The following is a 57,671-nucleotide window of genomic DNA, read 5'->3' on the forward strand; positions in this document are numbered from 1 at the left end:
AAGCGCAATGAGGAGATGTTGGCGGAGGAAAAACTGACAACTCAAATCCTCAATCAAGCTGCGGAAATATTTGTTCTCTGTGACCCCCAGGGCCGTATACTCCGTGCAAGTCAGTCGACCAGTAGTCTCTTCGGTAGAAGCCCACTCTTCCAGGTGTTTGACGAGGCATTTCACCTCCTCTATCCAGACGGGATGCCATTTATCCTTCTCCCTGCAATGAGTGGCAAATTCCTTCACGCGGTTGAGGTCAATTTCAAGCATGGGGACAACGAGACTTATTCTTTTCTGTTGAGCGCAAACCCACTTATTACTCATAAAGGCGCCATCGGTATTGTTGTCGTAATGGTGGACATCACCGAGCGCAGGAAGATGGAAGACTCACGGCAAAAAGACCATGACAAACTCGAGCAGCAGGTGGAGGAGCGGACTCTCGAACTTCGGACGGCTCTTTCTGAAATAAAAACATTGAAAGACCGACTCGAGGCCGAGAATATTTACTTACGTCACGAGAACAAAAGGAGACATCACTTTGCCCAAATTCTTGGGCAAAGCGATAGTCTCAAGTATGTTCTCTATCGCGCGGAACAAGTTGCCCCCACGAATGCAACTGTCCTCATCCTTGGTGAGACCGGTACGGGGAAGGAGTTGATCGCTTTCGCCATCCATGACATGAGCCCCCGCAAGGAACGCCCCATGATCACGGTCAACTGTGCTGCCCTGCCGGGCAATTTAATTGAGAGCGAATTATTCGGCCGGGAGAAGGGGGCATTTACCGGGGCTGATACCCGGCGGATCGGCCGGTTCGAGGTCGCCAATGGTTCCACCCTTTGCCTGGACGAGATCGGGGAGCTGCCGCTGGAGTTGCAGGCAAAGCTACTCCGGGTGATTCAGCATAACGAGTTTGAGCGCCTGGGGTCGCCCCATACCATCAAAGTTGATGTACGGATAGTGGCAACGACCAATCGAAACCTTGAGGAAGAGATCCGCAATGGCCGTTTCCGGCAGGACCTTTACTATCGGCTCAACGTCTTCCCCATCACTGTCCCACCACTGCGGCAGCGGAAAGAAGACATCCCTCTGATGGTACACGCCTTCGTAGAGCGATACTCCAGGAAATTGGGCAAACAGATCACGTCGATCCAGAAGGAGGCGATGAAGGCGCTGCAGGATTATCCATGGCCTGGGAACGTCCGGGAGCTGGAGAGCATCATTGAGCGAGCCGTGATCTTGTGCCCCGGGCCGGTTTTGCAACTTGCAGATAAACTGGAGATTTCATCGCCCGCATTTTCATCCACCGTGAGGACATTGGAAGAGACGGAGCGAGACCAAATTCTTAAAATCCTTTCTGAAACCCGATGGCGCATCGAGGGAAAGAACGGGGCCGCAGCGATTCTGGGCATCCACCCGAGTACCTTAAGAGCGAGGATGCATAAACTCGGGATAGTCCGGCCGGAGACAAAAGAACCCAATTAGATTGTCCACCTCTCCACAAGGTATCCCTCAACATGTTGATGTCCCGCCAAATATTGAGGCTAAACGAATCATTTCATACTTTTCTGCCGTCCTCTACTATTAACCTAACCCCCTTGTTATTAAAGGATTAATCCACACTTCATATTTTCCATCGGCTATTGGCAGACCATTTGCCAGTAGTATCCTTATGATCCTCTTAAGCATACGAATGAATGTCCTTTCAGAGAAGCGCCTGGAGTTGTCACAGACGATCGCGTCACTATCCGGTTTCATAAGGATGGAGAAGGGATGCGAGAGCTGCGACTTCTACCAGAGTATCGAGGATGAAAATCGACTCTTTCTTCTTGAAGAATGGGATACCCGGAAGAACCTTATGGCCCACCTGAAGTCGGAACGTTTTAAGGTGATCCGGGGAGCGATGTGCCTTCTCAGAGAGCCTTATGAAATGATGTTCCACGCCGTTTTTCACCCGAAAGGGATGGAGGAGATTTACCCGAAGATCGGACGATCGTGCGACTGAGTAGGATTGGCGAAGGGATCCTGGCCGGAAGATTGACGTGTGTCCGGGGAAGAGAATTTTTGCATAGCCAGCAGTTTAATTACGGGGAAGACTGGGGGCAGAGTGCCAGCAGTCAAACCGAAAACAAAAGGAGGAATACCATGAAATCCAGTACGAATGACCAGGTAGAAGGCAAGTTTCACAAAGTGAAGGGCAAGATCAAGGAGATAGCCGGGAAAGTCAGTGAGAATCCCGGGTTGGAAGCCGAAGGCAAAGACGAAAAGAGAGCCGGTAAAGTTCAGGAAAAGATCGGCCAGGTCAAGAAAGTCATGGGGAAGTAAGAGTGCGGCGCGTATCATGCGTCGTCACACCTTTGAAGCCGCGGATGAGGTCGGATAGACGTTGATACCATTATACCGCTGGAGGGTAAGGGAAGGCATTACACCCATCATTTCAGCGAAGTTCTTTATATTGTTATCATGAGGAGAAATTATGGATAAAACAAATTTGATCAAGCGTTTTTTTGCAGTACTTTTTTTGGTTGGGTGGATTGCCGGCAGTCCAGGCTGTGCAGGTACCTCAACGCGTGAAAGCGTAGGGGAATATGTCGATAGTTCTGTTCTTACGTCCAAGGTTAAGGCGGCAATATTTAATGATCCTATGCTTAAGGTGCTCCAGATCAATGTTGAAACTTTCAAGGATGTCGTGCAGTTAAGCGGCTTCGTGGATTCCCCGGAGGCTGCTGCCAGGGCAGTGGAAGTAGCGAGATCTGTAGAGGGCGTCAGAGCTGTTGAAAACAAAATGTCCGTGAAATGAACGGGCGAAAAGCAAATGTATCCTGGAATGTACTTTACTTTAATCTTCTTTTTTCAACGGGAGAACGAATATGTCACTTGTTTCAATCTTAATCATAGTTCTGATCCTGATCTTTTTGGGAGTAATCCCCGCCTGGCCACATAGCCGGTCGTGGGGTTATACACCCGGCAGTGTGATCGGGGTAATAGTGATAATCATAGTAATACTGCTTTTATTGGGCAGAATCTAGTCGCAAGAGGAGATTGGAAATGAAGCGGTGAACTTTGGGAAAAACTATCACAAGGTGGCTGCGAAAGGTCATGCCTTTTAAAGTAACGAACCATTTAAAGAAAGGAATATTACGATGGAAACGAAGGACGCGTATAAGCAAAAGATGGAGAAGCAACTGCAAGAGTCGAAGGCGCAGATTGACCTATTGGCTGCGAAGGCTGAGAATGCAGCGGCAGACGTGAAGCTCAGGTACGCTCAGGAACTCGATAAACTACGCGACAAACAGCGTATTGCCTCTGAAAAGCTGAAGGCGGTGGAGGAAGCAGGTGACGATGCGTGGGAGAAGGTCAAGGCGACCACGGATAAGGTTGTGGATGACCTTCAGGCGGGTATCGCCCACGTAGTTTCCTATTTCAAGTAAAGTAATGGCCGCACGTAAGGCTTCGTTTATGTACAAGATTGTGAATTTGTTGTAAGCCCCGCAACTTTACAGAGAATGTTCCTGTGAGTTCGGGATAATCTTCCTAACAATAGGCGAAGAGGGAAATGTTAAAGAAATATGGAGTAGGTCTGGTATTTATTGGTGCACTGATGTTTGGTGTTGGTGCGGTAAATACAGTGTTGGTTGGCTCTGTTATGGCTACAAGTCATGAAGAGGGACGTGAATGCGAAAAATGCGGACACTTGCCAACAAAACCTGAAAATGATTGCAAATGTGTATGTCACGCAAAGAAGGGTTATTAATATCCCGGACAAAGACATACATCATCTTTTGCTGTATCAATGGGTCAGCTAAATCCTGCAATCAGTTATCAACTGATTGCAGGATAAGGTTGAAAACGGATATATAAGGAAAGGCTTTTTGTGGATATGAGAAAGAGTTGTTTTGTGTGTTAATCGGGTGTGAAGTGAAGTGCCTGGATGGTTTTTAATGGTTTATTGTATCAGAAAGGATATAAAAATATGAAAAGAATTGGATTAATGGTAGCACTATTTGTCTCTATGTTTTTTATGACGTCTTGTAACAAGAAGACGCCTGAAAAAGGGGAAACCAAAGTATCGACAGAAGAGGTCAAACGTGAAACAGGTGAAGCCCTTGAAACAAAAAAAACTTACCTGACACAGCAAAAAGAAAAATACCAGAAGGATGCTGAATCAACATTGAACTACCTCAGTGATAAGATAAAAGACCTTCAGGCAAAGGCCGGGCAAGCAGGGGCAGATACCAAGGCAAAGTACAATGAGATAATTGAAGGATTACAAAAGAAGCAAGGAGAAGCACAAGATAAATTAAATGAACTCAAATTGAAAAGCGCTGACGCCTGGGAGGATGTTAAATCCGGAATGGATGCAGCCCTGGAAAGTTTGAAGAGTTCTTATAATGATGCTGTTTCTCATTTCAAATAATCTTCATACAGGTAAGAGAAAATTATGAAGACCAGGAAGATGATTTACCATCTTATTTTGTGTATTTTAGCGGATCTTGTGAAACAAGAAGAGCAAACATTCACAAGTTTTGCAAAAATTAAAATCAAGGCAGTGATTTGCTATATCAAGGCCATTCGATTTATACGGCGAATATGCATCGGTATAGTACTCTTAATTTTGAGTTTAGTGGTAATGATCAGTGGTTTTATATTTTTACATGTGGCGTTTCTTTATTATTTTCCTTTGAGTAAAGAAGTAAAGATGTTCGTTATCTTTTCCCTCGGTATTGTCTATTTTCTGGTTCCGCTAGGGGTTCTTCTTTACTTTACTTCACAGAGATTTTGGATGAAATTTTCGAAAGCAAGTACATTGATACAAAAAGTTTTGGATACGGTTTCTGAAGATAAAAAATAAATGAGAAAGGAGAGGGCATGGCGGATAACCAAACTACAGAAAAAGCGGGAGACATATTAAAAATTGACGAAGCGCTTGGATTGCTGGATAGAGAATTAAAAGGAAAGAGCGGTGAGATTAATCGGTTGATTAGTGAAAAATATTCAAATCTCAAAGAGATTATGAGTGGAGCAACACACACGGGCAGGGAAGCGATAGAAAAAACATGTCATACTTTGGAAGAGGCTGTTAAGAGAGGAGAGGAGAAAACGAAAGAAATAGGGATGGAAATTGATCGAAAAGTTCATGCTAATCCATGGTTGGCGGTAGGCATTGCTGCCGTTAGTGGTTTCCTCTTATGCTATATCATAGAAGCAGGCAAACGTTCAAAGTGATTAGCAGGTTTTTCGTTCTTTGATAATGCATTTTGCAAGCGAGAATTTAAGCCGGGAATTAATGCCTGCTTAAATTAGTCCTTCGGCGGCTTTTTAAAGTAAAGCAAAGAGCCTCTTTACTCTAAATTCGCAACATTGAATTTCCTATATGTTGGAATATTCAAAACTGAAAAAGATTCAGGAATAGGTAAAAAATCGTAACTATTCAGCGTAAACGATACACGGCTCGTTCCCAAACTCCAGTTTGGGAATGCATTTGTTCGAGAAACTCCGGTTTCTCGCCTGTTTGCTGATAGATAGGGAATAAAATCACAGGGTTAAGACAGTTTGTAATTTGTCAAGTCAGACCCTCACTGGAAACAAAGTTTCCAGTGCCATTACGTTCCCAAACAGGCACTTCACTATGTTCAGTACAAGGTTTGGGAACGAGTTGCGCTCTGATCTCCGGTAGTTTAATAAATTACGCTGAATAGTTACAAAAAATCAGGAATAATCTAAACACTTAACCTAATATAACGGAGAATTACTATGCTTTTAGTTATAGCTGCTGTGTTGATCATATTGTGGATTCTGGGTCTGGTCACTTCCACCACCCTGAGCGGTTTCGTTCACATTCTTCTGGTGATCGCAATCGTGGTCATCGTGATTAATATCATTCGCGGACGAAGACGTCCGTGACTATTTTGTGGGGCCCGGTATGAAAAACAGTATCGGTTCCTCTCCCCTGGTGCCTGGCGCCAAGGGATCAGTTTGGTATTTTAATTTGAAAGGAGGTAGGCATATGTTTAAGAAAATTGGCATTACAGCGGTGTTTGTAAGTGCGTTACTGTTTAGTGCTGGTGTCGCTAGTACCTTTGCAAGAAATTCTGATTGTCCGGACAGTTGCAAGTGCCCGGACAATGTAAAATGTGCAAAAGATTGCACAAAGGACAAAACAGATCATTGTACGTGCAAACATTAGTATATTTTAAAATTATTTTGTCATAGGATTTTTTTTTACGAAAACTTTGATAAGCCCAGCAATCTTACCGGGAATGTTCCAGGTGGTTCGGGTTAAACTCTTTAACAAGAGAAGGAGAAGTAAATGTCAGATAAATGTACAGACGAGAGGAAAAATATTAATATTGCTCAGGTACCGGCTGTAGTTAAGGCTGCAATTGAGAAGGAAACTGCCGGCTGCACCATCAAGAAAATAGTGAAAAAAGAGGCCGATGGCAAAACGTGTTATGCAGTCGAGTGTGTAAAGAACGGTGTGGAAAAAAAGCTCAAATTTACAGAAGAAGGCTCTATTGTGACAGACAAAGGGGAAAAACCCAAGAGTGGCGCAGGTACTAGCTGTTGTTAAAGCTAAATTGAGAAGGAAACTGCATCCTGCAATCAGTTATTAACTGATTGCAGGATAAGGAGGCCGTAAAAAAAACGAAATATGACGCGGATAAGTAATGGCCTGGGAATTTTTTATTATACCGTAGTAATCGGCAGTCTATCGTCGGCAAATTGCAGACTGAGGACTGAGTGGTAACACCATTTCACTGAAATTATTTATGGATATTTATTTCACCAAAAGACCAAAAAAGGAGGTACCATGCTTAGCAGACGAGAATTTTTAACACTGGCAGGCGTGGGTGGAGCAGCAATCGTACTTAATTTTAACAACCCTTTACATGCAGAAATAAAAAAGGAGACGGAAATTATGACATACACCGCAAAGGATTATTCGCAACTCATCGGGATGGAGGGATTCAGCGAAACACTTTTGAAAAACCACTTTACCCTCTATCAGGGATATGTAACAAACACAAATAAGGTACTCGATACTCTCGGTCAGATGTTGAAGGAGGGAAAGACGGCAAGCCCTGAGTTTGCAGAATTGAAGAGACGGCTTGGGTGGGAATTTAATGGGATGAGGCTCCATGAATATTATTTTGAAAATCTTGGCAAGAAAAAAGGCGGCATGAACAAGGAAGGAACGCTTGCCAAAAAGATGACAGCGGAATTTGGCAGTTATGAGATGTGGGAAAAGGATTTCAGGGCAGTAGGAAGTATGAGGGGAATCGGGTGGGCAGTCCTCTATCAGGATAGTGCCAGCGGGAGGCTCATTAACTTCTGGATAAATGAACACGATGTTTCTCATCCTGCAGGATGCAATCCCATATTGATCCTGGACGTATTTGAACATGCCTTTATGATAGATCACGGTCTAAAGAAGGCGGATTATATTGAGGCATTCTTTAAGAACATTGACTGGTCAGTCGCAGAAGCAAGGCTAAAATAAAAGGGAGGATTTTTTTATGAACAAAGTAGTCTCGCTTGCAATACTTGCCGTGGGTATCCTGTTTATAATTTTAGGCGTCAGCGCAACGAAGTCGTTTAGTTCCGACATTTCCCGGTTTTTCACCGGCTCACCCACCGACAAGGCGATATGGATGTTGATCGGCGGCGCTGTAGCTGTAATTGTGGGGTTGGTGGGACTGCGGAGTTGGTCAAAGGGAAGTTAAGCGTGTTGGTCCTGTTTTTATGACTATACCCATGAAGACCATAAAAGGTGGGTTTTAAATTGACAGTGGGGTGGCACGGACAAACCCTGTTTGTTCGTGTTGAGCTTGTACGACATTATCTATAAACCCTGTTAAAAAGTCAGGAAGAGTCCTTGTCCTCACAAACTGAGCTTTCTTTCTCACATGGTAAATCACAAATTGTGATACTCTTGAGAATATAATTGAAAGGTGAAAAGAAATGAGTAAAACTAAAGTCTTAACTACAGCGGCAGGCATACCTGTCTGCGATAATCAGACTTCCCTCACCGCCGGAGAACGCGGCCCGACGTTGTTACAAGATCACCATCTTCTTGAAAAATTGGCGCATTTCAACCGTGAACGTATCCCTGAGCGTGTTGTCCATGCAAAAGCAGCCGGTGCACATGGTACTTTCATCGTTACCAAAGACATCACCCGATACACAAAAGCCAGCATCTTTTCGGAAGTTGGGAAAAAAACCGATGTATTTGGCCGATTTTCTACTGTGGCAGGGGAAAAAGGCTCTGCTGATACGGTTCGGGATGTCAGAGGCTTTGCATTGAAATTCTACACTGAAGAAGGCAATTGGGATATGGTAGGAAACAATACTCCCGTGTTTTTTGTACGGGACGCCATAAAATTCCCCGATTTCGTTCATACCCAGAAACGTGAACCTCAAACCAATCTAAGGTCAAAAACCATGATGTGGGATTTCTGGTCGCAGGTTCCGGAATCATTGCATCAGGTAACTATTCTGTTTTCAGATCGCGGCATCCCCATGGGCATCCCCTTTATGCATGGTTTCGGGAGTCATACCTACAGCTTTATCAATGCGGACAATGAACGTTTTTGGGTGAAGTTTCACTTCAAGACTCAACAGGGCATTCGGAATATGACTCCGGAAAATGCAGACCGTATTGCAGGGGAAGATGCCGACTACCATACACGTCTGTTATTTGAAACTATCGGGAGTGGGGATTACCCTAAGTGGACATTTTATGTCCAGGTAATGCCGGAATCTGAAGCGGAAACGTACCGGTGGAATCCGTTTGATTTAACCAGGATATGGTCGCATAGTGACTATCCTTTGATAGAGGTTGGGGTATTGGAGATGAACCGCAATCCCTCGAACTATTTTGCCGAAGTCGAGCAGTCTGCTTTTTCTCCTGCTAACGTTGTTCCCGGTATTTCTTTTTCTCCCTGTAAAATGCTCCAGGGACGTATTTTTGCCTATGCAGATGCCCATCGGTATAGACTAGGCGTGAACTTTGGGCATCTACCGATAAACCGTCCGCTTGCCACGGCAGCAAACACCTATCAGCGGGATGGCTCAATGAGATTCGATGACAACGGCGGAGCTTCCGTAAATTATGAGCCGAACAGTTTCGGAGGACCCAAAGCAGACCACGCGTATAATGAGCCGCCGCTGAAAATTTCAGGTGACGCGAATCGCTATGAACAGAAAAGAGGTATTGATGATGATTTCGTCCAACCCGGAAATCTCTTCCGGCTGTTGCCGCCTGACGAACGGAAACGGCTCATTGAAAACATTGTTGCAAGTCTTAGAAAAACGCCGAAAGACATCCAGGAAAGGATGGTTCCGTATTTTTACAAAGCAGATGAGGCTTATGGAGAAGGTGTTGCAAAGGGACTAGGGCTTTCATAAGAGAATAATACGTTCTCCTCTTGAAGCGGAAATAGAAAGGATAGGTAAAATGATCTATAAAAGCATAAAGAAAAACATAGGGTTTGGCTTCCTCGCACTCTTTGGGTGCTGTTTGTTCTTGCCCACCCTTGCTAATGCACGGGTTGGTATAACGGCTACCGATAAAAAATATATTATTCTGCAAGCCGTCATCATGTTTCATTTGCAACACCCAGAAACGATGAAAATGGTTTTATAACCATATCATATTGCGGTACCTGTGCTTGAGCTATTTTTTGTAGTTTTACTTTCGAGTCGAAAACATCTGGCATTTCTGTTTCTGTACCGGTTCAAATGTATATGGCCATCCAAAAGGTATCAGATTGTAATTTACAAGGTCTCTGCTTGTCATTGCAGGGGGGGGGCTCCGCTTGTCATTGCGAGGGTCTTTTCCGAAACAATCAATATACTACGAGATATTTTGTGACATAAGAGACGCCATATCGCGGGAGAAAGAAGCAAATTAAGGGTGGCTCAAGGGCTAAAAAAATAGAATTAATTAATGGAATGAATGCAGGATGGAAGGATCTCTATTACGGTTTATGAGGTTGCTTCGGAAAAGACCCTCGCAATGACAAAACGGATACCCGCGTAATGGCAAAATGAGTCATCAGTCATCATGTTTCATTTGCAACACCCAGAAACGATGAAAAATGGTTTTATAACCATATCATATTGCGGTACCTGTGCTTGAGCTATTTTTTGTAGTTTTACTTTCGAGTCGAAAACATCTGGCATTTCTGTTTCTGTACCGGTTCAAATGTATAGGGCCATCCAAAAGGTATCAGCTTGTAATTTACAAGGTCTCTGCTTGTCATTGCAGGGGGGGGGCTCCGCTTGTCATTGCGAGGGTCTTTTCCGAAGCAATCAATATACTACGAGATATTTTGTGACATAAGAGACGCCATATCGCGGGAGAAAGAAGCAAATTAAGGGTGGCTCAAGGGCTAAAAAAATAGAATTAATTAATGGAATGAATGCAGGATGGAAGGATCTCTATTACGGTTTATGAGGTTGCTTCGGAAAAGACCCTCGCAATGACAAGCTGAAAAGACCCTCGCAATGACAAAACGGATACCCGCGTAATGACAAAATGAGTCATCAGTCATCATGTTTCATTTGCAACACCCAGAAACGATGAAAATGGTTTTATAATCATATCATATTGCGGTACCTGTGCTTGAGCTATTTTTTGTAGTTTTACTTTAGAGTCGAAAACATCTGGCATTTCTGTTTCTGTACCGGTTCAAATGTATAGGGCCATCCAAAAGGTATCAGCTTGTAATTTACAAGGTCTCTGCTTGTCATTGCAGGGGGGGTTCCGCTTGTCATTGCGAGGGTCTTTTCCGAAGCAATCAATATACCCCATGTTCCGGAAAGAAATTACTAAAGTCAAATTTGGCAAACACTTATAAACATTGATTCTGCGACTACATGTCTTTTGGAAGTCTTTTAATTACTGGCCGAAAACAACATTGGACATTCCAAGTTTTTCCAATAGCATTTGTGTGACGGCGGGAAGTTTCACGGCTTTCTTTAAGGTTTCACCGGTATTTTTAGCCTCAAGAGTGGCGATATCTATATCTTTGAACGGCGCATAGAGTTCCTTTGAGTTTAAAAAATCTTTTTCTCCTATTGCCTTTCGTTGGTTTGATAGATAACGGTTTATAAAATATGCCAGGATGCAGATAGTATAGACGGCTTTAACATGTGCCTCGGTATTGACAAAGAAGGGCCTGATTTTTAAGAACGATTTTACATTTTTAAAGACATCTTCTATTTTTGTCTTGTCCCGATAGGCTCTAACTATAGATTGGGGTTTTGCTTTAAACGCACCTCCATCTTCCCGTTCTGTATGGTTAGTGATAAAAACACATACGCCATCCAACAATCTATCTGCGGCTATAACATCAGTTAACAGCTTGATTTCTATTTTGAAACTTTTGACGGATTTGACCTGCCCGTTTTTCAGTCTATGGGTAACGGTGATGGACGTCAGAACAGGGTCTTCGAAATATTTATGAATCTTTAACCTTTTCAGCTCATCTACAATGCGGCTCTTTGTTGCGTCATATTGCCGGTCTCTTTGGGCATTTTTAAGGTTTTTATTCTCTTCTTTGAGATAATCCTTAAAAAAGGTTATTTTCTCGTCTCTATTATTGCGGTCTTCTATAAATAAAGTGGGATTAAAACCGGTAATAAAACGCTTGTTTCCTATGACGCCATTGTCATGGTAGTATAATTCATCATCATAGTTTAAAAACCCTTGCGGGATAGGTATATCGGAGGCGTCCTTATCTTCTATGGATAACCCATTAAGAGACTTTAAACTGACACCGCAAGAGGGTATCTGATTTCTATCCAATGCCGAGATGTATTTGAGTTTGGCTTCTTCTATCAAATTGGCATTGTCCTCAGAGATTATGCCTCTGTCAAATACAAGGGTGACGTTTTTATCAGTCAATTTGAATCTGGTTTTACAGGCATTGATATTCTGTTTGAGGGTTTTTACCTCAGCGGTGTTCCCGGGGAATACATCCCATTTGAAAGGATATCCCTCAGAGTTGATAAGAACACCCAGTAAGACCTGCCGCCTGCCATGACACTCTATTTTGCCCTTGCCAAATGCCGATAGATCACAGTTATATCCCACAAAGTAGGAAGTAGTTAGGTCGTAGTTGATAAATTTATAGGATTCCGGACGTTTCCAGAAGGTTTGGTTAAAAAGGTGGTTCTCTATAGATATTTTGTTTTTGTGTATTTTATCTAATTCATAATAGATTTTATCGTCATTTAGGCCTGAAAGATCAATTTTAAGAATGTCCTCCAGCGCGCTCTTTTTCGCCCAATGAGGAATGGAATAATGAGAACACGGATCGGTGCACCTGTTAATAGTCAGTATCTTTGCAATCATATTGGTAGGAAGGGCGCCTGCAGTGACATCGTAGTCAAAAGCCTGATCAAGCTGCCACTGGTTCCACAACTCATTAACAACGGCTATATCGAGATATGCCCTGCTTTCCAGGACTGCAACGTCTTTGAGCTGAGTCTGCAATTGATCTGTGTTTTCAACTGTTTTACATATCAGTTTGATTTGCTCGGCTTGAATATCGGAAAGTTTCCCGATGGGCCAAAGTATTCTTTTTCTGACCTTTTTGCCATCCCTGTAGGATTCGGCAATAGAGTAAGATTTATAGGTTTTCCCTTTGTATTTAGAATCGCTATAAGTAAGGTGCATAATGTAGTCCCAATATTCTTTGACTACACTATCATTAATAAAATATTTTGTCAAGTCAGTATTTATAGGGTTATAAAGGATTTGTATTAATAAATAGGCCATTTATTCTGCGACTACATATTATTTTGAATTTGTGGAAACCCGCTTAAAATAAGGATTTTGTTGAAATCTTTCCGGAAAGGGGGATATACTACGAGATATTTTGTGACATAAGAGACGCCATATCGCGGGAGAAAGAAGCAAATTAAGGGTGGCTCAAGGACTAAAAAAATAGAATTAATTAATGGAATGAATGCAGGATGGAAGGATCTCTATTACGGTTTATGAGGTTGCTTCGGAAAAGACCCTTGCAATGACAAGCTGATACCCTTGTAATGACAAAATAAGTCACCAGTCATCATGTTTCATTTGCAACACCCAGAAACTATGAAAATGGGTTTATAGCCATATCATATTGCAGTACATGTACTTGAGCTATTTTTTGTAGTCTTATTTTCGAGCCAGATGACTGGTTTGGCAGGTTTAATTGTAATTTAGATGCATCAGGTTGTGTGTTTGGATGCTACGTAGACGTAGCAAATGATGAGAGAATAAAAGGAGGTATTCCGAAAGACCGATCACTTGAGAATAAACGACTTACCGGCAAAAATGATATTCGGGAATATGCTTAGAAGTCTTCGTAAATAACTTGAACAGATTAAAAGACCGCTGTATCGCAGATGCACGGTTAGCAAAGAGACATTATATAATCAAACACGGGAAAGGAGTATATCATGCAAGGCAACGAGTTGATAGAAGTTGATACAAACGTCCGTCTCCACATACGGGACTGGGGGCAAGGCAAGACAATCGTGTTCATTCCAGGATGGCCACTAAGCCTTGAGATGTATGAGTACCAGTTTACGCAGTTGCCTAAGCATGGTTATCGTTGCGTGGGTATTACGCTGCGCGGCTTCGGCAAATCGTCCAAACCCTGGGGAGAATATACCTATGATGTCTTTGCGGATGATGTCAGGAAGGTGCTGAGGCGCTTGACCTGCGCGACGTCACACTGGCCGGTTTTTCAATGGGTGGTGCTATTGCCCTGCATTACATGGCCCGCCACAAGGGGGAGAGAGTATCAAAACTGGCTCTCTTTGGTGCGGCAGCACCGAGCTTCGTCAAAAGACATGGTTTCCAATACGGCCTGGAGTCAGCAGCCGTTAATGGTTTTATAGAGTTGTGCTATGCAGATAGAGCAAAGCTTAATGAGGATTTTGGCAAAATCTTTTTCCGCAGCGAGAATGCAGTGAGTCCGAAGCTTGGCGAGTGGTTTCACAATATGGGAATGGAAGCATCTCCTCATGCTACCGCAGCCAGTCTTATTGCACTGCGGGATACTGATCTGCGTGGTGACATGGCAAAGGTCAACGTGCCGACTATGATTTTACACGCCACGCAGGACAAGATATGCCTTTTTGAACTGGCGGAAGCAATGGCGGCAGGAATTAAGGGGGCAAAACTGATAGGATTCGAGAAAAGCGGGCATGCCCTGTTCTACGAAGAGAAAGAGAAGTTCAACAAGGAGCTTGCGAACTTTGTTGGCTAATGCGGTATGTTTTAGTTGATACCAATTTCGGGGGTACTAATGAAGCCCCGTTACCTCGGAAACAAAAGAGCTTTTAATAGGAGCATTCCCGATTTTTTGTAACCGTTTGTGTGATTAGGGCAAAACAAGGCTGCCAGGGGTTAATACTACTTTACGTTTCATTAAAACATGGCAGAAGTCACAAAAAACCAGGAATGCACCTGTATCAACCCCACAAGGGCATGAAAGCTGCAGGGATATGGCAAGCTTGTCCCCCGCTGGCGGGGGATTAAGGGGGTGGAATTGTCTGCGGAGCGTGGGAAAGAGGGGCGAATTCGTTTTCATAATAAAGGGGTAGTTGAATCGGTGGAGAAATCCAGTCCACCCCCTGCACCCATAAGCGCTAACTTGTTTTAGGTATGCTCGAAGTATTTTGATATCTGTGTTTTTCGGATTCTTGTATTTTCTGCTAAAGAACAAGCAATGTCATTCCAGCACTTAAGAACTTCCTGTAATGATAACGCTGGTTCTATAGCCCGTTTTACTTGATTAAGCATAAAAGCAAATTCACGCCATTTGCTTTTAGTCTTCTTGCTTGACAATGAAGTATCCCCAGGGGGAAAAAGACGTAGCAAAATCTATTAGTTTTTCTGTCAAAAGAGCAACGAATAGTTTGCCATAAAGCCAAGCTTTTGAGCTATCATCATCGTATTTAGGTAAGTGTCCAAATTGTGCTATTTGTTTAAATCTTTTAAAGACCAGTTCAATTTGCCATCGAACTCGATACCATTCTAAGATATCAAAAGCGGTAAATTGATTTTCAGGAAACGTTGTGAATACTATTACGTACTTGGCATAAATAAGGGTCTCCGGTTTTAGTTCAATGCCCTTTTTGCTTGCATGTCTTTTAAGTTTTTTATGAGCTATTTTAATGGCTTCTTCTGTTTTGTGTATTATACAAAGACGACCTTTGACATATTCAGTATTATCAACGTTTGGAATAAAAACGTTCCATGATTTTATAGCAAGGGGTCTTTTTAAATATTGGATTTCTTTCAATAAAGGAAAGGGTTTCTTTTCTTCGCCGAATATCCGTAGAGATTGCGAATTAACTCTAACGCTAAGATAAGCGCCTTTCCTTGTTGCATGATGAATTCCTTGGCCAGTACAGTAACCTCTGTCAGCTATAATATAATCATCTTTTTTCATCGGAAACTGCCGAAAAGATTCTCCTGTGCCTTCTCCTTCAGTTCCCGTAAGTTTAAAGAAATCGCAAGATAATGAAGGAACCTCAATACTATAATGAATGCGCCAAAGACTTCCTGTTTTCCCAGGTTCCTTTACTGTTGTTGCATCAAATAAGCGAAGATGAAAATTATTCCGTTTATTAATTTGGAGGCCACGCTCACGGAATAAAGATAAACATAATTTATATAGCCATTCTTTGCTCTTTTTTAATCGCTTTAATAAGGCAACATCGGATAAATCTGCTAAGTTAGCACGCTTGGCTCGAACTACTGTTTCACGCAATGAATAGCCACATCCTAAATGAATTAATAATGTTCGAAGAAGCTTTTCTTCAGATTTATCCTTGCGCAAGCCTTTTAAAGCATTTGTATCAACGGCTAAACTTTTCCAATCGTTTGGGAAGAAAGTTCTTAGAAGATCCCAATCTTCTCTCATCATGGCTTTATCCTCCTATAGAGTGATTAGCGGGATAATTAACATAAAAATACCATGATGAATAAAATTTGTCAATAAAACAAGTTAGCGCTTATGGGGCAAGGGGTGGATGCTAATCCCTTTAACCACTTATAAAGTTTGAACCGAATAATTATAACGAAAGGGAAGCGGGAGCTTCCAATGCACTTGCGTTCCCAAGCCGGAGCTTGGGAACGAGGGTATTAATAAGAAAAATATTCAATATTCAATTCTCAAATTTTTGCTCAGAACAAGTGACAAATAAATTCCAGATGCCAAACAGGAATTTTGTGATTTGGGCATTGGAATTTTACCGCAATACGTGGCCCCATCATACGCATAAACCCATAAGTTCAGGTTTGCAAACCTGAACCCGCCGGGAGTTATGGGCTGTCAAAGTGAAGCTGACGTCAAAACCCTCTTTACAGGACTTCGACAATCTTAACCGTGCTGCCGATCTGATTGAAGCGGATATACGGGTACTTATCTCCCAGACAACCCAGTCAGCAGCAGGAAAGACACACATTTCATGCCCCTTGCCAGTCTTGTTGAAAATACTCGTTGAACGATAATATATATCAGGTAAAATTTAAAAGGTATTTCTTGTGCTAATCTATATTTGTGAAACACCTTAGTTTTTTGAAACCGTAGGGGCGAAGCATTTGCCATAACTGGCATACATGCATTCATGCCCAAACGGGCAAATGCTTCGCCCCTACATCGTGCGGCAAACAATGTAACTATTGGAATTTTTCAAAAAACTAAAATGTTACATATTTGTTATTTTACCTAAAACACTCGCAATAAAAGGAACATACATAATGTTACAGGGAATCATATTTGATATGGACGGCACACTTACCAAGCCCAAAGTGGATTTCGCAGCCGTTGAAAGAGACATTGGCGCAAAGGTTGGGTTTATTTTAGACTATGCAGAACAATCCAGTCCTGAAGAACGCGCAAGGGCAATGGGTATCCTTGAGCGTTTTGAGGAACAAGCGGCAATGGAATCGGAACTCAATGAAGGGGTAACAGAGATGCTGGAATTTTTGCAAAAGAAACAATTAAGAACAGCTCTTTTAACCCGCAACTCTCGCAAATCGGTCGATACCGTTCTTAAGAAACACAACCTGCATTTTGAATTTATCGTAAGCCGTGACGACGCCAAGCCAAAACCGGATCCGGATCCTATTTTTCTGCTAAGCAAAATGATGAATATCCATACAGACCATTTATTGATGGTTGGAGACTATAAATACGATATTATGTGCGGCAAGGCGGCGGGGACGCGAACGGTTCTTTTGCGTTACAAAGAGTATGTCGAAACAGAGGTAATACCTGATTTTGAAATAGATTGTATTAAGGACATCGTACACATCATAGAACATTTTGAAAAGGCAAAGTTAAACACACATGGGAAAACGAATTTTTAACAGCACTATTTTCAGCCTATTTGCTTCTGCGCTAATTATTTTTCTCGTTAACAGGGCTTCTCTTTGCAGCGAACAGGCAAAACGCAAGACGCTGGACGAAGTTCTCCTTGCAATAGAAAAGGCAGACGGCGAATTCAAAACCATGAGGGCCAATATAGCGATCACCAGAACCATTCCACTGCTGGATTCCACGGAAGTATCCAGAGGAAAGATGCAATATAAAAAACCCGACCGGTTACATTTAAAATTTGACCCTCCCCGCGATGAGGTAAACATTATTGACGGAAAACACCTGTGGATATATCATCCAAAAGCAAAGCAGGTCGAAAAATATGCTGTAAATAAAGGAGAACATACCGCACAGAACATACATTTCTTTGGGTTTGGTTATGGAGAATCGGTAGCTTCGGCGAAAAAAGACTACACAATTTCCCTGGCAGATACAATGGAGGCCGGTAAGAAATGTTTTTATGCGCTTGATTTAACCCCCAAAAGCACTTCATCCCAATATGCAAAAATTCGCCTGTGGATAGAGGAAGGGGTATGGCTGCCGGTAAAAATAGAATTGCATGAAAGCGGCGGTGAAGTGGTAAATTTGATTGAATTTGAGAGCATCACGCTCAACAGCCGGATGTCTGATAAACTCTTTATGTTTGATCCCCCGAAAGGAGTGGAAATTATTGAACCGTTTTAGCAAAACCCTGTATTCCTTTCTCTTCTGTACTGCAAATGTATAAAACCTTGCTTCCGGGTTGCGGCCACCCCACGCCTTGTTCTCCGCATTCCCGAAAACAATGTATCAACTCGTTCTTTTAACTCTTTCTTCCCCCATGAGTGTTTCAAGAAGAGGCTTGTTTTGTACTGCAACGTCTTTGTAATAATTCAGTGTCTTTAGCCTTTCATGTTTTAATATCTCACCCCCCTCAAGCCTCTCAATTGCCTTTCGGTTCATGTACGCTATTTCATATAAGGGGTCGATTTCCAAGGCCTTATCAATGGCGGATAACGCAAGTTCTTTCTTTCCTAAATGCGCATAGCACAAACCTATATTCCCCCACGACTGTGCATGCCCGGCGACCATTTCCGTACATTTTTTAAAACCGCACAGGGCGTCTTCTCATTGAGCATTATCCATATGGGAAAATGCCTCATGAAATTTCCTTTCTCCTTCGAGGTATTTATTTAAACCGACTCCATGATGTTTCATTATATGTTCCTCGCTTTCAAGAAGCATATGCCTTGCCGCCTTCACAAACTCACTATCCTCTTCACCGATAATCACTATTCTTTTCAATGTTCTCAAATAGTTTACCATGTCAGATATTTTCAGCATCGCTACCGCCTTGTTATAATGCGCCTGGACAAAATATGGAAAAATTTCAATTGCCTTATCAAAGTGTAGTATTGCCTCATCATACATACCCTTAAATGCATAGACAACGCCCATGCCATATTGCACAACATGATTTTCCGGGTGCATGCGCAATAATTCATCCATCTTTGCTTTTGCCGCATCAATATCGCCCTTCTCCTGCAATAGTAAGGCATTGTCAACCTCCCGTTCAATTCCTTTGTCACTGCTGTATTTCTCTGCGGTATGACATCGGGCGGCGTGATATCTTTCCGCATATTCATAATAATTGCAGCCTTCGCACATTTGAGTACGAATAGAAGCGCAACATTTCGGACAAATCAATGCATCATGGCGCTCCTTACAACCTCTTTTTGCCTTTGTCGCATTACACAGGACACACCTTGTTTTTTTCATATTTTCATAACCTCGCTTTAAAACTGCTATGAGAGAAACAACTTCATCATTATTTAATCATCGGTAAAAATCCCTGTATTCCTGTTTAGAGCCGGTGACCGTGGCAAATTGCGATGGCAAGGGCGTCAGATGCGTCCTCCGGCTGCGGAATTTCCGGCAAACCAAGTATGGCTTTTACCATTTCCTGCACCTTGCCTTTATGGGCATTTCCGTTTCCGGCAACCGCTTTCTTCACCACTCTGGCAGCATATTCAGCAATAGGAATATTTGCCATCGCAGCGCACAGAAAGATAATGCCCCTGCCTTCCCCTATTTTAATGGCTGCTTTAAAATTTTTGCCAAAAAAAACCTCTTCTACCGCCATGTGATCAGGCTTATATATTGTTATTAACTCTGTTACCCCTGTGTATATTGTTTTGAGGCGTTCCGGGAAATTCTGGTTCTTGCCGGTTTTTATAGAACCATACGCGACCGCTTTTATTTCCGCACCGGATTTTTCTATTACGCCATATCCGGCAATCAGCGTTCCTGGGTCAATTCCGAGAATTTTCATAGTCCAGTATTGATAATTATTTTAATGTTTAGACATTTTCAATTGGCCATTGGTAAGTTTGTGATGAATTTCTTAATCTGTGCAATCTGTGGTTCCCTTTCGAATCTCGTATTTTTTATTTCTAGATTGTTTGGTTCTGGCTATGCCAGCTTAGGAATTTCAATAATTTTTAGTTAAGCATATCCCCGTTTTTCAACCGTAAGTTTTTGTTTGACAATTTAGCCCTTCAAGCATACCCTTACTATTGTTCACAGACTTAAAACAAATCGCTTTTTTATACATAGTACCATGAAAAAATTATTATTAAATACGAATAAAATAGTAAATAATCTGATAGACATTGTCAAGCTGCTTAACTTCAGGGACGCAAAGTCTCAAAGCAGTGCGAGTACAATAAATATGTCTTTGCGCCTGGTATGCAAACATATCATGGTAAACAGATTCTTCGGCGGCATTGCCCTGGTCTTTTCACTGGGAATATTTTTGCTGATGATAGGAGCATTTACTGCTGCTGCACTTTTGCGTTTCCCCGGAGGCCTTGGAGCATTTTATATGCTTTGCCTTGGTTTACTATTGGTCGTGTTTTTTAAAATACTACTGATACCGTTGCTGTCCATAAATAAAGAAAAGATAGCGCTGCTGATAGAACAAAAATATCCTTCTTTGAATAATGTGCTTATCAGCTCTTTGCAACTGACAAAGAAACAACGAAACACACAGAAGATAAAATATTCCGGGCAGATGGTCTCTATGCTTGTTGATGAAGCCGCAAGGAAACTGAAACAATTAGACCTTCAATCAGTAGTTAATAAAAAACCTCTCATCCTCGGCAATACACTCCTTATTTTCTCCGTGCTTCTTTTCGGAACGGTGTATGCATTTCATCGTTCTTCTCTGGACAAAAACATACCGCTTTTATTTGGCTATCTTAGCGACAGCAGCAGTATAGGCGGAGAGCCATTTGCAGTTTCAGGCGTCCCTGTTATTGGCGATATTACCGTATGCTACCGATATCCTCTTTATTCCGGGCTGGAGACAAAGACGATATACAACACAAGCGGCAATATTAAAGCCTTGAAAGGGAGTGAGGCGCAAATCAGCGCCGTAAGCGGTCGCCCCGTAACATCAGCAAAAATCATTTATAACGAGTCTGCAATAATTCCACTTGCAGTTGAAAACAACAAGGCCATGAGCGGCGTATTGCAGGTGCTGGAGAATGGCTCTTATTGTTTTGAGATAAAGGATTTGAATGGGCGTATTACCAGAGATCCTGCATTATATACAGTTGAAGTTATTCCAGACCTGCCGCCTGAAACGTCTGTTATTGCTCCGGCAAAGGATTTGGTGGTAAATGAAAAAGATGTTGTAAACCTTCAATACAATGCAAAAGATGATTATGGGTTGGCGGAGATTTCTCTTGCATATGAAGTTGGAAATGAAAAAAACACAAGGCATTTGTCCCGTTTTGATAAAAGGCAATTATTTTACAACGGAACGTACAAATGGTCTTTGAGCGAATTGCGCCTGCAGCCCGACGACAAGGTGGCGTACTATATTGAAGCAAAAGACAACGATACGATATCAGGGCCAAAAACCGGCAAATCTAAAACTTATTATCTGGAGATTTATAGTTCCAGAAAAAAACACCAGGAATTGATTAAACTACAGGAATTGCTCGTGAAAGAAGCGCTGTGGTTGTTGTCGGACGACCTTGTGAACAGGATTGATGATGAAAAATGTGCCTCAAAAGAGTACCTGCTTATGAGGCAGGATATTATCAATGAACGGGTGAGCGTTATCAACCGCCTTTTTACGGATATTCTGGTTGGTATGCAGGAAGATGTCAGGGCAAATTACAGTGTTTACTACGCACTGGAAAATTTGAGAAAAAAGTTTCGCGATGTGACGGAACAAAAACAAACGGCCATACAAAAAGCGATGCTCGCCATAGTGGGCAATGATGTGCCCTTGGCAATGTTATTGGAACTGCAGGTAATACAGGATAGGGAAGTGACGGAAGTGGAAGATATGATACTATTCCTTAATGAAATGATACAAAAACAAAAATTGGATGATGTAATAGATACGGGGAATAATCTGCTCCAATCGCAGAACACTCTTGAAAAATTACTGAATCAGATGCGTGAAACCGGGGACATGGAACTGAACGAAAAGGCGCTTGCTGAATTAAACAACATTGAAAATGCTATCCGGCAAATGATGATGAAGCTTATGCAAATGGCGCAGAGTGAGCATATGGATGAATTCTTAAACGCAGATGCACTGAAGGGGATTGAACAGGATGACATTATGGGCGATTTAAACGAGATGAAGAATGCGCTCAAAAATGGCGATAGTGAAACCGCTATAGAGGCGGCCAAAAGGATGCTTTCTTCCTTGCAGAAGATGATGGATCAGATGAATTCCGCCTCACAGGGACTGACGGATTCATTTTACTCCGATACCATGGAAAAGATGGATACGATGCTGGATAATTTGTCGGAACTGGAAAATAAGCAAAGAACGCTGGCAGAGAAAACGGAAGATTTAAGGCAAGAGGTTCAAAAACGTGTCTCAGAATCAACCAATGAAACGCTAAAATCCTTTTTTGAAAAACAGGAAAAAAGGATTGAAGGGTTAAAACAGGATATTGCCGGGACAAAAAAATATTTGGCAAAGAATGAATTGCTGCAGGAATATCTTCAAACAAAACAGCAGTTGCAACAGTTTTCCGGACAAAGAGAAATCCCCGCGAGCTGGTTTAGCGATTTGTTTGAAAACGATAATAAATCCGGCATGTCTAAACAGGAATCGGCGAAGTTCTCCGGGCTGACAAGGAAAAATGCGGAGTTGAACCGTGAAATTAACAGGGACCCTCTGCAAAGAGATTTCCTTTCTATTGATAAGGAATTACCTCAGACGGAGGAAACGCTTCAACATCTGGAAGAAATGCTGAAAGGCAGAGAGATAGCGGAATCATTAACCTTAGCACGGGAAATTGCAAGGGATACAAATCACTGGAATAACCGTATGCAAGACTCTATTGAAATGAGAAAAGATGCGGGGAAAGAACTGTTGTCGGAAGAAGAGCTTAAAACAACAAAACAGATCGACGATGCGGCAAAACAAAGTCAAAAAATAGTCCAGGATCTTGAATCTATAATGAAATTCCTCGATGAACACCAAATCGCCGGCATGACCCTGGAGGATCAGGAGACATTGAAAAAGTATGCGGGGAAACAGGAAGAGTATAAAAATGAAACAGAGGAACTTATGGAAATGTTAGAGCAGCTTGCAAGCCAGGCTCCGTTCATGGACGAAGAGGCAAACAGGCAACTGGAGATGGCTTCAAACTCCATGTCCGGTGCAAAGCAACGGCTGGAAGGGCAGGATATTTCAGGCGCGGTCATTGAGGAAAGGGAGTCGTTGTATCGTCTGTCTGAAGCAAAAGAAGGGGTGCAGAGGGCAAAAGAACACATAAAGCAGGGAATGATTGGTGAAGGGATGCCTATGCCGTTTCGCGGCAGTATGATGGAAGGTCAGGTTACTTCTACTTCAGAGAAGGTGGAAATACCTTCCGAGGATGCATATAAAGCGCCTAAAAAGTTCAGACAAGAAATTCTTGACGCACTGAAAGACGGATTACCGGAGAAATACAGGGATTTAAATAAGGATTATTATCAGAGATTGATTGATTGATTGAGATATATGATGAAAAGAAAAGCGGTCATACTATTATTGCTGTTGTTCGTGGTACTTCTATCACGGGAAAAAGAGGCGAAGTCACGGACGAATGAATTTTTCGATATTCCGGGAGAAATTGCCTATGGTGAAGAATGCCTGAATGCATGGCAGGTTGAAGAGGCAAAAAAGGTTGCTGAAAAGGTGCGATTGTTGGCGCCGGAAGACCCTCATGTATGTTTTTTCGTGGGAAAGGTGCGATTTTATGAGGGAAGGTATGAGGAATCGCTTGATTTCCTGAAAAAAGCGCAAAAAACCCCAGGGGTCATGCAGCAGGCAGAGGAATTTTTCCATTTCGTTCAAACAATATACCAGACAGCAAGCAATTTTAAGGAAATTGAGTCAGAACATTTTCTCTTCCGTTTTGTGGAAGAAAAAGACGCCATACTGGCAGAATACGCCCTCGACACACTTGAGAGCGCTTATAAGGTAATTGGAGGCGATCTGGGCTATTTCCCGCGTGAGAAAATACTCGTGGAGGTCTATCCGGACGCTGAGAGTTTTTGCACTATTTCCACTTTAACACAGAAAGAAATTGAAACCTCCGGTGCTGTCGCAATTTGTTTGTTCAACCGGCTAATCATTACAAGCCCGAGGTTGCAGCCACGGGGATATGAATGGCTTGATACGCTTGCTCATGAGTATGTGCATTATGTGATAATGAAAAAGACATACAATCGTGTGCCGGTTTGGCTTCATGAGGGGCTTGCCAAATATGAGGAAAATAGATGGATAGATGATAATTCACCGACATTGCCTGTTTCACTGGAAAGTCTTCTGGCAGAGGCAGTGGAAAAGAACTACTTTATCACCTTTGAGCAAATGCATCCCTCCCTGGCAAAATTAGAAAAAAGAGAAGACACCGCCCTTGCATTTGCGCAGGTATTTACGTCAATAGAATATTTATATCATCTTGGCGGCTATCCTTTGATCACTGCAATCCTTGATGAAATAAAGAATGGAATGGATGCAAAAGAAGCGCTATCCTCCGCCACCGGGGTACCATTTAATACGTTCGAAGAGAATTATCTGCAATATTTGAAACAGAAAAACCTGAGAAGGGTTCATGGCATCAAAATACTTCCGACAATATTAAAGGAATCGTCCACTATTGTGGACGATCTTGAAAGTGTCGCGGAAATAGAGGTAAAAGAAGCGAAAAAATTCGCTATACTGGGAGACCTTTTACGACGCGAAGGGTTGTACAGCGCAGCGATTATAGAATATGAAAAGGCCTTCATAAGGGCAAAAAATATTTCACCGCAGATCCAGAACAAACTGGCAATGGCATATATCCAGGATACTCAGTATTCAAAGGCAGAAGAAGTATTAAAAACCGCTCTCGAATATTATCCCGAATACACAGCCACATATATTTCACTGGGCGAGCTGTACCAAAGAACAGGAGCATATCAAACGGCAATAAATTTTCTTTCACGAGCAAATCGGGTAAATCCATTTAACCCTGTTGTTTACCGCAATCTCATTCAACTATATACAAAAGTGGAAGATAAGGAAAACGCGGCGAATGAGATGAGAAGGTTAAAAATGGTCACACGGTTCCATAATCCCACTACCCCGGAGATGCCGGAAAAATGATTCAATTGCTTTCTTAAATTAAATCAGGCCGGGCTTTAAAAAGACAAAAACCCAACGCATTTTATACACGCCTTAATCCCATAAATGCTAAGTTATTTCTGATATTTTTTACACGGAGTCAAATATCTAAAGCCGGCAATCGGCAATTTACAGTCGGCAAATTGCAGACTGTGGACTGTAGACTGTAGACTGTAGACTGCTTTCGCGCTTATTTGGTTCCGGCTTGTCCGGATTTTGGTAATTATCAAAGAGGAATTGCATGAATAATTTTTGGAAATGCAGAAATTATCCGGGAATAGTCATAGTAGTAATCATTTTTTTATTGGTAAATACAGGATGCAAAAAGATACCCAAGGGTAACCTGATAGAGCAGAATTTTAAGGTTCTTTTGGAAATAAGCGCATTTAAGAAAAAGCAGATAATTAAATATTTTGCGGACGTAGAAAAGAGAGCGGCTGGTATTGCTGCAGACGAAAGCATGCTTGATTGTTTTCATCAGATAAAGAAATGTTATCAGGTTGAGGCATCAGGAATCGATGCTATGAATATTCAGAAGAAGGAGTATGAAGCGGATGTAAATTTTGTTACTACGTATAAAGATTTCTACGATATTCTTTTTGTCGATAGCAGAGGTTTTGTTTTTCACAGCATAAAACAGGCAGATGATTATCATACAAATCTTTTTACCGGAAGGTATTCGGATACTTCCCTGTCCATACATCTTCGGGAAGCGCCTGAAAGGGAATTTGTCAACTATGAATTTTATGCCCCGTCAGACAAACCTGCCGCTTTTTTTGTTGTGCCTGTATATGAAAAGAAAGACCTTGCCGGCTGGTTTGTTTTACAATTTCCTATAAACAAAATTAATGCAATATTATCCGACCATGAACACCTTGGAAGAACCGGAGAGGTGTATCTTGTAAATGAAAACAAGTTAATGCTGACGGATTCCAGGTTTATCGAAGATAGCACCATTTTGAAACGTAAAGTGGATACTGAGGCAGTGAAACTTGCGCTGCAACAGAAAGCGGGGAGCAAGATTATTGAGGACTACAGGGGCATACATGTGTTAAGCGCTTTTGAACAATTTGAAGTGTTTGGCCATTCATGGATAATTATTGTTGAAATGGATGAGGACGAGGTTATTTCAAATATTTATAAGGAGTATGAAAAATATTTTCTTTCAAAAATTATGGATTACCTGCCGAAAGTAAATGCCGGATATGCTGTTCAGGACAGGGAATCGTTGTCTCCCCAAAATAGCAAAAAAGTGGATATTAACGAGTATGCAATGACAAAATCGGGAGAATTATTAGAAACAAAAGGGGTTGGACCATGCACTGCAATCATTTTGTCCTTTCCCCAAAGCTTTGGATATCTTGCGCATATCAGTCCCGTAGATGAAATTTATCATAAGAATCCTCTTACCAAATATTTCCTGGGAGGTCGAAAGACAAGTTGCCTCCAGAAAATACTGCAAAATATAAGGCGCTACGATTTGTATCCTTACCAATTGAATAAGCTTCGCTGTGTAATCATTGCCACTCACATGAAAAGTCTGGAAACAATAGTTGATCAACTATTAAGAGAGGGCATAGAATTGTCACAAATTGGGTTTTTATTTAATCCCTCTGCGGATTATGCCAATATAATATTTGATCAGTTAAACGACCGCATAAGAATAGAGTGGAAATCTCATAATTATAATACCGTTTTTTATGCTGCACATATTCCTGACGTTAAAACATTAGGGTATGTTGTAAAAGAAATGATTGTGCAATAAAATTGCGGGTCATCGTGTAATCGCGTGGGTAAAAGAGAGTGCAAATCAGTATAAAATGGTATTAGATAATAGTAAGGAGATGAGAAAATGAGACTTAAGATACTAACGGTATTGAGAGTATCGATGGTGGCGAGCGTTGTATGTGGTCTTATGTTTTTTACCCAATACACGGCCGGCAGCTATGATGGGTATGCAATTGGTTCGACTACAGGTTCCTTGCCAGACGACGGCGGCAGCACCCCTACCGCAACAACAGGTTCAGCAACGTGTGTTAGCTTGAGTTCCGTATTACTGAATGGGTGGGTGAATGGCAACGGGTTGGCAACTACTGCGTGGTTTGATTATGGCACGAGTACAGGAATGTATTTCGATGCCACAACAACTATTCCATGTGGAACCGGCTCAACGTACGTAAATGCGACTTTAGGTGATTTAACGCCATGGACGACATACTATTGCAGGATAGCCTCTCAAAACATTGGAGGCATATCCTACGGAAGCGAAACCACCTTTATACCTCGGTCACAGATATCGGCAGGAGCATATCATACGCTAACACTGAAGCCAGATGGCGCCGTGTGGACATGGGGGGCAAACTGGAACGGTCAACTGGGAGACGAGTCAACGACAAACCGCTCAACGCCGGTGCAGGTAAGCGGCCTAACCGATGTAATTGCCATTGCTGGAGGGGCTTATCACACAATCGCCCTGAAATCAGACGGCACGGTATGGGCGTGGGGGAATAATGAAGGCGGTCAACTGGGAGACGGGTCAACGACTGACCGTTCAACGCCGGTGCAGGTAAGCGGCCTAACCGATGTAATTGCCATTGCTGGAGGATATGCGCACACAATAGCTTTGAAATCAGACGGCACGGTGTGGGCGTGGGGGGATAATGAAGGGGGTCGACTGGGAGACGGGTCAACGACAAACCGTTCAATACCGGTGAAGGTAGGCGGTCTAAGCGATGTAATTGCTATTGCGGGAGGGAATGCGCACACAATAGCTTTAAAATCAGACGGCACGGTGTGGGCGTGGGGGGATAATGAAGGGGGTCAACTGGGAGACGGGTCAACGACAAACCGTTCAACACCGGTGAAGGTAAGCGGTCTAGCCGATGTGATTGCCATTGCAGGAGGGTATTCCCACACAATAGTCTTGAGGTCAGATGGCACGGTGTGGACGTGGGGGCATAATGAAGGGGGTCAACTGGGAGACGGGTCAACGACAAACCGTTCAACACCGGTGCAGGTAAGCGGTCTAGCCGATGTGATTGCCATTGCAGGAGGGGTGTATCACACAATAGCCGTGAAATCAGACGGCACGATGTGGGCGTGGGGATATAATTGGTATGGTCAACTGGGAGACGGGACAACTATAAACAGTTCAACGCCAGTGCAGGTGAACGGCCTGACTGATGTAATTGCCATTGCCGGAGGATATTATCACACAATAGCCATGAAATCAGACGGCGCTGTGTGGACGTGGGGATTTAATTATTATGGTCAACTGGGAGACGGGTCTATAACAAACCGTTCAACACCGGCACAAAGATCGCTTTCCGGTATGAAATCCGTTGCTACCCCTACCGTGACGACAGGTTCAGCAACGTGTGTTAGTTTGAGTTCCGCATTACTGAACGGGTGGGTGAATGGCAACGGAGTGGCAACTACTGCGTGGTTTGATTATGGCACTAGCACGGGAATGTATTTCGACGCCACAAAAACTATTTCATGCGGAACCGGCTCAACGTACGTAGGTGCGACTTTAGGTGATTTAACGCCATGGACGACATACTATTGCAGGATAGCCTCTCAAAACATTGGAGGCATATACTATGGAAGCGAAACCACCTTTATGCCTCGGACTCAGATATCGGCAGGTGCATATCATACGCTAACACTGAAGCCAGATGGCACCGTGTGGGCATATGGGGCAAATTGGAATAGTCAACTGGGAGACGGGTCAACTACAGACAGTTCAACGCCAGTGCAGGTGAGCGGTCTAACCGATGCAATTGCCATTGCAGGAGGGGTGTATCATACAATAGCCCTGAAATCAGATGGCACGGTGTGGACTTGGGGGTGGAATAATTCTGGTCAACTGGGAGATGGGACAACTATAAACCGTTCAACGCCAGTGCAGGTAATCGGTCTGACTGATGTAATTGCCATTGCAGGAGGAGATTATCACACAATCGCCTTGAAATCAGACGGCACAGTGTGGACGTGGGGGTTTAATTATTATGGTCAACTGGGAGGTGGCGCAACGACAAACCGTTCAACGCCTGTGCAGGTAAAAGGTCTAGCCGATATAATTGCCATTGCAGGAGGGTATGTTCACTCAATAGCCCTGAAATCAGACGGCACGGTGTGGGCTTGGGGGTATAATGGATATGGTCAACTGGGAGACGGGTCAACTACAGACCACTTAACGCCGGTACAGGTAAGCGGTCTAACAGATATAATTGCCATTGCAGGGGGGTATATTCACACAATTGCCTTGAAATCAGACGGCACGGTGTGGGCATGGGGGCATAATGAAGGGGGTCAACTGGGAGATGGGACAACGACCAACAGTTCAACACCAGTGCAGGTAAGCGGCCTAACAGATGTAATTGCCGTTACCGCAAGGCTTTATCATACAATAGCCTTGAAATCAGACGGCACAGTGTGGACGTGGGGGAGGAATATTTATGGACAACTGGGAGACGGGTCAACCACAGAACGCTCATTGCCAGTACAGGTAATCGGTCTGACCGATGTAATTGCCATTGCAGGAGGGTATTATCACACAATTGCCTTGAAATCAGACGGCGCGGTGTGGGCTTGGGGGTATAATGGAAATAATCAACTGGGAAACTGGTCAACGAAGAACAGTTCAACGCCTGTACGGAGTTTGAGATACGACATGAATTCCGTTACTACCCCTGCCGTGATAACAGGTTCAACAACGTGCGTTAGCTTGAGTTCCGTATTACTGAATGGGTGGGTGGACGGCAACAGGGCCGCAACTACTGCGTGGTTTGATTATGGCACGAGCAGTGGAGTGTATTTCGATACCACAGCAACTATTCCATGCGGAACCAGCTCTGCGTACATAAGTGCTACTTTAGGATCTTTAACGCCATGGACGACATACTATTACAGGATAGCTGCTCAAAACAGCAGAGGTATATCCTATGGAAGTGAAACCATATTTTTGCCGCGATCACAGATATCAGCAGGTGCATATCATACGCTAACTCTGAAGCCAGATGGCACCGTGTGGGCATGTGGGGCAAATTGGAATGGTCAACTGGGAGATGGGACAACTATAAACCGTTCAACGCCAGTGCAGGTGAGCGGTCTAACTGATGTAATTGCCATTGCAGGAGGAGATTATCACACAATAGCCTTGAAATCGGATAATACGGTGTGGGCGTGGGGGTCTAATTCTTATGGTCAGTTGGGAGACGGGACAATTACAAACCGTTCAATACCGACGCCGGTGACTTATCTAACTAACATAATTGCCATTGCAGGAGGGTATGTTCACACAATCGCCCTGAAATCAGACGGCACGGTGTGGGCATGGGGATATAATGGATATGGTCAACTGGGAGACGGCTCAACTACCAACCGTTCAACACCAGTGCAGGTAAGCGGTCTAACCGATGTAATTGCCATTGCAGGGGAGTATGTCCACACAGTCGCCCTGAAATCAGACGGCACGGTGTGGGCATGGGGATATAATGGATATGGCCAACTGGGAGACGGCTCAACTACCAACCGTTCAACACCAGTGCAGGTAAGCGGTCTAACCGATGTAATTGCCATTGCAGGGGGATATGTTCACACAATCGCCTTGAAATCAGATGGCACGGTGTGGACGTGGGGGTGGAATAATTCTGGTCAACTGGGAGATGGGACAACTATAAACCGTTTAACGCCAGTGCAGGTAAGCGGTCTAACCGATGCAATTGCCATTGCAGGAGGGGATTATCACACAATAGCCTTGAAATCGGATAATACGGTGTGGGCGTGGGGGTCTAATTCTTATGGTCAGTTGGGAGATGGGACAACTATAAACCGTTTAACGCCAGTGCAGGTAAGCGGTCTAACCGATGCAATTGCCATTGCAGGAGGGGATTATCACACGATAGCTTTGAAATCGGATAATACGGTGTGGGCGTGGGGGTCTAATTCTTATGGTCAGTTGGGAGACGTGTCAACTGCAAATAGCTTAACACCGGCGCAGTGCTTGTTATCTCCTATTGTATCAACAGGCACGGCAATAAACATTGGAACAACCATGGTACGGTCAACACCAACGGCACGTCTACCATGACGTGGTTCCGGCACGGCACGGTTAGCGGGTCATATACCGGCACATCTACGACACAATTGGAATCCGGAATTTATTTGTCATTTGTTCTGATAATAGAAGGCGGAATCGAAAGTATAAAACGTTTGGTTCAGGTTACAAACCTGAACCCGCGAATGTAGTTTCCATTGCCATTACGTTCCCAAACAGATACTTCACTATGTTCAGTACAAGGTTTGAGAACGAGTTGTGCTTCGGTAGTTTAATAGATTACGCTGAATAGTTACCAAATTTTAGAAGAAATTACCGATGAACAACAGATTGCGCAGATTTCATTGGTAAAAATACCGGCAATCATTCTGTTTTTTTCCGTTAGAATGGTAGGAAATGCCTTTGTATCAGTATGTAGCGGCAATTCGAGAATTGCCGCTACACTGAATATCACTCTATTATTACGGGAATGCTAATAAAACAAAACTACTAAAAAATATCGAGCTTTCCTGACAATTTGATGCGTTTTTTAGACGAATTTGAAGCGACCCAGGCCATTATACGTCAACATCGATGTAATCATGATCGGTTTTTTACAATACGGGAAGTTGCTATTATGAAAGCAGGGGCTTTTTTGAGCAATTATCTCTTTCTGTGAATTTGATACTGCAATGGTATTGTGAATACAAAGAGGAATCATGCCACGGCCTTTATTATTTTGCAAATGTGTGGCTTGTACTTATAGAACCGAAAGTGCATTATTCCTCTTTGCCCCCAATAGGTAAATCAATTTTACCAGGGCCTTCCGCCACCACTTCTACCACCACCACTACCGCCGCTTCTACCGCCGCCACTTCTGCCGCCACCGCCACCGCTTCTACCGCCGCCACTTCTACCTCTACCACCACCGCCGCCTTGCTTACGGTCATCAGTACGGGGAAGCGCCTCATTAACATTCAGAACCCTTCCATTTAAATCTTTGCCGTTGAGACTATCTAGCGCAGCCTGCGCTTCTGCCCTTGAGGGCATTTCTACAAATCCAAATCCTCTGGATTCTCCGCTGAATTTATCCTTAATGATTGTTACGGACGTGACCTGCCCAAACTCCTCAAAAACCTGTTTCAATTCTTCCTCTGTTGTTTGTCGTGCCAGGTTGCCGGCGTAAATATTCATGTTTCTATCCTTTCTTTTAGGTATTAATAACAATATTTTATTTGGTGTATATTTGCGTTTGAGTAAATCAGACCTATGGATGTTTCAAGTTATTTTATTTCTCCCCCTTTCCTGTTTTTTCAGAAGTTAGGCAAACTTCCGTAATTTCATACGTAGTATAATGCAAGTTTGTAGCATATGCAACAAAGTTATCGTGATTTTAAGCATGGCGGTTGCTTCTTTCAGCATTTGGTAACGAACCAATTACGCATGCATTATACATTACTCCCTGACCTGAACGCTCAATTCTTTTACATTGCGTTCTCTATTATATCCGTTGTAAAGTGTTCACAATGCAGGCCAAATTTTAGAGGGAATTTAAGGGGGGGGTTTTAATACAAATGTAGAGATGTACGGCTGTGCGTCTCTACTCTATAAAACCCGGAATTCTGTAACACTTTAGTTTTTTGAAAAATTCCAATAATCGCGGTATTTGCCCGCATAGTGTAGGGGCGAAGCATTTGCTCGTTTGGGCATGAACGCATTTATTTATAGCAAATGCTTCGCCCCTACTTATAATGCCTTTTCTATTTTTATAATATCGCAAACTATCTCGTTTTCCGGAAGTTGGATAGTGACCGTCTCACCTGTTTTTTTATTCAACAAGCCTTTTCCGATTGGCGACAGATAAGAGATAATATTTTTGTCAATATCAGCATCCCAAGGGCCCAGCAGTGTATACGTTTCCGTGGTTTCTTTGTCCTTGTTTTTAATAGTTACTTTTGTGCCTGGCGAGACGATATTCGTTTTTACGGTATACGGCTCGATAAAAACTATCTTTTGCAAGTCAGCCTTCAATCGTTCCGCCTTTTCGATCAACTGTGCCTGTTTTTCACGCGCCGCCTGATATTCTGCGTTTTCTCTGAGATCACCGCGACTGATAGCCTCTCCAAGGTCGCGCGCATTTTCAGCAAATTGAATATTCATGATGTTGTCGAGTTCCTTCTTCTGCTTTTCGTATCCATGTTTTGTAACATAGATTTTATTTTCATCCAAGGTGAGTATTTCCGGCTTTTTAATCATCTCGGGAAAACGGTCGCGAATAACGCTTTCAATGGAAATTTTAAACCAATCTTCAATACATTTACTGCCCGAAACTACATTATACATGCTGGCTGCATTGGATTCGGTCAAATGGTTTATGGCATGATCGGTTCCTTTTTCCTCTAACAGGCCTTTGATTTTATTAAATATCGATCGGATATTTCCGTCACGTCCCTTTTGCATTTTAAAGTAAATATTATTTATCAGTTCGATTAGTTGAATGAAAAGTGTTCCGGAATTAATATTCGCATAAAGATCCGGGAAACGTCCGTAAAAATTGTTTCTGCAGAACCAGAAATAGTGTTCCGGGTATGCATTAAACTGTGAAAATATTTTTTGCGAAACACTATTTAATGAATCCTGCTTGTTCTCATTAATAAGTTCCTTAATTATAAACTCCCAAAGATGGCTATTTTGGTCAAAAAATAAGCTGGCAAATTCATTTTGCCAATGTTCCGGGTATATTTTTTTGATTCTGTGAAGAACATGTTTTTTATACTCTAATATGCATATGTTACCGATTAGTTTTGATAAATTGTCGGAGTTTTTTATAACGGTTTCAATCATATCCTTGTAATTTGCAGGGCATTCGTTCAGCATAATTTGCACTTGTTCGGCAAGGAGAAGGCATTCAATAACGGCGGAAGGATGTGTGTCCTTTAATTTTTCAGCTTCTTGCGTAAAGAGTGACTTGATTTTCTGTAAGATTTCTTTGCATTTTTCAGTATTCTTTCCTCCCTCGGCGAGGTATTTTCGGGCTGACTCGATTTCTTTGTAAATTTCCCCGGATTGAGTGAGCGTATTAATAATTTCCTGATGCGGCGTCAATGGTTTTGTCCTGATTTCCAGAAGGGCAGTGGTTGGCGAGCCTTCGGTAAACTGGAGGTACGGGTCTTTTAGTATCAGTTTTTTCGTCTTTGTCCACCATTTGCTCCATGCGGATGGCGGCAAGAGTCCTGCAAGGAGTTGTTCTTTTATATTGTTTAACGTAGCCTTGCCATGAAAATGTTTTAAGGTAAGCCTGATCAAACCCACAGGATCTTCATCAATCATTTTGTTCAAAATGTCTTTTTGGCAATACACCATTGCCCGCAAACTATCCTTTTCCAGTTTTTGTAAAATATCAGAAGCAATCTCTAAGGCAATTCCATGGTTGTTTTTCTTCTCAAAATCAATATAAATCTTCTCTCCCTCAGGATCAAAAGAAACTACTTTGCCAACTCCCCAACTCTTATGATATACGTAATCCCCTTGTTCAAACATAAAATACTTTTCCAGCATTTTGAGAGATGCGGCAGTCTCCGGGGATGTTTCTATACTGGATTTACTAATGAATAGGCTTGCATAGGGTTTTTCTTTGTAGATATTGGCGTAACAAGCGGCAAATTTTGGAGCAAGTCCTTTTTCCTTCGGAAAATATTTCAATATATATTTCAAAACTTCCAATAGATCATTATACGCATTTTTCTCGTTATAGTAAGATTCCAACATAATGAGAAAATCATGTGCAAATTTCTTTTCCTGTCTTATAAGTAAATTGATAATATGCAAGAGCGGTTTTTTGTCATCAATTTCCGATTCTACAATGCCTAGCCATTGCTCTTCAAGTTTATCGTATTGCTCTGTATTAACTAAGTGTTCCAGCTCGGTATGCTCCATAATAGTATGATTTATCGCGGAAAGTTCATTGGACATTCTCGGTTCTCCTGGTTTACGGATTTTATTGTAAATACTCTACTTTAGTATTTCGGCAACTTTGTTTGCGACCACACCACGTGGCGGCGCGAGGCGTTTACTGATGTTGCATACCGGTAGAGCCTTATGTTTTCGGCGGCAAATGCTTCGCCCATGCAGAGAAACAGCTATTCATTTACGAAAAAACGTATCCCCCCGTTTTTCGCGGGAATGATGCTTTAGTGCTTTTCGGGTGAAAGTGCTATGTATAATAATATTGACAATAGACATTTAAATCAATATGTTATTTTTTCTGAAAGCAAAAAAATCCGTTGATTGCCGGTAAAATGGTTTCATTAGCAGGCATTAACGCAGGGATATGTTTTGCAAAATGTATTTATTAGAGGAGACGATTATGAATACCGCAGAATCATTAAGAAAAGATGCGTTGCAAATTTATTTTGCTGGTTTACATGCTGTCGAAGCCGATACATGCATACGAAAATACATGGCGGTAAAGGAGAATAGTCTAACTATTGGAGGAAAAACGTACGACCTTGGCAAATATAATAATATTTATCTTACAGGGTTTGGAAAGGTGAGCGGGTTTATGGCTGCGGCAGTGGAAAAACTGCTGGGGGATAAGATAAAAAAGGGCATTGTAAATGTTCGTTATGGTTATACTACACCTTGTAAATATGTCAAACTTAATCCCGCAGGACATCCTATTCCAGATTCTTCAGGCATTAATGGCACAAAAGAAATCATCGATATTGCAAAAGAGGCAAATGAAGATGACCTGGTGTTTTGTTTGATTTCCGGCGGCGGATCAGCGCTGTTTGAATTGCCTTATGCAGGGATTTCCCTTGAAGAAATCAAGGAAATTACTGCTTCGTTATTGAAATGCGGCGCTACTATTGATGAAATGAATGCCATCCGTAAACATCTTTCTCTTGTAAAGGGGGGACGTTTTGCAGGCTTGTGCAAGGCGGAGATGATATCTGTTATATTGTCAGATGTAATAAATGATCCTTTAGAAACGATCGCTTCCGGAGCGACCTCGCCGGACCCCAGTACTTTTCAGGACTGTGAATGGATATTGAACAAGTATAATTTACATCATAAGATTCCCGTTTCCATACAGCAACACATTCAAAACGGGATCCACGGCTACGTGGAAGAAACGCCGAAGCCCGGCGATAAAATATTTGACAGGGTAAGCAATATTATCATCGGCAATAATCGCACGGCACTGGCTGCGTCGAAGGAAAAAGGAGGACAACTGGGGTATAATACGCTTATTTTATCTTCCTGTATAAAAGGCGAGGCCAGGGAAATAGCCAAGGTTTTTGGCGCAATTGCGCGGGAAATTCATGCTTCCGGCTGCCCTGCCGAGCGCCCTGCGTGTATTATCGCAGGCGGGGAGTCTACCGTAACAGTAAAAGGCAATGGTTTAGGCGGAAGGAGTCAGGAATTTTCCTTGTCTGCGGCAATAGAAATTGATGGATTAGCGGATACCTTAATATTAAGCGCGGGAACGGATGGAATGGATGGCAACACTGAAGCCGCAGGGGCAATGGTAGATGGCACTACCATTATAAATGCAAAGAGTAAAAAATTACATCCGGAAAAATATCTTCTTAATAACGATTCATTCTCTTTTTTCAAAGAGACAAATGAGCTCATTGTTACGGGTCCTACGAAAACAAATGTGATGGATGTTATGTTGCTGCTGGTTAAATAGTAAAGCAAGGATTTTCCATTTTTTGTAATAGTTCGGCCCATTCCACCTTACCCAATTATAACACTCATGGTTTAAATCAACCGTTTTCTGAAGCAACCAAAGATATCAAAAACACCATCCACACAATCTATAAAAGCTGTACATTTCCTATTATTAAATAGTTATGAAATACTTTTTCCGACAAATATTTTTAGGCATGCTATGTGCGAATAACTTTACACATCTAAATTATTTATTATGAATACTTTGTTCATGGTGAATGTTTTTTGGAACTAATAATACGCCGGGACCGGCTTAAAAATGTTTTAGTAAACCGTAATATTATTATTTTAATCGTAAAGCAGCATGTGTAGTCAAATGAATTGAATTTTAGAAAGGTAAGCACTCATACCGTGCTTAAAATTAAGAAATTTCGCAAGGGCAAGACTTTTCGAAAAAGGAAATTTTTTGGCTGTAATAAAGAAAATACCTGGCATTTTTGGCGGTCCCGGCCCAATTTAACCAAATTAGCCGGAAATGGTGCGTTTTTTTATTTCAATGTCGTGAAAGATTTGCGGAGCTAATATATGTGCTTTTATTCAGTTAAATTATATTGCACATTTACGGACTATTGTGTATGCCTTTTTTATTTAATTCCGACGGAATCTGTCAAAACCTTGCGGTAAATGGGGAGTTGCAAAAAGAGGGGCCGGAGTTGTGTTTTAAGGAAGCAAACCTTTTACCACGTACACGGTAATCTATATGCCTGGCAAATCTTTTTAAAAAAGCTAAACTATTACGTTTTTTGAGAGATGAATAATTAGTACCTTAGCAGTAATTTCTTGTAACTATTCAGCGTAATCTATTAAACTACCGAAGCACAACTCGTTCTCAAACCTTGTACTGAACATAGTGAAGTATCTGATTGGGTACGTAATGGCACTGGAAACTACATTCGCGGGTTCAGGTTTGTAACCTGAACCAAACGTTTTATACCTTCAATCCAGCTTTCTATTAGCAGAACAAATGACAAATAAATTCCAGATTCCAAACAGGGATTTCGGGATTTGGGCATTGGAATTTTACCGCAGTACATGGCCCCATTATACGCATAAACTCATAGGTTCAGGCTTCGTCGTGAGCTCAAGCCGAACGGTTGCAAACCTGAACCCGCCGGGATTGTTGTTGCAGGCGAGAATGTGGATAAGGTCGTAGATTGCATCAAAAAAGAGGCACAAACGGGCAGCATCGGCGGTGGGAAGATATTTATTTCCCCAATTGACGATATACACCGTGTACGTACCGGAGAGAGCGACGAAGCGGCTATTTAGCAACGGCTAGCATTTGATTTGTTGATTGTCGTAAAAAACAGGTGTTGAATATCTGAAGATTCAACACCTGTTTTAATAGAGTCAAACAAATCGTAATAATTTGCAACACTTTAGTCTCCCGGCGGGTTCAGGTTTACAACCTGAACCAAACGTTTTATACTTTCAATCCCGCCTTCTATTAGCAGGACAAATGACAAATAAATCCCATATTCAAAACATGGGTTTTGTAATTTGAGCATTGGAATTTTACCGCAGTACATAGCCCCATTATCTGCATAAACCCATGGGTTCAGGTTGTAAACCTGAACCCGCGAATGCAGTTTCCAGTGCCATTACGTACCCAATCATATACTTCACTATGTTCAGTACAAGGTTTGAGAACGAGCTGTGCTTCAGTGGTTTAATAGATTACGCAGAATAGTTACATTTTTTATACCAGAAAATGCTTTGTTTCCCCTATAATACTCTCAATACATTGGATGTTTCTTATCAGGAAACTCAATAGAAATTACTGATTGTTTAAATCCCCTTATGTTTACTTACAACAAAGACACCTTTCTTAATATTAACAAAATCATCTTCTCCAGCCTTGATATTCGTGAAGTTTATCAGACGATGAGCAATGAACTGTCAAAAATAATTGATTTTGACAGATTAACCATCACACTTATAACCGAGGATAATAATTTATACGAAGCATTTGTGGTTCAATCAAAAACGCATGAAGATACCTACATCAAAGAAGGCGATTTGTACCCCATGAAAGACAGCCTCATGGAAAAGGTAGTGCAATCCCGCAAACCCGTAATAGTGGACGATACCGCCAAAAGCCAATTTGCAACGGACGTCTTTTTGTTTAAGGAGGGCATTCGATCAAGACTTGGTTTTCCGCTTGTTTACAAAGGATGCATAATGAAACATCAAAAACTGTTTCATATCGATGAGAAAAAATATCCGATCGAATTCAAAGAACGCATAATAGGCAGCATAAATTTTGGCAGCAGGCAGAAGCAACATTATTCGAAAAAGCATGTGGATTTTGTGTCAAAAATTGCACCGCAATTAGCCATGGCAATTGAAAATACACGGCTTTTTAACAGAATCAAGGATGCGGAAGAAAAATATAGAAATGTAGTCGAAAGTTCCCCTGACATTATTTTTGAATGCACAAGCGACGGCAAATTCTTTCTGATAAATCCTTCCGTAGAAAAAATACTGGGTTACTCCGTGCATTACTTCTATGATGCGGGCAGTTCCATACTTTCTCTATGCCACGCGGATGACCAGGGGCAGGTGCAGCGCGAAATTCTTCAGTTATTTCATGGCGAGAAGAACTCCTTGATGGATTTTGAATTTAGAGTTGTCCACAAAAAAGGCAACATTGTATGGCTGTCTCTGGAAGCAATCCCCATCAAACAGGATAATAAAATAATTGGCATCGAAGGGTTTTGCCGGGATATTACCGATAGGAAAAAACTGGATGAGTTGAAAAACAGTTTGATCCGTGACGTTACGCATGAACTAAAAACCCCTGTTGCCAAAATGGAAATGGCAATTGACATGTATTGGCGTTCTTTTGCAATAGAAAGTGAATCTCCAGGGGAAAAAGAACTACATCTTTACAATCTTCTTCAAAACAATGTGAGCCGTTTGAAAAACATTATCAGAAATGTGCTCGACATATCTAGGCTGGAATCGGGAGTAGAACGTTTAAATATATCCGATTTCACCTTCGTCGAATTGGTGGACCAGGTTATCCACGAATTAAACCCTATCGCTATACAAAAAGACAATAAAATAACACATCAAATACCTCCCGCCATTATTTTGAAAGCCGACCGGGAAAAAATGTATTATTTACTTGTTAATCTGGTCGGAAACGCAATAAAATTTACCAGTCATGGCCGGATCGATATATCGTTCATGATAACGCCCAACGGCTTTGAAGTGTCCGTAAAAGATACAGGAAAGGGGCTGAACGAAGAAGCAATTAAGCATGCGTTTGACAAATTTTATAAGGAAACCCCTTCCATACCAGGGTCCGGAATAGGCCTTGCAATAAGCAAAAACATTGTCGAATTACATAATGGCTGTATTTGGGCTGAATCTGGCGGCAAAGGAAAAGGGGCAAAATTTACCTTCAGATTGCCCACATGCCATCTGATGAAACAATCAACTTAGTGGTTTATCGTTTTTAAAGGAAGGTACATTATGAAAGATTTATTAATTGTAGAAGACGATCCTGAAATGCAGGAATTTTACAGGGATATGTTGAAAGGCGAACAATTCTCGGTCACGTATGTTTCAGACGGAGAAGAAGGTCTCAAAGAAATGAAGGGTAAAAAATATGACTTGGTAATACTGGATATTCTGATGGAAAATATTACAGGCGACAGGTTGTTTTCCTTGTTAAGGAAAGACAAACATTATAAAGAGGTACCCGTGATTATGGCGTCTTCATTAGACAAACAAGCATATCAATGCTTCCAGGCGCTGGGGAAGGTATCATTCCTGGAAAAACCATTCACAAAAGAAATGTTGATAGCCGAGATAAACAAGTATTTATAGCAAAAAGCCCTACTCCCGGGAAAATCCAAAACAGTCCTCAGTCGGCAATCCTCAATCCTCTGTCCTAAATCTTGCAATCTGCAATTTGCCAACTGTAGACTGTAGATTGCCGACTGCATAATGTACTAACGTGAAGGAGAAATTGCACTGAAAGCAGTATTAGTTCATTTATCTGGCAGCCGTCGTGGAAAAACAGAAGTATTTTCTTCCGATAAAATAACTATCGGCGCCGATGCATCAAATGAAATTGCCTTTGATGCAAAAAAAGATACAAACATCTCCGCTTTTCATGCTGAAATACTACGGAAAGAATGTGAGTATCTGTTAATCGACAAAGGAAGCTTAAAAGGCACGCTGGTTAATCATAGAGTAATTAGCGAAATGGCACTTAAAGACGGTGATTTAATCGAATTTGGAGCAGGCGGGCCAACGGTGCGATTCCGTATAAAAATGGATGAAGATGATATTTGCAAACAATGGTCTGAAATATTGGAAGACTCTTTAGAGATTGCTCTTACTTCAAAGAAGGGGCGTTTCAACACTGCAACGGGATTTTTTAAACAACTTTTATGGGAGATTTACACCCAAATATCGCACCATATCAAATTGCGTATTATTTTAACACTGGTTGTCTTTTCCGGTATTGTGATCGCATATTTTTTTGTTCAAAATATCAAATTAACACAAACCGTCGAAAAGGTGAAAATGCTAGAACTCGAAAGGTCTATTGCAGAAAACATAATAAAAAAGTATACTAACGGCGTTTGCCTTATTCAGGGAGCCTTTTCCTATTATGATGAAGAAACTGGTGAACCGCTTTTTATGATGGGAAGAAGGACCGGGATAAATGAATATACCGGCACTGGTTTTTTAGTTAGCGAAGAAGGCCTGATCATAACCAATCGTCATATTGCCGAACCATGGTGGGAACTTGATACTTTCTCTGCGCCACAGTTAGATCCGGGGGTAAAACCTAAGTTTGTAGTATTCAGGGCGTTTTTCCCAGGAATCAAAGAACCGTTCCCCCTGACGGTGGAAAAGGTTTCAGATGAAGTGGATGTAGCATTGCTTCGCATAAATACCGGTGGCATAAATATTCCGGTGCATGAATTAGATACAACAGACAAGGGAGCCGTTGTGGGAGAACCAATATTACTACTGGGATATCCTGCGGGAATAAAGGCCATTTTTGCAAAGATGGATCCGGAACTGGTAAGACAATTTATTCACATCCCTTTTATTCAGTTAGTTCAGGAACTTTCCAATTTCGGCTTTATAAAACCCCTTGCCACTCAAGGCCATTTAAGTGATATTATGGAAAACAGACTGGTATATGATGCCCAAACAACAGTTGGCGGAAGCGGCGGTCCTATATTTAATAAAAAAGGGCTGGTTATCGGAATTAATTATGGGATATTTCCGGGATTCAGAGGATCCAATTTTGGCGTTCCAGTACGTTATGGATTATCTCTTCTCAAAGAAGTTTCCAAAAGTGTAAAGGATAAAAAAAAATGAGGCAATTTTCTTCCTATTTGTATAAAAAAACAGGTATTTCAGCATTTTTTATCTTTTTACGAATGGCGAATTATGCCTTCATTGTTTTTTTAATTTCCATATTCGTATTATTCTCGCAGCATTCATTTGCCCATTCCGACGGGGCGCCCCTGGCAAATGTAGGCGCTGCGACAACCAAAGACGGCTGGGCTCTTTATGCTCCAGCCTTTTCTACATGTAACGTTCTGGGATGCCATTACCAATATACCGTGGGTTCGGGTAAGGGCAAATTTATGTTATTTGTTTTAGATGAGTGTGAACCGGGAGAAATTATTGATATTCTGGTTTCGTTTAAAAAAACGGATACGTATTATCATGGCTTTCAAATTGCAGCGCAAGACAGGTATTTTAACCGATTAGTGGGCAATTTTATTAACGTCGGAGACGACGACGATACACAAGTGGAAGCGGGCGGCCTTTACGCAACTCATACGAAAAAAGGCACAAACCAAAAATACTGGCATGTAAAATGGCAGGCACCGCCCGAGGAGTTCTGGGTCGCCAATCCCGTCAGATTCTTTGCCATTGGATTGGAAGCCGACAATGACGGCACTGCTATGGGAGATTATGTGTACAGCGCAACAAGGAATATTGTTGTTAGATCCAGAAAATTTCGCAATATGCAAATGCAACAATTAAGAAGGGAGTAATTTTTTGAAACGGAGATATTTTTCTGTTGTATTACTGTTACTGACTATGTTTTGCTTCATGCATACATCATATGCATCTACGCTTGATTTTTCATGGACTGCGCCAAAGACATATGTGCATAATGCAGGGACAAAAGGGGAGTTGCACTATATTGTCTGGTTTTATAACTTAAAGAATACTATCGGGAAAACAATCATGGTGCCCATAGATGTATTTATGAAAACGGATACAGGAGAAGAATATGCCGACGCATATTATCCGGAACTTGTAGATTACATTAAAGAATTAGACGAGGATTTTTACGAAGGAAAGAAATATCAGTATGCCGCAATTGCAAAAGGGGAATTAGCGCCGGATACAACAAAACATTGTATCGCAATGTTCGAGGATATAGCGCCACAGGCAAAACAAGTTGAAATCTTTGTAACGGGCATATTGCATTTTTTCTTATGGCGACAGAAAATGGTCGATTATTCTTATAAAATTACGTATAAAAAAGAAAGGGATCAATGGAAATTGATTGAACATGGCATGAGCAAGGAGTGTGTTGGGGTCACGCCTTGAACACCATGCTTAAACTTACGGCAAATACTACCCCAATACCCTAATTATCCAGTCCGCCTTAGTTACCCGCCCAGTTGTTATTAAAAAGTTGAGGTGTACCCTGGATTTGCGTCCGCCGATTCTTTATCTTGATGATATAGAAGTGCAAAGGAAAAAAGGAAGGAATGTCGCCATTGTAAAAGGAACGGTCGTGGATGATCATGACATAAAAAGTCTCTCTATAAATAATACGGTTGTTCCGCATGGCGATGAAAAGGAGGTACATTTCCAGCAGGAAATAATTTTAGAGGAAGGAAACAATGTATCATTCAGGGTGACAGACGTTGCCGGAAACGAAACAAGCGGAGAGCAAAAATTGACGGTAAAGGCTTCGCTCTGGCCTTAAGATAAATGGAGTGAAATTAAATTTACGCAAAATACCACAATCAACAAACCCGTTTTGCTTGCCGCAACCAGGCTAAGCGGATCCCTTATCAATACGTTTCTCGCCTCTCAAACCGCCGTTGCGCCTGATACAAAAAACAATACTTCGTCTCAAATCAAAGGCGAAGATATATCTTCACCGATTATTCGCAGCAGCATAAAGCCGTGCATCGTGTACGATAAAAACTTTTTCTTTAGCGGAGAGGCGCATGATGACAGCGGCATTGAAAAATTGTTTATTAACGGGGAAGTCATAGACATCAGGCCTGGCAAGCATGTATTCTTCAATCATTTCCTCAAACTCAATGAAGGGGAAAATACCGTTACGGTGAGGGCAATTGACGCAGAAGGCAACGAAGCCGCACTTTTTCCGGTTGTTATTGAGAAAAAACCTTTGAATTATTTGATATGGAAGCCAGGCTTACCATTTCCTTGCTCCCGTTGAGAACGTATTCTGGAGCATCCAGATACTCCGTGGCATTGCAGCCGCTGCAGTCATCTGCACACAAGGGAGTACCGGCAGAACGGCTTTACGCCAAACTCCTCAATGCCTTCGATGAGGACTCTAAAAGGTTTAATTTTGTAGAAAGAGATCAGACAAAATTGCTGGAAATACTAAAGGAACAAAAAATCAGCAACTCTGAACTGGCGTCGCCGGATACCGCCATTAAGATCGGGAAAATAAAGGCGGCGGAAGGCATGCTCTTTGGTTTCGGTTGAGGAAAATGACAAAGGAATAAATGTCACATTGCGGCTTGTGGATACTGAAACAACGCAAATACTGGCGAATACGGATGTTTACGACGAAGATAAAAATGATAAAAACATTAATTGGCTCATGTACGGCCTTGCGTTAAAAATGAAACAGCAGTTTCCGATGACGCAGGGAGAGGTCATACACGTCTCAGGAAAGGGATTTCATGTGAACGCAGGCGCAAACCACGGGCTTTCAATAGGGATGAAATTGCTGGTTTTCAGGGAAATAAATGTGGGGAATTTCAGGATAAAAGAACCCCTGGAGGTAATCGCACGCGTTGTCTATGTGCAGCCGGATACGTCTTTCGTCAAAATTACCACGGCAAAAGACTCTGTAGATATAATGAAGGATGATATGGTGATTACGAAATAGGATGGAAGAAAATCAGGGATAATGGCGGAATGGCATGGATGACGTTTGGTACAGTCAATAATGGAATTGACAATACAAAGGTTATGATTGCAAACGGCGCTACTAAAAATCATGGTTTACCTGCTGCCGCACAATGTTTGGTTAAGTTGTGGAGTGAATTAACGGATAGGGCAAAAGATACTTTTTATTTTACAGTACGCCTCTGGGAGGTTGGAATTTTTCGATGAGTTTCTTTATGAACGAAAGTTCTTCTCTTTGGGTCTCAAGAATGGTTTCCATCTGTGTTTGCCGGCGATGCATCTGCCATTGCATGCGTAGCACAAACCCAAAAATTACCAGGGCAATGGTTATAAAAAGCCCAAGCGTCCATTGTAGTGTGTCAAAACGATTGCCTACTTCTTCAAAACGGCTGTTTATGTCTGTACGGAGGTCGTCGATGCGTTTATTGAGCTTGGAGTCAAGAGCGTCGATACGTTTATTGAGGTTGGAGTCTAGATCATCAATGCGTTTATTGAGGCTTTTATCCACGGTATCAAGCTTTTCATCAAGTCTTTTTAAATTTCCTCGTATTTCAGCAAGTGACTCTATGATCTCACGGTCAGATATGCGGGGGGCGGTCTCTACGGCAATGACGGTATGCTGGAGAATAAAGAAGGAGATCAGTATGATGGCGCTCAATATCTTATTCATAATGCAAAAGGCTACTTTTTGTGCCGGGTATTGTCAACAGAAAAATGAAGGACACCGGATTTGCACGGATTAAATACAAATTTTAGTAGGGGCGAAGCATTTGCGATAACTGGCATACATGCGTTCATGTCCAAACATGCAAATGCTTCGCCCCTACGGTTTCAAAAAACCAAAGTGTTACAAAAACTATAGTGTAACAAAAATTTATGGATTATTCTGCCATGGACGCATGAGCGCCCTGTATGTGCATTTCTACATGGAACGTAGTATGAAACGAGGATATTTTTATGAGACAAAAACAAATATTTTTTGCGTTAACATGCATCTTCCTGTCTCTGCCATTATCACGGGCAGCCTTTGCACAATTTTCCCTATCGCCTCCAAATATTAACTCGGTTCCGCTGCCCACCGGTTCGGGCGCAAGGGCTATTGCACAGGGAAGCGCCTTTATAGCCGTCGTGGACGGCGCTACTGCCGCCTCAAGGAATCCCGGCGCCCTGACACAGTTGTAAAAGCCGGAAATCTCCATAGTGGGTTCTTTTCTGGCAACGGATCAGGATTTTGATCCGGGGCTTACCGGACTCACCCTTGACAATGAATCCGTATCGCGTGGCGATTTGAATTACGCCAGCGCTGCGTATCCTTTCAGGGTCTTCGGGAAAAACATGGTTGCGGCGTTAAACTATCAGCAGATTTATGATTTCCACATGGACGTGGACCTTAGCATGTCCATTGATGACCCATCCCCGCCGTCATTAAATTACATGCAAACGATACAATTTGAATCAAAAGGCGGCATCGGGGCGTTAACGCCCGCGCTGTCAGTACTTGTCACGCCCAAAATATCCGTCGGCATACTGGTCAACATTTGAGCAGAAAGACGAAGAGGGCAATACATCACGTCCACTGGAAGGCGCATCCACAGACAGAGATATTGATGACACCTTTGCCATCAGTACCGGTAAGGAATATTTGATTTTCCGCAAAAAAACCATCATTCCTCTTCTCGGGGGACTTTTTTATGATCCCAGCCCCTCACTTGGAAATCCTACCAATGTGTACGGTTTTAGCGTTGGAAGCGGCATTTCCACGAAACGATTCAGCCTTGACGCCGCCTACCAATTCAGATGGGCAAATGACGTTGACGGCGAAGATTTTGGACTATCGGGCACCAGCTTTGACCTCAATGAACACATGTTTCTTACCTCCCTTATTGTTTATTTCTGATCTGCATTGTCAACGCCAACCCGATAATGGTGAAATCCGAAACACGAAATCCGAAACAAATTCTAATGACAAAATGATTTGAAATTCTAAACAAATGCGTCTTCCGTTTGTTGCCAAAAAGATAAAACATTGACACATAAACGAGTAAGAATGTAGAATATCGCAGAAACGTCTGCCTTTTGGCGGACAGTGAGAATTATGGGGTTGTGAAGATTAAGGAATAGCATTGAATTGAAACGTAATCTTGTTGGGAGGCATGCAGTATGTCGGGAAGTAAAATTATTACCGTACAAAGACATATAATTGAACAAGAGCGGGATCACCCTGAGGCCACAGGCGAGCTGACAGGGCTACTGTGGGACTTAACCATTGCCGCAAAGATCATTTCACGGGAAGTAAATCGTGCCGGGCTTGCCGATATATTGGGTCTCACAGGACAGGAAAATATCCATGGAGAAGAAGTTAAAAAACTAGACGAGTATGCCAATGACGTCATTATAAAATCCATGGATCATGGAGGTCATCTTTGTGTTATGGCATCGGAAGAAAATGAAGACATTATCCCGATACCAGACCAGTATCCCAAAGGCAAATACATGCTCATGTTCGACCCCCTTGACGGATCTTCAAACATTGACGCAAACGTAAGCGTAGGCACCATATTTTCCATTTATCGAAGAAAAACGACTGCTGGCAATGGAACACTTGAGGATTGCCTGAGAAAGGGCGTGGAGCAAGTTGCCGCGGGTTATATTGTATATGGTTCAAGCACCATGCTGGTATATACTGCCGGACACGGTTCCCATGGATTCACGCTTGACCCTGGCATCGGAGAGTTTTTACTCTCGCACAAAAACATTCAAATCCCTTCCAGAGGCAAGATTTACAGTATCAATGAGGGAAACACAAATACATGGGACGAAGGGACACGTAAGTATATTAACGATCTGAAAAAGGTAACCCCTGAGACGGGGCAAAAGCCTTATTCTCTCCGGTACATTGGTTCCCTGGTGGCAGATTTTCATAGAACCCTTTTGTATGGAGGCATCTTTCTGTATCCTGCCGATTATAAAGACCCGAACAAACCAAAATCAAAACTCAGATTGCTCTATGAAGCAGCTCCACTTGCCTTTATTGTTGAACAGGCAGGCGGCAAGGCTTCCACCGGCGATACTGCCATCATGGAAATAAAAGCGGAACAACTCCACCAAAAAACGCCTCTTATTATCGGGAGCAAAGAAGACGTGGAGAAATATGAAGGATATTTCAAAAATAAATAAAAATATACGGAAGGGAGTATACTGTTTATGCTATACACAACAAAAGAAGAACTATTCAATAATATCAAAGGCATTATCGATATTCAAAAAGACGGAACTGTTTCTATAATCAATAAAGATGCGTTAAGAACAAAAACGATAGATAAAATCGTTTACAATGCCGTTTTCAACAGTGACAGCAATCTGAAAGATATCTCACGGTGGCTAATCTGGTCGGCCAGTAATGCGCTTGGCAATGCGTCATCTTCCATACAATCGCTTTATGATGCGATGGGACGGAGAGAATACAAGGGTTTCACCGTGCCGGCCATCAACATTCGGGGACTTACCTATGACGTTGCCCGCGCTGTGTTTTGTGCGGCAAAGAAAAACAATGCGGCTGCAATAATATTTGAGATCGCACGATCGGAAATCGGATATACCGGTCAGCGGCCTGCAGAATACACAGCGGTTGTCCTTGCGGCAGCTATCAGGGAAGGGCATGAATACCCTGTATTTATTCAGGGCGATCACTTCCAGATTATTCTCCGGAAATACCAGGCAGACAAAGAAGCAGAGCTTGCTACGGTAAAAAACCTCATAAAAGAGGCCATCGATGGAGGTTTTTATAATATTGACGTCGATACCTCTACACTGGTCGATTTGAGCAAACCCGATCTTGCCGGGCAGCAACGTCTCAATTTTGAACTTGCCGCCGAACTTACCGCGTATATCAGGTCATTGGAACCAAAGGGCATTACGATATCCGTTGGCGGAGAAATCGGCGAAGTGGGAAAAAAGAACAGCACTATTGAAGAACTGCGTGCGTTCATGGATGGATACAACGCCACTTTAAAAACAAAGGGCAGCGGATTAAAAGGCATCAGCAAAATCAGCGTGCAGACGGGCACATCCCATGGAGGGGTCGTACTTCCTGACGGAACCATTGCCAACGTGAAACTGGATTTTGACACTTTAAAAACCTTGTCAAATACTGCAAAGGATGAATACGGCATGAGCGGGGCAGTGCAGCATGGCGCTTCAACGCTTCCTGCTGATGCGTTCAGCAAATTTCCGGAAGCAGATACGGCGGAAGTGCATCTCGCCACAGAATTTCAAAATATGATTTATGATAACAGCGCCTTCCCCGCAGATTTTAAGAAAGAGATATACGAACTCCTCAAAGACAAATGCCGCAGCGAATGGAAGGAAGGCCAGACCGAAGAACAGTTTATCTACACAACCAGAAAAATGGGATTCGGCCCTTTCAAGCAGAAATTCTGGGATTTACCGGAAAATATCAGGGCAAAAATCGGACAGGATCTTGAAGATAAATTTGACTTCCTCTTTAAAAAATTAAACATAGTCAATTCAAAAGAGATCATTAAAAACACAATTCAACCGGTACCGGTAAAGGTAGCATTGCCAACACCTTGATTCGTTAATTCGTTGATTGGTCAAACAGTTAAATCGTTTTAACTACCTAACGACTTAACGACTTAACCACTTAACCATTTTGTCAATTTAACCATATTTGAAAATTCAGTTGACTTTCATAATTTCTCATTTATTATTCATTATACAATAATGCTGCCGACGGAAATGATAGTATATTGACAATTCCTTCCGGATTCTCAATTTAATCTTCCAGGAATTTTCAATCTTTTAAATAAACACTACATTAAGTGTATTTTAAAATAATTCCGGTGAAATATGTTGGAAGCAGTTAAAAATTCTGAAATTCCTGTAAATCGTAGAAAATTGCTCTACTTTACCGGCTGGGGTTTTATAGGTATATTTGCTGCCACAATCACCGGCTCAATTATCAGATTTTTTTTCCCCAGAACTATCTTCGAACCCCCCACGCGTTATTCAATCGGTTTCCCCTCCCAATATGCTTCAGGCGTAAGCGAAAAATTTAAAAAACAATTCAGGATTTGGATAGTCAAGGAAGATGATACATTGTATGTCATTGAGGCAAAGTGTACTCACCTGGGCTGTACCCCGAACTGGTTGGCCTCCGAGGGGAAATTCAAATGTCCATGTCATGGCAGCGGTTTTACCCCTGATGGAATTAACATTGAAGGCCCTGCGCCGAGGCCCCTGGAGCGATTTAAAGTGGCATTGGGCGATGACGGGCAGATCATTGTCGATGAAAGCACCCGATACAGGGGTGAACGGGGTGAATGGGACAAACCCGGGGCATTTTTAAAGGTATAATCCATGGAAAATCCGCAGAAAGATACATTTTTCAGAAAATACAAAAGGCTTTTAAAAGAAGAAGGATTCTTTAGTGCAGTCCGCAACAGCGTCTTTCGGTCAAAAGTATGGGAGTCTGTTTTCCGGCATGGTTTTTCAGACACGCCTAAAAACAGGATGTTAAAGGTCATTTCCAATGTTTTCCTCCATTTGCATCCCGCAAAGGTAAAACGACACGCACCGCAATTTAAGTTTACATGGTGTATGGGGGGCATTAGCTTCTTCCTGTTTTTAACGCTTACAGTTACCGGCGTACTATTGATGTTTTATTACCGGCCTACGGTACATGATGCGTATTGGGATATAAAAGATCTTGAATATCAGGTGCCGTTTGGGGCATTACTGAGGAATCTGCATCGATGGGCAGCGCATTTAATGGTAATTACGGTGTGGCTGCATATGTTTCGCGTTTTTGCAACGGGTTCGTATAAACCGCCAAGAGAATTTAATTGGTGTGTCGGCGTTGTTCTGCTGGTGGTTACCCTTCTCCTGAGCTTTACCGGTTATTTGCTTACATGGGATCAATTGGGTTTCTGGGCTGTTACGGTCGGAACAAACATGGCGCGTTCCACTCCATTGCTTGGCCATGAAGGACCTTTCGGGGAACAATTGGGTATGACCGCCCACAATGATATACGTTTTGCCCTTCTGGGCGGTTCGCTGGTTGGAAGTAATGCGTTATTAAGGGCGTATGTATGGCATTGCATAGGACTTCCATTAATTATCAGCATATTTATGATGGTGCATTTCTGGCGAATTCGCAAAGACGGAGGCATATCAGGGCCGCTTTGATAGTGTTATTTATCGATTTCAAATTATGGAAAATATATGGGCTATTATAACTAAACCGGATAACATCCCCATTGTGGCATTGATCTTTTTGCTGTGTATCTTCTCCTTTATTACCTTTCAGCAGGCATTCAGAAACGATCGAAGGCTGAAACAAGAGGAACGCCGGAAAGGAGAACAGTGATCTATGGAATACACGCTTATCAAGACAGATGATCATTGGTTTCGGCAAAATATCAATTGCCAGTACGCATGTCCCGTCAACACTCCCGCAATGAATTATATAGAACTTATTGCCGAGGAGAATTTCGATGCATCATTAAACCTTAATTTTATGGCAAATCTCTTTCCCCCTATTCTCGGAAGGGTTTGCACCCATCCTTGCGAAACCGCGTGCAGGAGAGGAGCAATTGACAGCCCCATTGCCATATGCACTCTGAAAAGAAGTGCCGCTGATTTTGCCCTTCATCCATTTCCCCAAAAAAAAGTTGCCGTTAAAAAAACCGGCAAACGCATCGCAATTATTGGTTCAGGCCCATGCGGCCTTGCGGCAGCCCATGATTTAGCGGTAAAGGGGCACGATGTTATTATATATGAAGCGCTGCCGGTTGCAGGGGGCATGCTCAGTGTGGGAATCCCCCCCTATCGTCTGCCGCGCAGCATAATAGAGAATACGCTACAATGGATAAAGGGGTTTGGCGTTGAAATCCTTATAAACACACCGGTAAACACGCCGGAAAAGTTTGAGGAACTCTTACAGACATTTGACGCCGTGTACATTGCCGCCGGCGCACATAAATCATCCCGCATGGATATTCCCGGCGAAGACCTGGAAGGGGTAATACATGGCGTTTCCTTTATGAAAGAAACCAACCTTGGCACAATAAAAAACGTTCCGAAAAGCGTGGTGGTGATCGGGGGCGGCTTCACAGCTATCGATTGCGCACGTACATCTCTAAGGCTGGATGCCGGAAAGGCATCGATTGTGTATCGGAGAACCAGGGAAGAAATGCCGGCGGGCGAGATGGAGGTTCAAATGGCGGAAGAAGAGGGCATTGAAATGCTTTGCCTGACTTCTCCTGTCAGGCTGATTGGAAAAGACGGAAAAGTTACGCATATAGAATGTGTAAGGAATGAACCTGGCAAACCCGATGAATCCGGACGCCGCAGACCGGAGGTTATTGAAGGGAGCAATTTTACCATACCTGTAGATTTGGTTATCCCCGCCATCGGGCAGGCGCCGGATATTGTATTCCTTTCAGAACGACTGGGCGTAAAGGTCAACAAATGGGGGATGCCTTTAATTGATGAAACAGGCATGACGTCACGGAAAGGGGTATTTGCAGGCGGAGACTGCGTGACGGGACCCCGCAATGTAATTGAGGTGATTGCTGACGGAAGAAAGGCGGCAGGTTCGATACATACTTTTTTGACCGGACAGGAAAAGGGAGATTATCAATTTTATTATAAACACCAAAGCCCTTCAAAAAGAGTCTCCGATTATGAAGTAGCTCCCAGACAAAAGCAGGAATCGCTTCCCCTGGACAAAAGAGGCTGCTTAGACGCCGAATCAGAACTGGGATTTTCCATGGAGAATACCCTGAAAGAGGCAAATCGCTGCCTGCTTTGTCATTACAATATATTTATCGATGAGAAGTGCATATTATGCGGCGGTTGCATCGATGTTTGCCCTTACAATTGCATATCGATGGTTTCGCGTGAAAATATTTCGTTGCCAGATTCCTTACGCAATGAAGAAAACATCCCCGAAGAATGGGATGCCGCAATGATAATAGATGAAGAAAAGTGTATCCGGTGCGGATTGTGCGTTAAACGTTGCCCCACAAGGGCAATTACCATGAAACGCTTCGCCTATTCAGAGGGGTAATATTTCTATAAAAATACGTTGGCTGATCACTGCAAAAAAAAGCAGGGGCGAAGCATTTGCCGTAAATTGTCATAAATACATTCATACCCAAACGGGCAAATGCTTCGCCCCTACCCTATGCGACAAACATCGCTATTATTGGAATTTTTCAAAAAACTAAAGTGTTGCAAAAAATGTAACAGCGGCAAAAACAGATTGAAGACCTTTTTACGAAACAGATATGAGTAATAGCGAGGAAAATAAAGAAAAGAAAGACCGGCATCGCGCCCTTGCCTTTATAAAAGGCAAGACGTTTGCCAGGGAAAAAGATATTGATATATCGGAAGATGAAATAGCCACATGGCCATTCTTGATAAGAAAAGAGTTCCTGGCGGCTATTATTTGCACAATCATACTCATCGTCTGGTCTGTCCTGTTTGACGCTCCCCTTGAAGAAATTTCAGACCCTACCATGACTCCAAATCCTGCAAAGGCACCCTGGTATTTTCTGGGATTGCAGGAAATGCTTGTTTATTTTGACCCATGGATTGCCGGCGTTATTTTCCCGATGCTGATAATTGCCGGGTTAATGGTCATTCCCTATGTGGATAGTAATCCAAAGGGGAATGGTTATTATACCTTTAAAGAAAGAAAATTTGCGATGCTGACCTTTTGCTTTGGGTTTCACGTCTTATGGATATTGCTGATCATCGTCGGGGTGTTTATGCGTGGACCAGGCTGGTTGTGGTTTTGGCCATGGCATGAGTGGGACCCACATCGGGTTGTTGCGGAAACAAATTATGATCTGACCAGCCTTATAGGGATCAGGTCGAATTCTTTGCCGGGCTTTATGCTTGGCGGGTTAGTGTTGTTTGGTTATTTTTATTTGGGGATATCCTTCCCCTACCGGTTTTTAAAACGCAGAAAAAGTTTGGCTATAGAGAAGCTCGGGTTCATTAGATATACAATCGTTGCCTTCCTCTTTCTCTGCATGATGGCGCTTCCGATAAAAGTATGCCTGCGATTGGTGTTTCACATAAAATATATCTGGGTGACCCCCTGGTTTAACATATAATTTTCTATTATTTACGTGTGATTATGGAAACCGGAAAAGTACGAAAAAAAGAAAAGAGAGAAGAGGAAAAGTCCTATTCGGCGGCGTTTGCGGTTGTAAGCTTTATCCTTGCTGCAGTTGCCTTGTGGGCAGTAGTGAATGAAGTAGTTGACAGACGGCCATGGAAAAAATATCAAAAGAAATTTTATCAGTTGGAATATGAAAAAGCAGGGGAAGAATACACAAAGTCAGTCGCCATTTTCGAGAGTCCCGAAGTACAAAAAAAATATACGGAGGCAAAAGAAAACCTGAAACATGCACAGGATGCCTTCATTGCTCCAGCAGTACAGAAGGAGTATCAAAACCTGTTAACCGAAGAAAAGCGCGCCGGACAGGAAGTCGAGTCATTGAAATTTCTGTCCGTGGTGGCACGAAATAAAATCTCTGAGAAAGAATACCTTTATGGGAAAACGCAGAATGAACAATTGAAAGAAGAAATAGCTGCGCTGGAAAAAGAAAATGAAGAACGTGCCATGAAACGGAAGGTGGCTGAAAACCGGCTTGCATTAATCAGGACAAGGCAGGGAGAATTGAAAAAAGATGTTATAACTTATACAAATGAATTAGATTCATACACTTCGGGAGTAGCGTATAGCAAAAACAAATTAAATAAATTCAAAACAGCACGTACAGGTCTCCAGGTATACCAAACCTATCTGGAAGATATAAATATAGTTGATCGATGCATGTCCTGCCACCCCGGCATAGATAAACCTGAAAGTGTTTCAGAAGAACAGCCATATGCAAGCCATCCCGACAGACAATTATATCTGGGAAATCACCCGCCTGAAAAATTTGGCTGCGTTTTATGCCACGAAGGACAATCAAGCGCAACATCAGGGGTGAAAAAAGCGCACGGAGAGGTTGAATACTGGCTTACTCCAATATACCGCGGTGTCGTTGCGCAGGCCTCATGCATCAGATGCCATAATGGTGTAAGGGAAGTAAAGGGGGCAGAGGTACTTTGGGAAGGGAAAAAGTTATTCGGGGAACTTGGTTGTTATGGTTGCCATGATACAGAAGGTTTTGGAGAGTATAAGGACAGAATTATAGGTCCCGGTTTGCGTAATATTAAAAACAAGGTAAAACCCGGATGGTTAACTGACTGGATAAGAGATCCAAAGGCTTTCAGGCCAACCACCCGAATGCCGGACTTTAAATTGTCCGAAGAAGAATCCCGTGCAATAGCAGCATATCTATGGCAACACGCTGACAATGCGGAAGACGATAATGACGAAATAATCCGGCTTACCGGGGAAGAGTACGAACGTGGCGATTTCCTTTTTGAACAAACAGGCTGTTTGGCATGCCATAGTTATGAAGAAGGGGCGGAAAGAACGTTTGCCCCCAATCTGGCAAAGACTGGCGCAAAGATGCGCGATATGTATCTGGTTGAATGGATACTCAATCCAAAAAGTAAAGAACCACTTACAAGGATGCCAAATTTCAGGATAGACGACGTAAATGCCCGCCTCATCGCCGGATATTTAATAGGCAAAACAAAACAACCTTCTGACGATGATGAAACTAAGAATATTGAATGGTTAACAGACAAAAACAAGGCGCGCACGGGCGAGGCTTTAATCAAAAGATATGGCTGTTTTGGATGCCATGAAATTAAGGGCATGGAAGGACTTGGCAAAATTGGCGCAGAATTGTCCGATATCGGATCGAAACACATACCCTTATTCGATTTCGGGCTTTTGGAAAAAAAGATACTTGGCGAGGCAGGGCTGAAACATTATACGGAAAACATTGGCGAGGCAAGAAGGGCATGGTTGCAGGCAAAATTGCAGCACCCAAGACAGTTTGACGAAGGGAAGTATAAAAAGCCGGAAGACCGGCTGAAGATGCCAGACTTTAGATTGTCCGTGGAACAGATAAAAGCGTTGGTCATCTTTCTTTCAGGATTAAGGGATGAAAAATTGCCGGAGAAATATGTTGCGTCGTTATCTGAGAGACAAAAGGTAATTGCGGAAGGCAGGATGATTATAAACAAATACAATTGCTCCGGATGCCATCAGTTTGATTTGGACAGAATATATCTTAACGATGGTATAGAACTTTCGGGAATGGTAAAAATAGAAGAGGATGACGGCGTTTATTTTCAATTAATGGAAGATAACGAGCGCTACGGGCACAAAGCCGGTGAGGTGGTATTTATTGCAGCAGAAGATGTTGTAAAACAGGACAGAGTAACGGAAATTGAACTGGCGAACCGGATTATAGCATATCATGTGGAAGAAATAGGCATCATGCCTGAAGAGGCACGGGTCTTTGTGCCACCATTATTATACGGCGAAGGGAAGAAAGTACAATGCGAGTGGACATTTGCGTTTTTAAAAGAACCCTTTGATCTCAGACCCTGGCTTGACGTAAAAATGCCATCGTTTGACATGTCTACCGAAGATGCAACGAAGCTGGCTATATTTCTTGCCGCAAAAGATGGGGAACAATACCCTTATGAGTATATCGAAGAAACAAAAAAGGGATATATAGAAAAAAAAGAACTGGCATTTCCCGGGTATCTCGAAGCTGCGAAAAAGCTATTCGAATCTGAAAATGTTCATTGCCTGCAATGCCATATCAGAGGCAGTAAAATGCCGGAAGGGGAGCCCGCAGACTGGGCGCCTGATCTAATGCTTGCAAAGACACGGCTCAAGCCGGAGTGGATTAAGAAATGGCTTTTAGACCCGCAATCGATTCAGCCGGGAACAAAAATGCCTAAATTTTTCAGAGAAGGAGAATTTCAGGAATATATTCCCGGAACACCTGAAGAACAGGTAGAGGTTATGAAGGATTTTTTGATGAACCTTTGGGAATAGCACTACAAAGAAACAACCATGACAGGGTTAATGCACTGCCAATTTTTGTGCTGGACGTAAGAATAAAATGTCGCTTTAGGTAACACTTTAGTTTTTTGGAAAACGTATCACCTAATAGAGCGCAAAATATTGCATCTCTCTACCGTAGGAGCAAGCTGTCTCCCTGTCAATCATTCATTTTACAGGTTGCTCCTGACGGAGCTATTTATCCTAAGCTAGCATAGCCAGAACTAAACAAGCACGAAATACGAAAGATGCTCTCGTTTAGCATTTCAAATAATACTCTCGTTCCCAAGCTCTGGCTTGGGAACGCAATTGTTTGAGAAGCTCCAGCTTCGCCTGGAAAAAAAGAATGAAAAATGCTACCGATGATATTTAAAAATATCTTTCGGTGCTTCATCTTACCCATTTAGTCCACATACAAAGTTTAAACCGAATAATTATGACGAAAGGGAAGCGGGAGCTTCCAATGCATTTACGTTCCCAAACCGGAGCTTGGGAACGAGCGCTTTTACTTTTTAAAGAATATAAACTGTTAGCGCTTTAGTTATTATTCAAGGTTAACGCAAGGGTTATTTCGCCTCCAGTTTTTTAATTGCCTCTAATACTTTCGACCTGTCGGTTGGGTTTGTCGCATATTTAACACAATTCCGG

General features: G+C 42.4%; 53 protein-coding genes and 1 pseudogene (2 of these 54 only partly in view). 44 read left to right on the plus strand and 10 right to left on the minus strand.

Going from position 1 to position 57,671, the window contains the following annotated elements; all coding sequences use genetic code 11:
• The 15 genes from KSMBR1_RS06045 to KSMBR1_RS06115 form a co-directional block, all read left to right on the plus strand.
• Positions 1–1,473, plus strand: the 3' portion of a protein-coding gene (locus KSMBR1_RS06045; RefSeq protein WP_099324507.1) for a sigma 54-interacting transcriptional regulator. It extends 507 nt beyond the left edge of the window; 1,473 of the gene's 1,980 nt are visible here — the last part of the coding sequence; its start codon lies off the left edge, out of view; its stop codon occupies positions 1,471–1,473.
• 208 nt (positions 1,474–1,681) lie between these two features.
• A complete protein-coding gene (locus tag KSMBR1_RS06050; protein WP_157820414.1) occupies positions 1,682–1,993 on the plus strand; it encodes a putative quinol monooxygenase in 312 nt (103 codons plus the stop codon).
• A 140-nt stretch (positions 1,994–2,133) separates the two neighbouring features.
• Complete coding sequence (locus tag KSMBR1_RS06055; protein ID WP_099326992.1) at positions 2,134–2,313, plus strand: CsbD family protein; 180 nt, start codon at positions 2,134–2,136, stop codon at positions 2,311–2,313.
• A gap of 151 nt (positions 2,314–2,464) precedes the next feature.
• Entirely contained in the window at positions 2,465–2,788 is a 324-nt protein-coding gene (locus KSMBR1_RS06060) for a BON domain-containing protein (protein WP_099324509.1), read from the plus strand.
• A gap of 70 nt (positions 2,789–2,858) precedes the next feature.
• Positions 2,859–3,017: a DUF3309 family protein gene (locus tag KSMBR1_RS06065; protein ID WP_099324510.1), complete on the plus strand. Its 159-nt coding sequence runs from the start codon at positions 2,859–2,861 to the stop codon at positions 3,015–3,017.
• Between the two features lie 114 nt (positions 3,018–3,131).
• Positions 3,132–3,419 (plus strand): sll1863 family stress response protein, encoded by a 288-nt coding sequence (locus KSMBR1_RS06070; protein WP_099324511.1) that lies wholly within the window; start codon positions 3,132–3,134, stop codon positions 3,417–3,419.
• Positions 3,420–3,544: 125 nt separating this feature from the next.
• Positions 3,545–3,742 carry a hypothetical protein gene (locus KSMBR1_RS06075; protein WP_099324512.1) on the plus strand — a complete coding sequence of 66 codons (198 nt, stop codon included), beginning with the start codon at positions 3,545–3,547 and terminating at the stop codon, positions 3,740–3,742.
• A 219-nt stretch (positions 3,743–3,961) separates the two neighbouring features.
• Positions 3,962–4,405: a sll1863 family stress response protein gene (locus KSMBR1_RS06080; protein ID WP_157820415.1), complete on the plus strand. Its 444-nt coding sequence runs from the start codon at positions 3,962–3,964 to the stop codon at positions 4,403–4,405.
• 78 nt (positions 4,406–4,483) lie between these two features.
• Complete coding sequence (locus KSMBR1_RS22365) at positions 4,484–4,840, plus strand: hypothetical protein (protein WP_230408048.1); 357 nt, start codon at positions 4,484–4,486, stop codon at positions 4,838–4,840.
• A gap of 17 nt (positions 4,841–4,857) precedes the next feature.
• Positions 4,858–5,214, plus strand: coding sequence for an ElaB/YgaM/YqjD family protein (locus KSMBR1_RS06090; protein WP_099324514.1), 357 nt, complete (start codon positions 4,858–4,860; stop codon positions 5,212–5,214).
• Between the two features lie 528 nt (positions 5,215–5,742).
• Positions 5,743–5,892 (plus strand): lmo0937 family membrane protein, encoded by a 150-nt coding sequence (locus KSMBR1_RS23245; RefSeq protein WP_157820416.1) that lies wholly within the window; start codon positions 5,743–5,745, stop codon positions 5,890–5,892.
• Between the two features lie 406 nt (positions 5,893–6,298).
• Complete coding sequence (locus tag KSMBR1_RS06100) at positions 6,299–6,559, plus strand: hypothetical protein (protein WP_099324516.1); 261 nt, start codon at positions 6,299–6,301, stop codon at positions 6,557–6,559.
• 240 nt (positions 6,560–6,799) lie between these two features.
• The gene (locus KSMBR1_RS06105; protein ID WP_157820417.1) at positions 6,800–7,489 is read left to right on the plus strand and encodes a superoxide dismutase; all 690 of its coding nucleotides are present in this window, start codon (positions 6,800–6,802) and stop codon (positions 7,487–7,489) included.
• A gap of 16 nt (positions 7,490–7,505) precedes the next feature.
• Entirely contained in the window at positions 7,506–7,712 is a 207-nt protein-coding gene (locus KSMBR1_RS06110; protein WP_099324517.1) for a DUF3185 family protein, read from the plus strand.
• 238 nt (positions 7,713–7,950) lie between these two features.
• On the plus strand, positions 7,951–9,396 hold the full coding sequence (locus KSMBR1_RS06115; RefSeq protein ID WP_099324518.1) for a catalase: 1,446 nt from the start codon (positions 7,951–7,953) through the stop codon (positions 9,394–9,396).
• 1,495 nt (positions 9,397–10,891) lie between these two features.
• Here the strand turns inward: KSMBR1_RS06115 and KSMBR1_RS06135 are convergent.
• Entirely contained in the window at positions 10,892–12,775 is a 1,884-nt protein-coding gene (locus KSMBR1_RS06135; protein ID WP_099324133.1) for an IS1634 family transposase, read from the minus strand.
• 671 nt (positions 12,776–13,446) lie between these two features.
• Between KSMBR1_RS06135 and KSMBR1_RS21900 the strand changes: the two are divergent.
• Positions 13,447–14,261: pseudogene (locus KSMBR1_RS21900) on the plus strand (alpha/beta fold hydrolase).
• A gap of 561 nt (positions 14,262–14,822) precedes the next feature.
• Here KSMBR1_RS21900 and KSMBR1_RS06145 read toward each other — a convergent pair.
• Entirely contained in the window at positions 14,823–15,926 is a 1,104-nt protein-coding gene (locus KSMBR1_RS06145) for an IS4-like element ISCku3 family transposase (protein WP_099323638.1), read from the minus strand.
• Positions 15,927–16,339: 413 nt separating this feature from the next.
• Here KSMBR1_RS06145 and KSMBR1_RS20840 point away from each other — a divergent pair, with 413 nt between their 5' ends.
• From KSMBR1_RS20840 to KSMBR1_RS06155, 3 genes are all read left to right on the plus strand, one after another.
• Complete coding sequence (locus KSMBR1_RS20840) at positions 16,340–16,513, plus strand: hypothetical protein (protein WP_157820418.1); 174 nt, start codon at positions 16,340–16,342, stop codon at positions 16,511–16,513.
• A 249-nt stretch (positions 16,514–16,762) separates the two neighbouring features.
• Entirely contained in the window at positions 16,763–17,374 is a 612-nt protein-coding gene (locus KSMBR1_RS06150; RefSeq protein ID WP_099324520.1) for an HAD family hydrolase, read from the plus strand.
• Entirely contained in the window at positions 17,355–18,068 is a 714-nt protein-coding gene (locus KSMBR1_RS06155; RefSeq protein WP_099324521.1) for a LolA family protein, read from the plus strand. Before KSMBR1_RS06150 ends, KSMBR1_RS06155 begins: the two co-directional genes overlap by 20 nt.
• Positions 18,069–18,173: 105 nt before the next feature.
• Here KSMBR1_RS06155 and KSMBR1_RS06160 read toward each other — a convergent pair whose 3' ends face one another.
• From KSMBR1_RS06160 to ruvC, 3 genes are all read right to left on the minus strand, one after another.
• The gene (locus KSMBR1_RS06160; protein WP_099324522.1) at positions 18,174–18,455 is read right to left on the minus strand and encodes a tetratricopeptide repeat protein; all 282 of its coding nucleotides are present in this window, start codon (positions 18,453–18,455) and stop codon (positions 18,174–18,176) included.
• Between the two features lie 36 nt (positions 18,456–18,491).
• Complete coding sequence (locus KSMBR1_RS06165) at positions 18,492–19,142, minus strand: tetratricopeptide repeat protein (RefSeq protein WP_099324523.1); 651 nt, start codon at positions 19,140–19,142, stop codon at positions 18,492–18,494.
• A gap of 85 nt (positions 19,143–19,227) precedes the next feature.
• Positions 19,228–19,695 (minus strand): crossover junction endodeoxyribonuclease RuvC, encoded by a 468-nt coding sequence (gene ruvC, locus KSMBR1_RS06170; RefSeq protein ID WP_099324524.1) that lies wholly within the window; start codon positions 19,693–19,695, stop codon positions 19,228–19,230.
• A 288-nt stretch (positions 19,696–19,983) separates the two neighbouring features.
• Between ruvC and KSMBR1_RS06175 the strand changes: the two genes are divergently transcribed.
• The 4 genes from KSMBR1_RS06175 (at position 19,984) to KSMBR1_RS21525 (ending at position 31,147) form a co-directional block, all read left to right on the plus strand.
• Positions 19,984–23,394 (plus strand): DUF4175 family protein, encoded by a 3,411-nt coding sequence (locus KSMBR1_RS06175; RefSeq protein WP_099324525.1) that lies wholly within the window; start codon positions 19,984–19,986, stop codon positions 23,392–23,394.
• 9 nt (positions 23,395–23,403) lie between these two features.
• Positions 23,404–25,035: a tetratricopeptide repeat protein gene (locus KSMBR1_RS06180; protein WP_099324526.1), complete on the plus strand. Its 1,632-nt coding sequence runs from the start codon at positions 23,404–23,406 to the stop codon at positions 25,033–25,035.
• Positions 25,036–25,294: 259 nt separating this feature from the next.
• Complete coding sequence (locus tag KSMBR1_RS06185; RefSeq protein ID WP_099324527.1) at positions 25,295–26,818, plus strand: cache domain-containing protein; 1,524 nt, start codon at positions 25,295–25,297, stop codon at positions 26,816–26,818.
• A gap of 87 nt (positions 26,819–26,905) precedes the next feature.
• A complete protein-coding gene (locus KSMBR1_RS21525) occupies positions 26,906–31,147 on the plus strand; it encodes an RCC1 domain-containing protein (RefSeq protein WP_164994559.1) in 4,242 nt (1,413 codons plus the stop codon).
• Between the two features lie 759 nt (positions 31,148–31,906).
• Here KSMBR1_RS21525 and KSMBR1_RS06200 read toward each other — a convergent pair.
• Both KSMBR1_RS06200 and greA read right to left on the minus strand, forming a co-directional pair.
• Positions 31,907–32,287, minus strand: coding sequence for an RNA recognition motif domain-containing protein (locus tag KSMBR1_RS06200; RefSeq protein ID WP_099324528.1), 381 nt, complete (start codon positions 32,285–32,287; stop codon positions 31,907–31,909).
• A gap of 552 nt (positions 32,288–32,839) precedes the next feature.
• Positions 32,840–35,065, minus strand: a complete 2,226-nt coding sequence (gene greA, locus KSMBR1_RS06205) for a transcription elongation factor GreA (protein ID WP_099324529.1) — start codon at positions 35,063–35,065, stop codon at positions 32,840–32,842.
• Positions 35,066–35,459: 394 nt separating this feature from the next.
• Here greA and KSMBR1_RS06210 point away from each other — a divergent pair, with 394 nt between their 5' ends.
• The 11 genes from KSMBR1_RS06210 (at position 35,460) to KSMBR1_RS06265 (ending at position 44,987) form a co-directional block, all read left to right on the plus strand.
• Positions 35,460–36,788, plus strand: a complete 1,329-nt coding sequence (locus tag KSMBR1_RS06210; RefSeq protein WP_164994557.1) for a glycerate kinase type-2 family protein — start codon at positions 35,460–35,462, stop codon at positions 36,786–36,788.
• Positions 36,789–37,945: 1,157 nt separating this feature from the next.
• A complete protein-coding gene (locus KSMBR1_RS06220) occupies positions 37,946–38,098 on the plus strand; it encodes a P-II family nitrogen regulator (RefSeq protein ID WP_099324532.1) in 153 nt (50 codons plus the stop codon).
• Positions 38,099–38,629: 531 nt separating this feature from the next.
• Positions 38,630–40,279 (plus strand): sensor histidine kinase, encoded by a 1,650-nt coding sequence (locus tag KSMBR1_RS06225; protein WP_099324533.1) that lies wholly within the window; start codon positions 38,630–38,632, stop codon positions 40,277–40,279.
• A 30-nt stretch (positions 40,280–40,309) separates the two neighbouring features.
• The gene (locus KSMBR1_RS06230; RefSeq protein ID WP_099324534.1) at positions 40,310–40,666 is read left to right on the plus strand and encodes a response regulator; all 357 of its coding nucleotides are present in this window, start codon (positions 40,310–40,312) and stop codon (positions 40,664–40,666) included.
• A gap of 147 nt (positions 40,667–40,813) precedes the next feature.
• Positions 40,814–42,181 (plus strand): trypsin-like peptidase domain-containing protein, encoded by a 1,368-nt coding sequence (locus KSMBR1_RS06235; RefSeq protein WP_099324535.1) that lies wholly within the window; start codon positions 40,814–40,816, stop codon positions 42,179–42,181.
• Positions 42,178–42,870, plus strand: a complete 693-nt coding sequence (locus KSMBR1_RS06240; protein WP_099324536.1) for a Reeler domain-containing protein — start codon at positions 42,178–42,180, stop codon at positions 42,868–42,870. The genes KSMBR1_RS06235 and KSMBR1_RS06240 overlap by 4 nt, the downstream gene beginning before the upstream one ends.
• Before the next feature lie 58 nt (positions 42,871–42,928).
• Positions 42,929–43,435 (plus strand): hypothetical protein, encoded by a 507-nt coding sequence (locus KSMBR1_RS06245; protein WP_157820419.1) that lies wholly within the window; start codon positions 42,929–42,931, stop codon positions 43,433–43,435.
• Positions 43,436–43,541: 106 nt separating this feature from the next.
• A complete protein-coding gene (locus tag KSMBR1_RS06250; RefSeq protein WP_099324538.1) occupies positions 43,542–43,820 on the plus strand; it encodes a hypothetical protein in 279 nt (92 codons plus the stop codon).
• Positions 43,821–43,874: 54 nt separating this feature from the next.
• Positions 43,875–44,303 (plus strand): hypothetical protein, encoded by a 429-nt coding sequence (locus tag KSMBR1_RS06255; protein ID WP_099324539.1) that lies wholly within the window; start codon positions 43,875–43,877, stop codon positions 44,301–44,303.
• A gap of 29 nt (positions 44,304–44,332) precedes the next feature.
• Positions 44,333–44,578: a CsgG/HfaB family protein gene (locus KSMBR1_RS06260; protein WP_099324540.1), complete on the plus strand. Its 246-nt coding sequence runs from the start codon at positions 44,333–44,335 to the stop codon at positions 44,576–44,578.
• Positions 44,565–44,987, plus strand: coding sequence for a hypothetical protein (locus tag KSMBR1_RS06265; RefSeq protein ID WP_099324541.1), 423 nt, complete (start codon positions 44,565–44,567; stop codon positions 44,985–44,987). Before KSMBR1_RS06260 ends, KSMBR1_RS06265 begins: the two co-directional genes overlap by 14 nt.
• Before the next feature lie 189 nt (positions 44,988–45,176).
• Here KSMBR1_RS06265 and KSMBR1_RS06270 read toward each other — a convergent pair whose 3' ends face one another.
• Together KSMBR1_RS06270 and KSMBR1_RS22370 are read right to left on the minus strand one after the other, a co-directional pair.
• Positions 45,177–45,677 carry a coiled-coil domain-containing protein gene (locus KSMBR1_RS06270; protein WP_099324542.1) on the minus strand — a complete coding sequence of 167 codons (501 nt, stop codon included), beginning with the start codon at positions 45,675–45,677 and terminating at the stop codon, positions 45,177–45,179.
• Positions 45,678–45,888: 211 nt separating this feature from the next.
• Positions 45,889–46,206: a hypothetical protein gene (locus KSMBR1_RS22370; RefSeq protein WP_230405739.1), complete on the minus strand. Its 318-nt coding sequence runs from the start codon at positions 46,204–46,206 to the stop codon at positions 45,889–45,891.
• Position 46,207: 1 nt separating this feature from the next.
• On the opposite strand from KSMBR1_RS22370, the gene KSMBR1_RS22375 reads away from it, so the two are divergent.
• The 10 genes from KSMBR1_RS22375 (at position 46,208) to KSMBR1_RS06310 (ending at position 57,017) form a co-directional block, all read left to right on the plus strand.
• Positions 46,208–46,549 (plus strand): hypothetical protein, encoded by a 342-nt coding sequence (locus tag KSMBR1_RS22375; protein ID WP_230405738.1) that lies wholly within the window; start codon positions 46,208–46,210, stop codon positions 46,547–46,549.
• Positions 46,506–46,904, plus strand: coding sequence for a hypothetical protein (locus KSMBR1_RS22380; protein ID WP_230405737.1), 399 nt, complete (start codon positions 46,506–46,508; stop codon positions 46,902–46,904). The genes KSMBR1_RS22375 and KSMBR1_RS22380 overlap by 44 nt, the downstream gene beginning before the upstream one ends.
• A gap of 263 nt (positions 46,905–47,167) precedes the next feature.
• The gene (gene fbp, locus KSMBR1_RS06280) at positions 47,168–48,184 is read left to right on the plus strand and encodes a class 1 fructose-bisphosphatase (RefSeq protein WP_099324543.1); all 1,017 of its coding nucleotides are present in this window, start codon (positions 47,168–47,170) and stop codon (positions 48,182–48,184) included.
• A 27-nt stretch (positions 48,185–48,211) separates the two neighbouring features.
• A complete protein-coding gene (locus tag KSMBR1_RS06285) occupies positions 48,212–49,600 on the plus strand; it encodes a class II fructose-bisphosphate aldolase (RefSeq protein WP_099324544.1) in 1,389 nt (462 codons plus the stop codon).
• Positions 49,601–49,876: 276 nt separating this feature from the next.
• Positions 49,877–50,383 carry a QcrA and Rieske domain-containing protein gene (locus KSMBR1_RS06290; RefSeq protein WP_099324545.1) on the plus strand — a complete coding sequence of 169 codons (507 nt, stop codon included), beginning with the start codon at positions 49,877–49,879 and terminating at the stop codon, positions 50,381–50,383.
• 3 nt (positions 50,384–50,386) lie between these two features.
• The gene (locus KSMBR1_RS06295; RefSeq protein WP_099324546.1) at positions 50,387–51,214 is read left to right on the plus strand and encodes a cytochrome b N-terminal domain-containing protein; all 828 of its coding nucleotides are present in this window, start codon (positions 50,387–50,389) and stop codon (positions 51,212–51,214) included.
• Between the two features lie 25 nt (positions 51,215–51,239).
• On the plus strand, positions 51,240–51,395 hold the full coding sequence (locus KSMBR1_RS21530) for a hypothetical protein (RefSeq protein WP_164994551.1): 156 nt from the start codon (positions 51,240–51,242) through the stop codon (positions 51,393–51,395).
• Positions 51,396–51,398: 3 nt separating this feature from the next.
• Positions 51,399–53,099, plus strand: a complete 1,701-nt coding sequence (locus KSMBR1_RS06300) for an FAD-dependent oxidoreductase (RefSeq protein ID WP_099324547.1) — start codon at positions 51,399–51,401, stop codon at positions 53,097–53,099.
• Positions 53,100–53,319: 220 nt separating this feature from the next.
• Positions 53,320–54,153: a cytochrome C gene (locus KSMBR1_RS06305; RefSeq protein ID WP_099324548.1), complete on the plus strand. Its 834-nt coding sequence runs from the start codon at positions 53,320–53,322 to the stop codon at positions 54,151–54,153.
• Between the two features lie 23 nt (positions 54,154–54,176).
• Positions 54,177–57,017 carry a c-type cytochrome gene (locus tag KSMBR1_RS06310; RefSeq protein WP_099324549.1) on the plus strand — a complete coding sequence of 947 codons (2,841 nt, stop codon included), beginning with the start codon at positions 54,177–54,179 and terminating at the stop codon, positions 57,015–57,017.
• Positions 57,018–57,589: 572 nt separating this feature from the next.
• On the opposite strand, the gene KSMBR1_RS06315 is transcribed toward KSMBR1_RS06310, so the two are convergent.
• Positions 57,590–57,671 carry the final stretch of a tetratricopeptide repeat protein gene (locus KSMBR1_RS06315; protein WP_099324550.1) on the minus strand. 1,109 nt of this gene lie beyond the right edge of the window, so 82 of the gene's 1,191 nt are visible here — the last part of the coding sequence; its start codon lies off the right edge, out of view; its stop codon occupies positions 57,590–57,592.

The organism is Candidatus Kuenenia stuttgartiensis (genome assembly GCF_900232105.1).
Taxonomy (GTDB): Bacteria; Planctomycetota; Brocadiia; order Brocadiales; family Brocadiaceae; genus Kuenenia; species Kuenenia stuttgartiensis_A.

Bases quoted from the DNA above. Each gene is read 5' to 3' on its own strand.
- KSMBR1_RS06270 (WP_099324542.1), bottom strand. From the start codon at position 45,677: ATGAATAAGATATTGAGCGCCATCATACTGATCTCCTTCTTTATTCTC.
- KSMBR1_RS06070 (WP_099324511.1), top strand. From the start codon at position 3,132: ATGGAAACGAAGGACGCGTATAAGCAAAAGATGGAGAAGCAACTGCAA.
- KSMBR1_RS06075 (WP_099324512.1), top strand. From the start codon at position 3,545: ATGTTAAAGAAATATGGAGTAGGTCTGGTATTTATTGGTGCACTGATG.
- KSMBR1_RS06210 (WP_164994557.1), top strand. From the start codon at position 35,460: ATGAATACCGCAGAATCATTAAGAAAAGATGCGTTGCAAATTTATTTT.
- KSMBR1_RS06240 (WP_099324536.1), top strand. From the start codon at position 42,178: ATGAGGCAATTTTCTTCCTATTTGTATAAAAAAACAGGTATTTCAGCA.
- KSMBR1_RS06310 (WP_099324549.1), top strand. From the start codon at position 54,177: ATGGAAACCGGAAAAGTACGAAAAAAAGAAAAGAGAGAAGAGGAAAAG.
- KSMBR1_RS06160 (WP_099324522.1), bottom strand. From the start codon at position 18,455: ATGGTCGCCGGGCATGCACAGTCGTGGGGGAATATAGGTTTGTGCTAT.
- KSMBR1_RS06105 (WP_157820417.1), top strand. From the start codon at position 6,800: ATGCTTAGCAGACGAGAATTTTTAACACTGGCAGGCGTGGGTGGAGCA.
- KSMBR1_RS06055 (WP_099326992.1), top strand. From the start codon at position 2,134: ATGAAATCCAGTACGAATGACCAGGTAGAAGGCAAGTTTCACAAAGTG.
- KSMBR1_RS06115 (WP_099324518.1), top strand. From the start codon at position 7,951: ATGAGTAAAACTAAAGTCTTAACTACAGCGGCAGGCATACCTGTCTGC.
- KSMBR1_RS06050 (WP_157820414.1), top strand. From the start codon at position 1,682: ATGAATGTCCTTTCAGAGAAGCGCCTGGAGTTGTCACAGACGATCGCG.
- KSMBR1_RS06185 (WP_099324527.1), top strand. From the start codon at position 25,295: ATGAATAATTTTTGGAAATGCAGAAATTATCCGGGAATAGTCATAGTA.
- KSMBR1_RS06150 (WP_099324520.1), top strand. From the start codon at position 16,763: ATGTTACAGGGAATCATATTTGATATGGACGGCACACTTACCAAGCCC.
- KSMBR1_RS21525 (WP_164994559.1), top strand. From the start codon at position 26,906: ATGAGACTTAAGATACTAACGGTATTGAGAGTATCGATGGTGGCGAGC.
- KSMBR1_RS06300 (WP_099324547.1), top strand. From the start codon at position 51,399: ATGGAATACACGCTTATCAAGACAGATGATCATTGGTTTCGGCAAAAT.
- KSMBR1_RS06110 (WP_099324517.1), top strand. From the start codon at position 7,506: ATGAACAAAGTAGTCTCGCTTGCAATACTTGCCGTGGGTATCCTGTTT.
- KSMBR1_RS06230 (WP_099324534.1), top strand. From the start codon at position 40,310: ATGAAAGATTTATTAATTGTAGAAGACGATCCTGAAATGCAGGAATTT.
- KSMBR1_RS06135 (WP_099324133.1), bottom strand. From the start codon at position 12,775: ATGGCCTATTTATTAATACAAATCCTTTATAACCCTATAAATACTGAC.
- KSMBR1_RS06060 (WP_099324509.1), top strand. From the start codon at position 2,465: ATGGATAAAACAAATTTGATCAAGCGTTTTTTTGCAGTACTTTTTTTG.
- KSMBR1_RS21530 (WP_164994551.1), top strand. From the start codon at position 51,240: ATGGAAAATATATGGGCTATTATAACTAAACCGGATAACATCCCCATT.
- KSMBR1_RS06080 (WP_157820415.1), top strand. From the start codon at position 3,962: ATGAAAAGAATTGGATTAATGGTAGCACTATTTGTCTCTATGTTTTTT.
- KSMBR1_RS06175 (WP_099324525.1), top strand. From the start codon at position 19,984: ATGAAAAAATTATTATTAAATACGAATAAAATAGTAAATAATCTGATA.
- KSMBR1_RS06145 (WP_099323638.1), bottom strand. From the start codon at position 15,926: ATGATGAGAGAAGATTGGGATCTTCTAAGAACTTTCTTCCCAAACGAT.
- KSMBR1_RS06290 (WP_099324545.1), top strand. From the start codon at position 49,877: ATGTTGGAAGCAGTTAAAAATTCTGAAATTCCTGTAAATCGTAGAAAA.
- KSMBR1_RS06200 (WP_099324528.1), bottom strand. From the start codon at position 32,287: ATGAATATTTACGCCGGCAACCTGGCACGACAAACAACAGAGGAAGAA.
- KSMBR1_RS06165 (WP_099324523.1), bottom strand. From the start codon at position 19,142: ATGAAAAAAACAAGGTGTGTCCTGTGTAATGCGACAAAGGCAAAAAGA.
- KSMBR1_RS06090 (WP_099324514.1), top strand. From the start codon at position 4,858: ATGGCGGATAACCAAACTACAGAAAAAGCGGGAGACATATTAAAAATT.
- KSMBR1_RS22370 (WP_230405739.1), bottom strand. From the start codon at position 46,206: ATGGAGATTTCCGGCTTTTACAACTGTGTCAGGGCGCCGGGATTCCTT.
- KSMBR1_RS06285 (WP_099324544.1), top strand. From the start codon at position 48,212: ATGCTATACACAACAAAAGAAGAACTATTCAATAATATCAAAGGCATT.
- KSMBR1_RS06065 (WP_099324510.1), top strand. From the start codon at position 2,859: ATGTCACTTGTTTCAATCTTAATCATAGTTCTGATCCTGATCTTTTTG.
- KSMBR1_RS06225 (WP_099324533.1), top strand. From the start codon at position 38,630: ATGTTTACTTACAACAAAGACACCTTTCTTAATATTAACAAAATCATC.
- KSMBR1_RS06295 (WP_099324546.1), top strand. From the start codon at position 50,387: ATGGAAAATCCGCAGAAAGATACATTTTTCAGAAAATACAAAAGGCTT.
- KSMBR1_RS06100 (WP_099324516.1), top strand. From the start codon at position 6,299: ATGTCAGATAAATGTACAGACGAGAGGAAAAATATTAATATTGCTCAG.
- KSMBR1_RS06305 (WP_099324548.1), top strand. From the start codon at position 53,320: ATGAGTAATAGCGAGGAAAATAAAGAAAAGAAAGACCGGCATCGCGCC.
- KSMBR1_RS06155 (WP_099324521.1), top strand. From the start codon at position 17,355: ATGGGAAAACGAATTTTTAACAGCACTATTTTCAGCCTATTTGCTTCT.
- fbp (WP_099324543.1), top strand. From the start codon at position 47,168: ATGTCGGGAAGTAAAATTATTACCGTACAAAGACATATAATTGAACAA.
- ruvC (WP_099324524.1), bottom strand. From the start codon at position 19,695: ATGAAAATTCTCGGAATTGACCCAGGAACGCTGATTGCCGGATATGGC.
- KSMBR1_RS06245 (WP_157820419.1), top strand. From the start codon at position 42,929: ATGCATACATCATATGCATCTACGCTTGATTTTTCATGGACTGCGCCA.
- greA (WP_099324529.1), bottom strand. From the start codon at position 35,065: ATGTCCAATGAACTTTCCGCGATAAATCATACTATTATGGAGCATACC.
- KSMBR1_RS06180 (WP_099324526.1), top strand. From the start codon at position 23,404: ATGATGAAAAGAAAAGCGGTCATACTATTATTGCTGTTGTTCGTGGTA.
- KSMBR1_RS23245 (WP_157820416.1), top strand. From the start codon at position 5,743: ATGCTTTTAGTTATAGCTGCTGTGTTGATCATATTGTGGATTCTGGGT.